The sequence below is a fragment of the Flavobacterium sp. 103 genome, assembly GCF_003096795.1.
Classification (GTDB): domain Bacteria; phylum Bacteroidota; class Bacteroidia; order Flavobacteriales; family Flavobacteriaceae; genus Flavobacterium.
In genome coordinates, this window is sequence record NZ_QENX01000001.1 from 3,551,887 (window position 1) to 3,609,557 (window position 57,671).

A 57,671-nucleotide genomic window follows, 5' to 3' on the forward strand; every position below is an offset into this window, starting at 1 on the left:
TGAGGAGCGTTTGAATAACATATGTTCCAGCAAATGGGCCATTCCAGATTCACCATATCCTTCGTGACGTGAACCAACACCATAAACAATATTCACAATCACATTTGATTGTGCAGCGTCCGGGATTAGCAAAATTTTCATTCCATTTGGTAAGCTATATTCTTTTATGCCTTCTACCGAAGTGACAAAAGTAGCTTCTTGGGAAAAGGAATTTGCAGCCCAAAAGGCAACAAACAACATGGCAAGAATTAATTTTTTCATTTTTTAAAGTTTAATTGTAAGTTTATATTGTAAAAATATATTTTTTTATGAAAGGATAATCATTTGTTTTGATAATTTTAAGAAAGCTTTTCTACTATTTATAGTATTTTGATATTATTTTTTAAAATTTTAATTGGAACTATCCCAGTTCATTATGGTAAATTGATGTTTTCCTTGATTTATCGTTTTAACACCGATGGTTTTTAGTTGGTTTCTTATTTTAATTTTGACCAAAATAAGTAATATTAAAAATTAAGCTAAGAAAAATATAGTTTTATTATACAGATAGCATTAAGTAGTTATTTTTCTGGTTTATATCCGTATTTTTAATCCATGGTTTAATAGATTTGATTGGCGAAATAAAAACAAAGAATAAAAGGATGAAAAAATTAGGACTCATAGGTGGTATAAGTTGGGTGTCAACGGCAGATTATTATAAGTTTATAAATGAGGGAATCAATAAAGAGTTAGGCGGAGTTAATTTTGCCGAGTGCATGATTTATTCTTTTAATTATGATGATATCAAAAGGAATAATGAAAACAACGACTGGGATTCGACATTCAATATGTTGTCAAAAGCATGTCAAAATTTAAAAAACTGTGGTGCCGAAGCGATTATTCTTTGTGCCAATACAATGCATCTTATTGCTGATCGAATTCAGGAGAGTGTCGATTTACCATTAATTCATATTGCCACCGAAACTGCCAAGGAAATCCAAAAAGGCAATTTTAAAAAAGTGGGTCTTCTTGGAACAAAGTTTACGATGGAATTGGATTTTTTTAAAGACAAATTATCCGCTCTTGATATTGAAACAATAATACCTGAAGCTGACGACAGAGATTTTATACACGATACCATTTTTAATGAATTGGGAAAAGGATTAATTCTGGAAAGTACCAAGGCAAGATATCTTTCTATTATCGAAAAACTTATAAATAACGGGGCCCAAGGAATTATTTTGGGTTGTACAGAAATTCCATTATTGGTAAAGCAAGAAGAAGTTCAGGTGCCTGTTTTTGACACTGCTATGATTCATTCCAATGCAGCTGTTGCATTTGCTTTGAGTTAATTTTTCTCGATTTTGAATTGTTCTAAAAGCCTTCTTTAGGGCTTTTTTTGTTTTTGTGTAATTTGCTCTAATAAAACATTTTATCATAGTTTAAATTAAAGAAAATGCTTAAATTTGAGAGTGAAATATTCATTTTTTTATAAAAGCTGAAGTGGATTCCTTTTGATTTTAAAATAGGTTATTGTATCCTAAAATTATAGTAAAATGGCATTTATAGACTATTACAAAGTATTGGAGATTGATAAAAGCGCATCAGAAGCGGATATCAAAAAAGCGTATCGAAAATTGGCACGTAAATACCATCCTGATCTAAATCCAAACGACAAAGAAGCCGAGAGAAAATTCAAAGAACTAAATGAAGCCAACGAGGTATTAAGTAATCCTGAAAACCGAAAAAAATACGATCAGTATGGCGAAAACTGGCAACACGGTGAGGAATATGAAAAAGCCAGACAACAGCAACAGCAATATCAAAATGCCGGAGGTCAACAAGGGGGTTTTGGCGGGTTTTCTGGCGGTGGTGACTATTCTGATTTTTTTGAATCGATGTTTGGCGGCGGAGGACAAAGAGGAAGTCGCAGAACCGCTGCGTTTAAAGGTCAGGATTTTAATGCCGAATTGAATTTGGACTTAAAAGACGTTTATGCCACGCACAAACGTACCCTTACAATCAATGGAAAAAATATACGGCTAACTATTCCTGCCGGTGTTGAAAACGGTCAGGTCATAAAAATAAGCGGACAGGGTGGAGAAGGGGCCAATGGAGGCCCAAAAGGTGATTTGTATCTTACTTTTAACATCGAAAATCACACCAATTTTAAACTTGACAAGCACAATTTGTACTCTACTGTTGACTTGGATCTGTATACAGCACTTTTAGGAGGGGAAATTACAGCCAATACTTTTGATGGCAAAGTAAAATTAACCGTTAAGCCAGGTACGCAAAATGGCACCAAAGTAAAACTAAAAGGCAAAGGATTTCCAGTGTATAAAAAAGAAGGAGAATATGGAGATTTATATATTTCCTATCAAATTATATTACCCACAAACCTTACCGAAAAAGAAAAAGAATTATTTTCAGAATTAGCTGAGCTTAGAAAGATATGAAATCGCCATTAAAAAAGTTTGCGTAAGCAATACCAATTAATAAAAAGGCGACCCGAGCATAGCGAATTGGCGAAACATAACATATATGACGTTGATAAATAAATTTCACACACATGAAAACAGATAACTGGATACTTTTGCAAACAATTAGTTCTCATTATCAAATAGAGCTTTCATTTTTTAACCATTTGCAAGATTTAGGCTTAATTGAAATTGAAGTTATGGAGCAATCTCCGTATGTCAACGAAAATCAGATGCATAATTTGGAACGAATGATTCGATTGCATCACGAATTGGAAGTGAATCCGGAAGGAATTGATGTCGTTTTTAATCTTTTGCAAAAAATTGAACATTTGCAAAAAGATTTGATGACTGCCCAAAACAGATTACGTCTATATGAGAATTAGATTCTTCACACGATTCATTTTGTGGATTTTAATGCAGAGAAAATCAATTGAATATTCGTATATTTGAGTAAGATTCGTATTAAAAATTAATTCATAAACCGAATGAATAGTGTTTTTAGAATTATTGAAGTATTCAAAGATTTTCTTATAGAAATTGGCGAGCTGTCTGATTTTGCGGGTCGTTTTTTCAAGGAAGTATTTAAACGTCCGTTAGAGTTTAAAGAGTTTCTTAGGCAATGCTATAATATGGGGAACCGTTCCTTGCTTCTGGTTGGGGTTACGGGATTTATCATAGGATTGGTGTTTACCTTACAATCCAGACCTACTTTACAACAATTTGGTGCCGTTTCGTGGATTCCTGCCATGGTGAGTGTTTCTATCATTAGAGAAATTGGCCCTATCATTACCGCTCTAATTTGTGCAGGGCGCATTGGTTCAGGAATTGGAGCCGAATTGGGTTCTATGCGTGTAACTGAGCAAATAGACGCAATGGAAGTTTCTGGAACAAATCCCTTCAAATATTTAGTGGTAACCCGAATATTGGCGACTACTTTAATGTTACCTATTTTGGTTTTTATTGGAGATGGAGTGGCACTTTTTGGTTCTTTTTTGATCGAAAATTTAAAAGGAGATGTTTCACTATTGTTATATTTTACTCAGGTTTTTAATCATCTCGAGTTTTTTGATGTCATTCCCTCAACGATTAAGTCTTTTTTCTTCGGCTTTGCCATTGGATTGGTTGGTTGTTTTAAAGGATATTATTGCAAAAAAGGAACAGCAGGAGTTGGGTTGGCGGCTAATTCGGCGGTGGTTTTTTCCTCAATGTTACTTTTTATCATTGATTTTATAGCGGTTTTTGTTTCTAATGTTTTTTACGATGTTTAGTGCTATGGATTCGAATGAAAAAAATAAAAAAGCAATTGTGGTTATCAAAGATTTAAAAAAGAGCTTTGGTGATAACCATGTTTTGGATGGATTTAATTTAGAATTGTTTCCAGGCGAAAATTTGGTTGTAATGGGGAAGTCGGGATCAGGTAAGTCGGTAATGATCAAATGTCTTATTGGATTGGAAGAACCGGACCAAGGCAGTATTGAAGTGATGGAAAAAGACATCAAAAAGCTTTCTCGAGAAGCTTTGGATGAACTTCGAACCGAGGTTGGTTTTCTTTTTCAGGGTAGCGCTTTGTATGACTCTATGTCGGTCCGTGAAAATTTAGAATTTCCTTTGAGACGGCACACCAAAAAATTCGGAATTATTCATGATACCACGCCATTGGTTATGGAAGCATTGGAAAGTGTTGGTTTGGCTAATACTATAGATTTGTTGCCAAATGAGCTTTCAGGCGGAATGAAGCGTAGAATTGCTTTGGCGAGAACTTTAATTTTGAAACCAAAAATTATTCTCTATGATGAGCCTACAACAGGATTGGATCCTATTACATCAAAAGAAATTTTAATGCTGATGATGTCTGTTCAAAAAAAATACAATACATCATCTATAATTATAACGCACGATGTTGATTGTGCCAGAATGATTTCTAACAGAATGATTTTATTAATTGACGGAATAAATTATGCTGAAGGAACCTTTGAGAGTTTGTCAACTTCCAAAGATCCCAAAGTGCAAGCTTTCTTTAAATAAGTATAAAATGGAAAAAACTGCTTCAGAGAAAATTAAATTAGGAATTTTTGTCATATCGGGACTAACCCTCTTTGTTCTTGTCGTGTATTTTATTGGTAACAAACAAAAAATGTTTGGTAGTACCGATCATCTTACGGCTGTTTTTAGCAATGTAAATGGATTGCAATTAGGAAATAATGTTCGGTATTCCGGTATCAATATTGGAACGGTTAGGGGGATAGAAATGATAAATGATACTACTATCAATGTGGATATGATTATCGATAAATCAATGTTCCCACACATCAAAAAAAATGCTCTGGCCAGTATCGGTTCGGATGGTTTGGTAGGAAGTATGGTAATCAATATTGCTCCAGGAAAAGGAAATCAACGGCATATTGAAGCAGGCGACATCATACAATCCTCGGGTCGTGTTCGTACCGATGATTTGTTGAATACGCTGAGTGTAACCAATAAAAATGCCGCTTTACTCACAGCCGATTTACTTAAAATCACCAAAGAAATCACTCAGGGCAAAGGCTCTTTGGGAACTTTGCTCAACGACACGATTATGGCATCCGATTTGAAACAAACCATGAATTATCTGAAAATGACGAGTAAAGGCACAACCGAAATCGTAGATAACCTTAATAAAACGGTTATGGCTTTGGGAGATAAAAACAGTGTAATAGGAGTATTGAATGATCCAGTTACAGCACAAAAAATAAGAACAATCGTTGTCAACTTGGATCAATCAAGTCAAGAGATAAACAAAGTGGTAACCAACTTAAACGCAACAATTACGAATGCTAAAAACGGAAATGGTGCGATAAATTATTTATCTAATGATCCCCATTTGGTTAAAAAAATAGATTCGACGATGACAAACTTAAATAAAGCGACTATCCTCTTGAACGAAGATCTCGAAGCGATGAAACATAGCTTTCTGTTGCGAGGTTATTTCAAAAAACAGGAAAAGGCAGCAAAGAAAGTTAACTAATTTTTGGTTGATTTGTTTAGAGCCCGTTTTTATCTCGCGTCAATTTATTTTAAAACAAAATTAACTCCTAGATTAAAACTTCCTCTACTATTATACACAGTTGAATCATAATTTATTGTAGCTATATCAGGAAGTCCTCCTTGGCCTTCCCACTCAAAGAAAATTTTATATTTATCATTTATTGGAATTTTTACCCCAACTCCCATTTGTAAACCATAATCAATAGATTCAAAGTTGTTTTTAATATTTGAATCTGTACCGGTTTCTTTTGCTCCTAGAAGTATTCCGACATATGGACCAAGATTTATATAGAAAATTTTTCCGAAATGCCAATTGACAGCAATAGGAATAGTCAAATAATTCAGATTGTAATCAAGGGTATTATTGTTATTGTAAACTATTCCAGAATTTGGGTCTATTATAAATTTATTTTCCCAGCCTTTTTGATCATATATTAATTTTGCTTTCAAACTAAAATTTCTAGAAAAATAGTAATCGATTGAGGCTCCTAAATTGATTCCATGATTAGAATCTGAACTATCGCCAAATTCTGCAGAATTAGTTACAGCTGATGTGTTTAATCCAAAATTGAAACCAATTTCGATGTCATCATTAAGTTGGCCATAGGAAGTAAAGGGTAATGAATATATTAACACAATAATGATGGTGTTTTTCATTTTTTATGTTAAAATTATGAAAAAAAAATATAAAAATAACCAATTTTTTTAATAAGTAAAAAGTTAGATGCTCCCGAGCCCTTCAATTAATAAATCAATATCTTCTTTGGTGTTAAAATGACTGAAAGAAATTCGGATACTCGGTTTTTTTAAGTCCTCATCAGATAACATTTCAGCCAGAACGTGAGAAGGCCTAATACTGCCCGATTGACAAGCACTACCTCTGGAAACAGCAATACCTTTCATGTCTAAATGAAATAAAAGCATAGAAATTTTACTTTCGTCAAAAGGCAAAACGACATTGAGTAGATTGTAGAGTGCTTTTTCTCCATTGATTTTAAATCCCGGGAAATCTGTTTTTAGTCTTTCGATGGCATAGTCTTTCAATGATGAAATATATTGACTTTCGCTTTCAAGGTTTTGATAAGAAAGTTCCAAGGCTTTTGCCATTCCTGCAATTTGATGTATGGCTTCGGTTCCTGGACGCTGTCCTTTTTCTTGTTCACCGCCAAAAAATAAAGGCTGTAATCCTGTATTTTTTCGAACAAAAGCAAAACCAACGCCTTTTGGGCCGTGAAATTTATGGGCACTGGCTACAATAAAATCGATAGGAGTATGTTGCAAATCAATTTTGGTTTTCCCAATAGATTGTACCGTATCCGAATGAAGTAAAGCATGGTGCTCTTGACAAATTTGGCTCACTCTGTCAAGATCCAAAATAGTTCCTGTTTCATTATTGACGTGCATTAAGGAAACCAAAGTCTTTTTCTCTTCTGATAATAATTCGACCAAATGGGTTAAATCAACTTCGCCATTGGGTTTAATTTTTACGTAATCTACTTGAATGTCATATTCATTTTGTAACGCAATGGCAGTATGTAATACCGCATGATGCTCTATTTTGCTTGTAATAATGCGAGTTGCCTTTAAATCTTTAATGGCAGAACGCATAATCCAGTTATTGGCTTCTGTGCCGCAGGAAGTAAAAATAATTTCGGCTGCAGAAGCGTTTATTTGCTTTGCGATTGATTTTCTGGAAAGTTCAAGAATGCTTTTAGCATTGCGTCCCAAACTATGTGTTGAGGATGGATTACCATAATCTTCGGTTAATATTTTGGTCATTTCCAAAATTACCTCGGGATGAAGTGCAGTAGTGGAAGCGTTATCAAGATATACTTTTTTCATTTTTTATATAGATTTTGAACCCTCAGCAGTTACTTTGAATTTGTGTTTTTTGCCAAAAATTACGTTCTTATTGAAAACAATGATTGAAATCAAAATTAGAGAATAAGAAAACATTTGAAGCAAAGTAACTTGTTCTTTAAAGTAAAAAATAGCTAAGGTAAAATTGATTATTGGATTGATGTACATCAGGATGCCCACAGTCGATGAGTTGATACCTTTTAAAGCATACAAATTTAAAAAAAGCGGAACAATCGTAAAAAATACAACAATGCAGAATAGGCACATATAAAATAAAGGTTCTGTTGGGATTGCACCACTGTATTTTGGATAAAAGGGCAAAATTAGCAATGCAATAAAAAGTAACTGTATATTCAAAAGAAGAAACTTATCAAGTTCACTATTCTTGCGCTGGCTGACCAAATACAATGCATAAGTTGCTGCCACGACCAAACTATAAAAAATGTCCTGAAAGTGATTTAGAGACAATGAAATACAGCTTATAACACTTATAAAAACTGCTGACCATTGCCATTTACTCAGTTTTTCGTGAAGTAAAAAGAAAGCAAAAACTGTTGTCAAAATTGGACAGATTAAGTAAGCAAGTGAACCCGCTTTCACACTCACATGATTGACAACATAAATGAAAATAAACCAATTGGATGCTAGAATCATACCTCCCAAAAGAGTCAAAATAACTATACTTCTTTTCTTTTTTAAAGGCATTACTGAGAAATCATTCCAATTTTTACGGATATTCTTTTTTCTAAAAACAAGATTTATTACCGTCATCGTCAGTACGCTGAAAAACACACGGTAGAATAAAATATCCAAAGAAGGATAACTCGATATGGGTTTTAGTGCCAGACTGAAAAAGCCCCATATGAAAAATGCTAAAAAAGCGGCGAAATAGTATTTGTATTTTTTCATCGAAAAGTAAAATTCGCCACAAAGATAAGGATTTCTGTAGTGAATCAATGTCTTTAATAAGTTGCTGACAATCTGTGAAACTAAGATGGAAAGAGATTTGTTCTCTGTTTTTTAATAATCTAATAACCAAAATAAGGGATAATTACTTTATTTTAAAGCTTAGTGTCTTAGAGGCTTAGTTTCTCAGTAATTTTTCAGTTAAATATCAGGTTTTTGGTTACTAAAGTTTAAGAAACAAATTAAAAATTCTATTTTTGTTCAAAATATAAAATAATGAAACGATTTTTAGGAATTTTGATTTGTGTATTTGCTTTTTCGGGCTGTGATGATGGTGATTTAATAGTGGATACAATTGATTTTTCGGATGTAACTACAAGCAGTTGTTCTGATAATAATCTTATTTTTAAACTCAAAGAAAGTGAATCTTTAATTCTGAATATTCCAGAAGTAACTTTTACAGAGAACCCTACACCTGTGAATGACCCAATAAAATTAGACATTAATACGACAAATCGAGTGGTGTATAATTTTTATGACGGTAAAGTAGCTGCCGCAAATATATGTGCTTTAATTCCTCCGGCGACTCCCAATATAAAAAATCAATGGGAAGCATCTTCGGGTATCATTCAAATTACAACTACTGCTGTAAAGAAATTGAACGAAACAGATAACAGTACCCGAATAACAGGATACAATAATAATATTATTTTACAAAATATCACTTTCACAAAACCTGATGGTACAACTCAGTTTTATGAAACTTTTCCTTTTGGTGATTACTTGAAAACGGTAGATCCATTGCCATTTGGTTTTCAGGGACTTTTGAATATATGTGCAAATGGTCAAGTATATGATTTTACCGAAAGCGAGGCTTTTACACTGAATATCGATCCAGCATTAATTGTAAATGCGGTTACGCCTGTTGGTTCTCCAAGAACTGGAGTAATAGGACTTGTCAAAAATAAATTAGTTTACCGTTTGTTTAACGGTGTGGTACCACCATCTTATTTTTGTCAAACAACAGATCCATTATTGCCTACCGTTAATCAAACATGGTTAGGAAAAGCTGGGGGAGTAATAGAAGTTACTACTACTACAAGTGGCCCAAATACTTTCAAACATACCATTATTCTTAAGAATGTAACGCTTGAAAAAGACACAAATAATTTTCAATTGGGAACCAGTTATAAATATGGCGAGTTACAAACTAAAATACCATGATAAAAATCTTGAAACACATAAAAAAAAACGTCAATACTTTTAATTAAGCATTGACGTTTTTTTATGGAGTTAAGGATACTTATTTATTGTTCTGTTTAAAATAAACTTCGGTTGCACCGGCACCATATTTTTGGTAATTGGCATCCTGAAAAACAATATTGTCATAACGGCCAAATAGAAAATCCAATTCGGCTTTCAAAATACCTTCACCCACGCCGTGGATGAAAACAATCTTTGGAATCCGATTGCGAATCGCAAACTCAATATGACGTTTAGCTGTTTCCGACTGCAAAGTCAAAATATCGTAATTTGACATCCCACGTTTATTGGGCACCAGTTTTTCGATATGTAGATCAAACTCCGGCACTGGCAATTCATGTTTGTCTTTCTTCTCTTTTACAAAGCTTCGAGGTTTTGGGATCTCCTTTTCTTTCTTTATTTCATTGATGTTGATACCTTTTATTTCCTCCATCAAATTGGCAGATTCTCCTATTTTGATGAGCTCATTGGTGGCAAAATTCATCACAAAACCATCTGCTGTTTCAATAGTGATGACCTTGTCTTTGACCGACAAGACAACACCATCAACCGCTTCATCCAACACCGAAACTTTATCACCTTTACTAAACATCATCTTTTTCTTTATCTTGATTTTTACTTGGAGTCTTACTGCTCAACTTCATCATTCCCATCATAAAAATGACAATGGCAATCACCATTACATACACATTTTTATCGGCGCTTGTTTGCTCATATAAAGCTACACCAATGGCCAAAACCATTAGCAAAATCATAAATTTTTTCATCATTTCATTTTCAGTTTCCAAAAATACTAAACTTTTTGACTTATTAAGACCAAAAATCATAATAAGGGCGTATCCCAGTTGTGAAAATCTCAGTCGTGCCTCCTTTGTTTTTTACAACTGGGTCGGGCTTTTGGCTTCATCTTTATTTTTTGAAAGAAAAAAATAAAGGATACCGCTGCAATCCCTTACGCAAAAGTGCCTTTAAAGAAATGGATTTGTAAATCATATCCTGATTAGTTTATAAGGTTGGTTAGTCATAAAAATCTTCTCATAAAGAAAAAAGTAACGAGATGGTAATCAATATTGTCATCAGGATAACCAAAAAAAAAGTTTACCGATCAATACATGAGTTATTTCTTAATATTGATTTTTATATAATGTAAGAAAAGAGAATTGAATTAAATAAATTTCTAAAGCGCAATGATTTTTCCGTACGATTAATACGTTTAGTTTATCAAAAATGATGCATTTCATCGACAATATTTTGACATAATCTTATTTTTTTTAACTTTGGAGTATTAGATGATTTGTGTTGAGTATGAAGTATTTTCGAATATAAAAGCGATTATTTTTGCATTCAACACAGCTAATAAAAATGTAAAGTCTAACATAAAAAAATCCAAAATGCATTTAATTTTAGAATTAGGTATTGTTGCAGGAATTTTACTTTTAGTACTGCTAATCTCCTTTGCAAATAAAATAAACCAAAAATCTGAGAGATAAAAAATCATGATTTAAATGGCGAGGAATTGAATGGTAATAAAATCAATTTGTCGTGAGCTTTGCAAAGTACAATTCAAGAATTCCTTAAACTGAACCACACAGAAAGAGGAATAATTTAAAAGTAAAAAACCACAAAGTAATGAACCTATTACTTTGTGGTTTTTTTATATGTGGAAAAAGAGCTTACGGGATATCAAATCAATAATAAAAAGTTCTTATAAAAATGAATGCCCTTTCCTAGATTACTTCACTTAATTTTTATTATAACTGGAGTTCAGTCACCTACGTTTGCGGTGAAAATCCCCTGCTTTTGGGCGTGGATTGCAATGGGTAGCAGGATTAGCTCCTGATTATTTTAGTTTATTTGTTCCAGTCTATTTTTCTTGAAAAGTACATTACTGCTGCAAGGATAGCAAACAAACCGATACTTCCCACCAATAATGCATAGTTTTCCAGTTGTATGATGACATAGATAAAGGTGTACAACCCAGTGAGTGATCCTGCGATGAAAATAGGGAATTTGTTTCCTTTTAGGATCGAAACGGAGTACAGCGATATCAATGCTATGATTGCTGTTGCTGCGATGAGGTAGGCTTTCGTGAAGCTACTGTGTTCGGTGATTGAAATCAGCAATGTGTAAAATAAAATCAGTGCCAACCCGATCATGGTATACTGGAAAATATGAATCCTGATTTTGCTGATGGATTGGATTAGAAAGAAAACCAAAAACGTCAGGCCAATCACCAGAAAGCCATATTTAGCGGCTCTTTCATTCTGTTGGTATTGGTTTACGGGAATCACAAAGTCAACTCCAAAGGCATAGGTTCCTAAATCGGGTAAGACTTCGAAAAATTGTTGTGAAAAAGCTCTGTTAATGTGAAGTATTTTCCAATTAGCCACAAAACCGTCACTGTTGATTTTTTTGGTTTTATCGTCTGGAAGGAAATTACCGGTGAAGCTTGGCGAAGCCCAATTGGATTGCATGCTTAACTGCGTAGTTTTACCAATAGGAACCATTTTTATTTGCTTACTTCCGTTGTAGGTGATGTCGAATCCAAAGTTGGTTTTGACCGTCTTTAAAGTGTTTTTTAGGTCTATAAAACCGGTTTCCAGTGCTTGTATTGAATCGGTTATGTTGGTGCTGTAAACAGGTTCAAATGTCAATTTATTACCGCCAAGATTTATTTTTACCTCGTCTTTGATGCTTTTTAAGTTGGTTGTTTTTATCAATATGGTGGCTTTATTCCATTGAATGTTTTCGGTTGGAATATTTTTACTGCTGAAATCGGGTTGAATATAATTCCCTTCAAAATTCATTTTGGAACTGTATACGACCGATTCGTAGTTGTTTCTATTAAGTAACTTGGTAGTAACGTTCGATTTGGCTTTCAAGTCTTCCGGGAAGAAATAGGCGTATTTGGTAATTGCTTTTTGCTGTTTTACCGTTTCATTGGTTTTTTGGTTAATGGAAAGCGTTTCCTCAAAAACGGTATAAGGAACTTTTAGTATTGGACCATAAAAATAGACGCTTTCACCCCATTTGTCATTGATTTCGGAGATAACTTCTTCTTGACGGTTCGAGCGTTCCTGAATCAAACTTTTGACAAATTCCAGCGGAATGAGCAAAATGAGGGTTAGCAATCCTACCATGAACATTTTAGCAGTATTGGATTGAAAAAAAGGTGTTGGAGTTGGGTTTTGATTTTCTGGAGTTTCCATTTTTTTTGTTGTTTAGTAATGATTAAAAAATAACATTGTAATACAGTATTGCAATGGGAATGTTGCACAATAAAAGAATAATTTTGAAGGCTAAATTTTCTCGCTCCTCAGGTAAAATGATAGAGAGAAAAATAAGATAGAGCAGCATTATAGAGTTAGTAATTATTGAAAAAAGCACATAATAAAAGCCTATTAGTAAAATCATACCAGCATGAGTACTGGATTTAAATAATAGAAGCAATAGGGTTCCAATCACAAATGAACCAATGGCCAGTTCATTTGAAAATGCCCATTTATAAAAGGATTTTGTTCGGTTAGGCGTCTACATGTTTTGGTCTTTATAGTCAAAAAATTACAATAGTTTTTGGGTGTTTAGAAAACTGTAATACAGAAATGCTGCAGGAATGTTGCTCAATAGAATTATAATTTTAATCCCAATGTATTTCCGCTGTTGGGGAAAAATGTAAAAATGATACAAGAGGTGACAAAACATTATTGCATTGAGAAATAGTGCCATAATCATGAAGATAAATCCAATGATTAAAACAAAAGAAGTATCCTTTAGCGTCAGAAAAAGAATGAAAAACAATGTGCCAATTGTAAAGCAACCAACGGCGAGTTCTGTGGAGGTTCTGCCTTCAAAAGGTTCCTCTTGAGTTAGGGTAGTTTGCATGATTTATAAGGGATTTATGGTTGAATGAAATTTTTTCAAGAAATAAAATAAATAGATATAGGCTCCAAAAAAAAAGGAGAACAATAATGCGTGTACCGATAATAAAGAAATTAGAATGTCATGAATCAATTCTAGGGGATTACTCAAAATGTCCCAACTATTGTATCGTAGAATCCTACCCAGATAAATTCCAATACCACATAAAAAGCAGATTGACGGCATCATTAATTTAGTAATAAGTGATGTGGTATAGTTTTTTATAATATTTTCAAATTCTATTAATGAAATAATACCAATGGTAAATCCAATTAATGCATAGGAACTAATGATGATCAAATCAAACCAAACCAAAAGATTGCTTGATTGTGATAAATGAATTAAGTCGGTCAGGATGTAAAATGAATTGGGTAGAAAAAGAATCCAGAAAAAGAGAAGTAATAGAGCTTTAATTTTACTTTTTTGGAAAGAAATTTGGGTTTTTAAATAGGTAATGAAAAAGTAAGGAATGAAAGCCAGAAATAGGTTCCAGACTAAGAAAAAGAGATAAATTGTGTTGGTCAATTTTGCTCTTATAGCTAACAAAATGAGAGAATAAGTCGTGAAAAGCAATAATATGCTGTTGGTTTTTCGGTTGCTATTGAAAAGTCTGATTATGAGTTGCATAGATTTAATTTTAGAGGTTTTTTTTAATTGGATTTTAATATTAAAAGTACTTTGAATTTCAAAGTGTTTGATTAAAAAAATAGATTATCGTTTCTGTATTAATTTTTCGAGTGCATCAATATGATCTTGAAATGCTTTGCGACCAGCTTTGGTAGCTCTGTAGCTTGTATTTGGCTTTTTCCCAATAAATTGCTTTTCGATTGCAATGTAGCTTTCCAATTCCAAGGCTTTGGTGTGACTGGCCAGATTACCGTCGGTAACGCCTAATAATTCTTTCAAAGTACTAAAATCAGCCGATTCATTGACCATCAAAACCGACATGATTCCAAGTCGTATGCGGTGGTCAAATGCTTTATTTATATTTTGAATAATGTTTTTCAAGTCTTAGTAAGTATCAATTATTGTGGTTACTATTTTGGATTGTTCCAGGTTTGATGGCGCAACTACGTTCTCTTCAAGCGGGATTTTATTTCCATATCTTTCTGCTAGTATTGCTTGTACTCGGGTATCTTCTAAATTAAAATCTTTTAGTTTTTGAAGAGGACACAATTCGATTCCAGCTCCGTTTTTGTATATTTTCCAAATCAATTCTGAGCAATATATTTTATCATCAGACCATTCAAAATAGTGGTCATAGTCTTTGTTGTTGAAGCCTTTTGCATAATTTTTCATCTTTTGCAAAGTTACAGAACTTAAAAGCCTCGATGCATTTTTTAATCGGGTTACCAAAAAATGATTTTCCTTTCCGCGGGTAATCCAAGTTTTGAGGGGTGTGTATTTTACAGGTTGAACAGCTTCAAAAACATATTTTTCACCCTTCTCAATAAATACGATTCCGCAATGGGAAAATTTGGAATTTGTGGCTATTCTTATGGCTTCAGATTGTTTGGATTGGGAAGTTTGAAAAATCATGTCTCCTTCTTGTATTTTATCCAAGACTGTGACAGGTCGAGCACCAAAAAGAATATTCCCAAACATTGAATTAGCAATGAAAAGGGCACATCCAAAACTCATCAGAAAGGTAATTATGGCAAAAATATATTTCGTTTTTTTCATATCTGTACTTTTTGGTTTCATAGTTCACATCGATATTGTCTGTTTTATTATTTTCAATCTAAAACTCTGCAATCTAGTTCCTGTCGTACTTGAAATACATCATACTACCATATACGATATGACAGATTCCAAATCCTAATGCCCAAAATTCTAACGCGTACCCGGAGAATTCGGTGGCTAAAAGCCCTATTATAATAATCGTGATACCCAGATAGCGCACATCTCGGAGTGTATATTTACTTGCATTTACACAAGACAAACCATAAAAAATCAAAGTTACGGGGGCAATCAATCCATAGCTTCCATTTCGCAATAATAACAAGCCAAAAATTCCACCGGTTACCAATGGAATCATGAAGTTGGTTAACAGTCTTTTTGAACTGCTATTCCATACTGTTTCGCCTCCTCTTTTTGTTTTGTTGTAGGTTAGTAATATGGCCGTGGCTATTGACAAAACTAATACTAAAAGTGCAGTCAAAACGATTAGTTTGAAAGTATGGCTTTCTAAAGTGATAATCTTGTCGTAATTACCCGAACCATAATTATTATTGTTGTTTTCAATTAATATATGGGCTATAAAAGCACCTATCAAGGCATATATGCCTGCCATTATTCCACCCAAACCGCTCAAAGATATAAACTGAGAGGATTTATTCATCATGTTTTTAATCTCACTGATATCTTGTAAATATTTATCGTCCATATATAAAGTACTTTGAATTACAAAGTAAATAATAAAATTTAAGAAAAACAATACTTTTTTATTATTTTTATTAGATGAAAATTACGGATGAATATATCTATCGCCAGCCTGAAAAGTTTAGGTCAATTCTTTTGCATCTAATAAGTGTGTTTGAACGGGAAATGCCTGAATTGGATTTGCTTTTTAAATGGGGAATACCTTATTTCTATTATAAGAAAAAACCTTTCTGCTATTTGGCACCCAATCAAAAAAAGGGATTTGTAGACGCAGGTTTTGCCAGAGGATTTCAATTAACAGGAAACCAGGATTATCTTGTCGGAGAAAAGAGGAATACAGTAAAGTCGCTTCGGTATTATGAGTTAGAGGATATTGACAATACTATTTTGGTAGATGTAATCCGGGAAGCTGCGACATTATATAAATAAAAATAGTACAGTCCGTAAAGCGTACTAAGTGTTTTTTTTTGCCACTGATTACACAGATTTACACAGATTTTATTCCCATTATTAAAGAAATCTGTTCTAATCTTTTTAATCCGTGGCCAATTGAATGGGTATGGTATTTGTTACGGATAGTCATAAATAAAAAAAATCCCCCGAAGGAGATTTCATAACTATGTTGAGGATGAATTAAAGTCTGAAGATACCTCCAAAAGAAACAATTGTTCCTCCGTACCAAAAATGATGTTGAGCATGATCACCAGTATAAGTAGTCCTAACATCTGTCATGTTAATATAACCACCTTTTAACTCGGTTAGCATGTAAAAATGTTTGAAGAAAGTGAAATTTAAACCAGCATCCGCCGAAAAACCGTATCCTGAAATATGAAACTCGTCATGTCTTTGTTTTTGTAATACTGTAGCGTCTGTTCTTGGAACCAATAATCCCATTCCTAATCCTTGCGTGAAGTTTAATTGAAATATATCGGTATTTGTAATTCCAAAAATTGAAGAGATATCTGTGTAATAAGCTGCTTCGGTAAAAACATAATTTAATCCATTTGTATGTTCAAATTTTAAAAATTTACCGTCAGTTAAATCTATTGGTTGGTTATTGTAAGTTCCGTTAAATTGAGAACCGGCTTCAGTCGAAGGCAAATTAATCGTTCCATTAATCATTGCTGTTTGGTTTTGAGTCATCACATATTTCATGTGATCAACTCCAATGGAAACATTAAATTTATCGTGGATAAAATACCCAATTTTCCAATTGGTCTGCGATGAAGTTAAGCTTCCAGGTTTTACATAATCAATATTCCAGCCTTTTGGTAAATCATGAGATTGTGCATTTTCTACTGTAAAATTGTATCCCTCTCCTTCAAAATGTAAATCAGAAGTAGTGTAATAAGTTCTATTTCCTCCCCAATGTGCAAAGAATTTTCCTTTGTTGTGTGCGGTATATAATTCATTTGATGGTGTACTGTCTTGAGCAAAAGCATTAGCAGTAAAGAAAAAAACTAAAAAAGCAGTATGTAAAATTTTTGTTTTCAATGTCTTTAAATTTGATTAATAATTTTTATTAAAGCAACTAAAATCTATCTTATACTAAAAATCTCCCGAAGGAGATTTTGATTTTATGTGAGAGTATTTTATAATCTAAAAATACCTCCAAAAGCAATAATTCTTTGGAAAAAGAAGAAATCTTGTGAAGCTTTATCATCACTACTTGTTGTTGTTCTAATATCTTGCATGTTGATGTAACCCGTTTTTAGCTCACCTTGTATATAGAAATATTTGAAAAACGTAAAGTTAATTCCCGCTTTTGCAGATAAACCATATCCAGAAATGTGAAAATCATCATGACGAGGCATTCCTAGCACAGTAGCATTTGTTTTTGGATATAAAAGTCCGGCTCCTAAACCTTCAGTTAAGTTGATCTGAATTTTATCTGTATTTGGTAATTTAAATAATTTCGAAATATCGTCATGTCTGGAAACCTCAGTATTAACATAGTTCAAACCATCTGTATGTTCGTACATTAAAAAAGCAGTACCATTTGGCTGAACAACATTTTTCTCATAACCACCTTCCTGAGCATTACCTTGAGACATATCTACAGGAGTATTATTATAAACTCCGTTGTAAATAGAGCCAGATTGATCAGCAGGTAAATTAATATAACCAGTTACATTAGCTATTTGAGCTTGGCTCATTACATACTTCATGTGATCCCAACCAATAGCGACACTGTAATGATCGTTAATGAAATATCCCATTCTAAAGTTAGTTTGAGGAATTGTCATGTTAGCAGGATTTATATAATCAACATGCCAGCCTTTTGGTTTGTCGTGAGAAACCATATTATCAACTGTAAAGTTGTAATCTTTTCCTCTGAAGTTTACATCAGATTCACTATAGCTTTCTCTGTTGCCACCCCATGAAATGAAGAATTTTCCTTTATTGTGTGCAGTAAATTTTTCAGTACTTTGCGTGCTGTCTTGAGCAAAAGCATTAATTGATAAAAAAAGAACTAGAAATGAGGCGTAAAAAAAAAATGTTTTCAATGTATTGGTATTCTATGTTAAATTAAAATTGATTTATGGTTTTTCTAATGGCAACCAATTTGTTCATTAAAGGCTCGAAGTAATCCAAGTGTAACATATTTGCACCGTCACTTTTAGCATTAGCTGGGTCAAAATGAGTTTCAATAAAAATACCGTCTACACCAACAGCAATTCCAGCTTTGGCAACAGTTTCAATCATATCAGGTCTTCCTCCGGTTACTCCAGCAGTTTGGTTTGGTTGTTGTAATGAATGAGTAACATCCAAAACTGTTGTAGCATATTGTTGCATAGTAGGAATACCTCTGTAATCAACAATCATGTCTTGGTAGCCAAACATAGTTCCACGATCCGTTACCATCACGTTTTGGTTATTACAGTCCAATACTTTTTGAACCGCATGTTTCATACTCTCCGGACTCATGAATTGTCCTTTTTTCAAGTTCACCACTTTTCCGGTATTGGCGGCAGCCACAACCAAATCAGTTTGACGAACAAGGAAAGCAGGAATTTGTAATACATCTACATATTCTGCAGCCATTGCAGCATCTTCATTAGTGTGGATATCCGTCACAGTCGGCACTCCAAAAGTTTTAGATACTTTTTCCAGTATTTTAAGTGCTTTTTCGTCTCCAATTCCAGAGAAACTGTCTATTCTAGAACGATTTGCCTTTTTAAAAGAACCTTTGAATACAAAAGGAATTTGTAATCTATCAGTGATGCCAACTAACTTTTCAGCAATTCGCATTGCCATTTCTTCTCCTTCAATGGCACATGGACCAGCTAGTAAAAAGAAGTTACCGCTCTCAGTATGTTTGATTTGTGGGATATTATGTATGTTCATATTGTGTTTTTTTTGAAAGTGCAAAGGTAGTTTGAATTTGCGATTTCCGAATTAGATTTAGCAATTATTTTTAGAAGCATTAAAGCTATTATTTGGAGCTATTCCCGCTATTCGCTTGTATCTTTATGTCTCGTGAAAAAACGAGACATAAAGGATACCGCTACTATCGGGGCTAGGGCAGTAGTGGTTTTAATTATATTTTCTTTAAACTAAGACCAACCGGAACCATTAATTGACCTCTTTCATAGATGTTCAAATACAAGATGATTGGCTTTTTTAAACCTTCCCAACTTAATTCATATACATCTAGAAATCCAGCACCCATATCGCTAGTTTTGGTTGGAAATGGGCAGCAGTTTTCCAATTTTTTATAAGTTATTTTTTCGCCTTTTGGTCCTGCCAAAGCATTTATGAAATATTTTTGGTTGATGGTGTCATTTTTGGTGCCTTTGTAAAAAATATTGATAGGGTAGTCTTTATCATATCCGTATTTTTTGTCTTTACTGTATTGAGTAATTATAAAGGCATTATTTTTACCCACTACAGGCACAGGAGCATTATTATCTACGTTTTTTATTGAAGATTTAATACTTCCGCATGAAACGAGTAGTAGGAGTACCGTTATGAATAAGGCTATTTTTTTCATTTTGAGAGTTTAAATTTTTAAAGTGATGTATTTCTTACCACAAATATAAAAAGAACTTTACTCTATTATCAAAAACCAACTGTAATCCTTATATTTTTTTGTCAAAAAACAGCTGAATTGATGAATTTATCAAAATCCTTTTATATTTGTAACCAAAACAAATTTATATGAGTGTGATTTTTCAAACATGGCCTTGGTATGTCGCTGGCTTTTTAATCGGAATGGTGATGCTTTCACTGATTTATTTCGGAAAGAATTTCGGTATGTCAACTAATCTTCAGTCTTTATGTTCTATGACCGGATTAGGAAAACGTATTGAGTATTTTGATTTTGACTGGAAAGCAAATCGTTGGAATTTAGTAGTGGTTTTGGGTGCTATGGCCGGTGGTTTTGTAGCTGTGCATTTTATGAGCGATCCTTCTAATGTTGATATTAATCCAAAAACGATAGCTCAACTTGCCCAAATGGGAATCGATGCTCCCAATGGTCAGTTAATGCCCCAAGCTTTATTTGGAGAACAAATTTGGCAATCACCCAAAAGTATTTTGATACTCCTTGTTGGTGGTATTTTGATTGGTTTTGGGACGCGTTATGCAGGTGGATGTACATCTGGACACGCAATTTCAGGATTGAGTAATTTGCAATTGCCTTCGTTGAAAGCGGTTATTGGTTTCTTTATTGGCGGACTGATTATGGCTCACTTTTTATTACCCTTACTTTTTTAGACCATGAATGTATTAAAATATTTTCTCGTAGGATTCCTTTTTGGAATCGTTCTTACCAAATCCGAAGCGGTTTCTTGGTACCGTATTTATGAAATGTTTCAATTTCAATCGTTTCATATGTATGGAATTATTGGGGTTGCCGTTGCGACAGGAGTTGTTGGTATTCAGATTATCAAAAGATATAACGTCAAAGACATCGATGGTTTTCCAATCGAAATTCAGGAAAAACCAAAAGACAATGCCAGATATTGGATTGGAGGAATTTCTTTTGGATTGGGTTGGGCATTGGTAGGTTCTTGTCCAGGACCCATTTTTATATTGATAGGAGCAGGGTTTATGCCTGTAGTTATTGTCCTTATTGGAGCGCTGATTGGGACTGTTATTTATGGTGCTTTAAAAAGTAAGTTGCCACATTAATCAATAAAACTCTTTGTATAAAAAAGCATTTTCTAAATTGGAAAATGTTTTTTTTTGGGATAAATGACTTGTTATACGTGAGTGAGGGATAGAAACTAGCTACCGAAGTAGCGTGTATAGCCCGACAACATTAAGGAAAGAGGCCGAATAAGCGTAGTCTAAATTAGGACTCTTTTCTTAATGGTGGCACGCCCTAAATATTATTTTATATTTTGGAATTCAATTTTAAAATCCCAGCAACAATTAAATATTGAGCAAGGCAATAGGTTGCCATAATGTAAAATGAAGCATGTTCAATTGGCGCATAAAACTTATTGAATGCCAAAATACTATCGGAACTTACAAATACAATCGCTCCGATAAGTATGTAATTGTTTGCAGGAATCGCCCATTTTAAACTGCCTTTGAAAGCAAAGAAAAGCATGGTGGTAATCACTATCGCATAGACCAAAACCGGTATTTTTAAAGGTCCCAGTTTGGGAAACAAAGTATCAATCATAAAAATGAAATAGACAATAATAACCAGAACACCAACCCAAAATAGGACTTTGTTATCGTTGGTTCTAGTGTTTTGTTGTTTGCTGAAAAGGATAATATAAACCAAATGGGATACAAGAAAAGCTACTAGCCCGAAGATGAAATAGAGTTCGCCTCTATCTGTAAAAAGCAAAATAATATCACCTATCCAGGAAAAAGTCAACGCGGTTAAAAGGATTTTTTTACTTGGAAAATTGTCTGAAACCACAACTGCTGCCAGTAAAATAGGAAGCAGAACAGGTTTCATATAAAAATCGAATCCTTCAATATTAAGGAATTGAATACCAAGATAAATAATAGCAAAACCAATATAGGTTTTGAGAAGTAAAGATGATTGCATAGATTTTTTTAAGAAGTTGCGACAATTGATTTTTTTGCATCAAAGTTGGTGTTTACAAAATAAACCGTAACCAATAGCGATAAAACGAGATATCCAATTATGATGTAAGACGCCAAAGGGAAAAGTGTATTCATGCCAAACCAATCACCAAGATATGCAACGATTGCTATTCCCGAAAAAAAGCGGATTGTTTCCCACAACAATGAGATTTTTCGAGTATCCATCAATTCGGTGTAGCTGTAAACGGTTAGAAATATAAAAGCACCGTAGATGAATACGTTTGGTAAACCAATATTCGCAATAGAATTGTACATATAGGTAATGAGTAACAAAGTGATTATGGCTTGAAATAATGACCAATACATTAATTTGTTGGAATGTTGTGTCCCATATTTCTCAAAGGCATAAACATCGGTTATTTTGTTGACGGGGTATTTTTCTTCAAAATTTTCAGGACGCCAGCCAGTAGGTTTGAACCAAATGGTGAGTTTGTCTTTCCATTTTTCGGCACGCCAAGCATCGGTTATCAATAACCACAAGTGCTGGAAGTTAATTCGGAAAGGATTCCAAGTTTGTGCTGGTCTTGTAATGCCAAAAACAGGGGGAACCGAATCTAATTCTTCCTGAAAAGTGCCAAAAAGTTTATCCCAAATAATAAATATTTGCGAATGATTTTTGTCCATATAAATGGGGTTGATGGCATGATGAACGCGATGATGCGAGGGTGTAACAAGAATGTGTTCCAAAAAGCCCATTTTTTTGATATGTTTGGTATGATACCAAAATTGTAAAAATAAGTGAATAGGCAGTATTATCGCAATTACCCTTGGTGGGACGCCCAATAGTGCCGCTGGAATCAATAGAAAAGTAAATAAATTGACAAAACTCGAAACTGTTTGACGCAAGGCACAAGCCAGATTAAATTCTTCGCTACTATGGTGAATCGCATGTTTGTTCCATAAAAAATTAATTTGGTGAGAAAGTCGATGACTCCAATACCCATAAAAATCAATGACGATAAATCCAATGATATAAGCCCATATAGTAGCATCCAAATGAATTATGGCAAACTTGTTTTCAAACCAGTCATAAGTCACTAAGGTAATACTAAGTCCAAGAACATCTTTGACCGAATTGACCATTCCCGAACTGATACTAGAAACTGAATCCATGTTTGGAACCGTGTCTTCTCCTTTATAGTGTCCGTATATTTTTTCGATTATAATTAATATCAAAAAAATAGGCATCACAAAAACTAATATTTTACCGTATTCTTCCATTTGAGGGGTATTTTTTTTCAAATATAGAATAATTGTTTAGAATGTTGTAGTTTTTGTTATTTTTTTATAAGTAGTTTTACATATTCAATAATGCGAATTTTCAGAAGAATAGAGTTGTTGGAGAGTATTTTGGTTTCAAAATTAGTTCAGGTACAGAGAAGACATAAAAAAACCTACTTAAGATTGTACTTCTCAAGTAGGTTTAATAAATAACAAATTTTTGGAAATAGTATTGTGTAGTTTAGATTATTTCGGCAGTTAAGCCTGCTTCAAGTAATCTAGAGCATTGTACCCTTAATTTATCATATTCCCCCGTTTTTACAGTGCATTTCCCTTTGTAATGCACAATTAATGAGCACTGTTCTGCTTGAATAGGAGTGTGCCCGCAAACACGAACTAAAGTGTCAATGACATGATCAAATGTATTTACATCATCATTGTAAACTATTATTTCATTGTTTTTGGTTGTAACTTCCTCTTCTCGGGTTCTTTCTTTTACTTTCTCTATTGTACTCATGCTTTTAGGTTTTTGTACTTTGTTGATTTATAAAAAAGTAGATACTAATTTACGTATTTTATTGATACCCAGTTGTTTCTTTGAAGTTTTTTTACAAAAGTTAATCCTTTTTCTGTGCAAGAGGCATCAATATAAGGAATGTCTTCTTCATAGAAACCACTAAATAATATAGTTCCGCCCGCATTTAAACTGTCAACATAGCTTTGCATATCGTTTAACAAAATGTTTCTGTTGATGTTGGCAATGATCAAATCGTATTTTTTGTCTTTTAATAACGCAGCATCTCCTTCGTAAACCGTAATTTGTTTGCAATTGTTGCGCTCGGCATTTTCAATGGAGTTCAGGTAACACCAGTTGTCAATGTCAATAGCGTCTATAGGTTGAGCTCCCTTCATTTCGGCAAGAATGGCAAGAATTGCTGTACCGCAACCCATATCCAGTGTTTTCATTCCGGTAACATTCATTTCTAATAAATGCTGAATCATCATGTGTGTAGTTTCATGATGCCCCGTTCCAAAGCTCATTTTAGGCTCGATTACAATATCATATTCTGCGTCCGTTTTCGGGTGAAATGGTGCTCGAACATGACAATTTCCTTCTACGTCGATAGGTTCAAAATTCTTTTCCCACTCTTCATTCCAGTTTACTTGCTCGATTTCCTCAAAAGTATAATCGATTTTGAATTCTTCCGATTGTAATATTTGAATGTCTTCCAATATCGTTTCGTCCCAAAGGTCTTTTTGCACAAAAGCAGAAATACCGGTTTCGGTCTCAGTGAAGCTTTCAAAAGCTTTTTCACCCAATTCGGCAATTAATATTTCCGATCCTAACTCCTTTGGTTCAATTGAAAAATGATACCCTATATAAATATTTGACATGTTTAATTTTTTTGCAAAGGTAACAATAGGATGCAATCCTTTTTTGAATTTTGGCAACTATTTTGGGAGAATGTTTTTTTGCTTATTTTTTTGAAGTATTTCATTTTAATAAATTTTCAGAAAAGGAGCTTTGCTTTAAATAAGATTGCATCTGATTTTTAACACATACAGTTATAGTGGTAAGATTTGTGTTAATGGTCTAAAAATGAACGCCTAGTATGTTTTTGAGATTTTAAAAGTGTTGTTTTTTAATTTTTATTTCTCGTTTTATGCTAATCTTATACTTTTTTTTGGAATATAAAAAAATGACTTTTATCATGTTTTTAAAAATATAACTAACTGAATTACAGTTATTTAATTGATAAAATACGCTGTTATTCTTTAATATTATTTTATATTTGTAGTGTTGTTTTATACCAATTAAATACAACACTATTTTAATATTCAAATTAATTATATCTACCATGAAAAAAGTTTTTATTTATACCGTCGCAACACTGTTTTTTGTTTTTTTGGGACAGGCGCAGGATATAAAACAAGCGAAAAACGCTATTGATGCCGAACAGTATGAAGTAGCGAAAAATACTTTGGAAACCATTACCGCCTCAAAACCTACTGATGGCTATGCTAAATTTCTTTTGGGCAATGTGTGTCTGTTACAAGGGGATTATGCAGCCGCCAAAAAACATTTTGATGCTGGCATTTCGTGTTCCACCAAAGGAAATTTTAGTTATATCGGATTAGGCTATATTGCGTTGGATAAAGACGATGTTGCCGAAGCTGAAAAATATTTTGCATTAGCTACACAAAATAGTAGTAAAAAAGATTTAGAAGAAACGGTATATATAGGCAAGGCCTATACCTATTCAGATCATCCGAATTACAAAAAGGCAGTTGAGGTTTTGAGTAAATCCAGATTAATTGATCCGGCAAATACCAGTGTTTTATTGGCTTTGGGAGATGCTTACAAATTCAATAAAAAACAAAACGATGCTTATGATTGTTATCGTGAAGCTTTTAGATTGGACAATACTTTACTAAGAGCCAAAATGGGATTGGGTACTTTAATAAAAAATGCCCATAATTTTCCTTATGCATTAACTGCGTTTGACGAAGTGATTGCATTAAATGCTAATTATGGACCTGTGTATCGAGAACTTGCTGAAACCCAATATTTATGGGCATTAAATGATGCGCGAAATTACGATACTCATATTGCAAAAGGATTGGCTTTTTATGAAAAGTATATGTCCTTGACGGATTATTCTTTGGAATCCCGTATGCGTCATGCTGATTTCCTTATTCTTGCAAAAGATTACAAAGCACTTGAAATCGAAGCCAACGAAATGACTAAGATTGATAAAGTAAATCCAAGGATTTATCGTTATTTAGGATATTCTGCTTATTACAATAATAATTTTGATACGGCTATAAGTTCTTTGACATCCTATGTTTCGGATCCGTCAAATAGAGTCATTGGAAGAGATTATTTTTATATTGGTGCGGCAAAACTGAGCAAAGGAGTAAGTTTGGTTCCAATTGATAATTCACTTATTGATAATGGAATTTTAGATCTTAAAAAATCTTTTGATATGAGTCCTGCTATTGCCGGTGAGCTTCCTGACTTGGCTAAAAAGTTGTACGAGAAAAAGCTATATAACCAAGCTGCTACCGTTTATGAAATTGCAATTGCAAACACAGAGACAAAATCATACTTAATGGATAATTTCTTTTTTGCTTCTTCCGTGTATTGGGCCTGCAGTGGTATTGAAAATTTGTCTCCACTGCAAATCGAGCAACTGAATAAAGCCGACATGGCATTAAACACGATTATTACAGCTTCGCCAACAACCCAGGATGCGTATCTTTTTAAAGCCAGAATTCAAGTTTTGCTTAAAAATAATACGTTGGTAGCCAAAAATTATGAGGATTTCATAAGCGCAGCCAACAAAAAAGATCCTGCTGAACTTATAAAAATGAAATCAAAATTGATTGAAGCTTATAATAATTTGGGTATTATTTATGCAGATACGGATAAGGTCAAAGCGAAAGAAAATTTTGGTAAAACACTGAGCATCGATCCCGCTAACCAAAATGCAATTGAGCAATTAAAATTATTACGATAAAGTTTATTTGTAATTTGATTGTTGAAAAACCAACGGTATTCATGGCGTTGGTTTTTTTTATGGATTTGAATTAACTCCAATAAAAAAAGGAAACCTAGTTTCCTTTTTTTTGTTTTTGATTTTGGGCAAATCGGGCTTAATTAATTTCGATGTGCAGTTTCTTGAACCTTTTGGGGTGAAAATATTTCTTTTTTGAAATATTGATGAACAAAAGAAAAGTCACAGTGATTTTGGGTTTTGAAGTATGATCGAGTAATAATCTTTCTTTTCAATATTACCGTTAGCATTGCGTATTACTCGATCTGGAACTTCAATTCCTTTTTGTTCTTAGTACTTTCCAATAATGATGCCAAACTATTTTTTATTGATAAAAAACGTTTGAAAACACTAATGTTTATTGTATTGAAATTAAGGCTGTTGGAAGTGCAAGAGGGATAGGAATAAGCTACCGAAGTAGCATGGATAGCCCGACCGCATTAGGGAAAGGGGCGTAAAGGCGCAAAGTAGATTTGGCCCCTTTTCCTAATGTGGTCTTGCCCAAATAATCTCGATGAATTGCAAAAAAAAAAGCGGTACAAAATTATTTGCACCGCTTTGAAGTATATTATAATTGCTTTTTAGATTGAGGTCACGATAGCAATAAAATCTTTTGCATTTAAGGCAGCACCACCGATAAGCCCGCCATCTACATCTGGTTTAGAGAAGATTTCTTTAGCATTATCCGGTTTTACACTTCCTCCGTAAAGAATAGAAACATCTTCAGCTACATCGCTTCCAAAAGCTTTACGAACTGTTTCTCTGATAAATTCGTGCATATCTTGTGCTTGCTCTGGTGAAGCAGTTTCACCTGTTCCAATAGCCCAAACAGGCTCATATGCCAATACAATTTTTTCCCAATCTTTGGCTTCAATGTGGAATAAACCATCTTTCAATTGGTTTTCAACAATATTGAAGTGGTTTCCAGATTGACGATCTTTTAATTCTTCACCGAAACAGAAAATTACGGTCATATCGTGTTTCAAAGCTGTATTTACTTTGCTTGCGATTAAAGCGTCAGTTTCATGAAAAATAGCTCTACGCTCTGAGTGACCTAAAATTACGGTATTTACACCTACACTTTTAAGCATATCTGCAGAGATTTCGCCTGTAAAAGCACCGCTTTCTGCTTGATGTACGTTTTGTGCAGCAACCGATATATTGGAGTGTGTTAAGTTTTCTACTGCCGAAGCCAAGTTCACAAATGTTGGTGCAACAATTACTTGTGCAGCAGTTTCAGCTGGAATTTGTGTCAATAGTTCATTCAATAATTCTTTTGTTTGTGCTGCATTTTTATGCATTTTCCAGTTTCCTGCAACAATCTTCTTTCTCATTTTTGTAGTATTTATAGTTTTTTCTTTTTTAATTAATTCTTTTATGATTTGACCTGACAATTGTTATGGCAATTATTCTTGCAACTGTTTTAGGGTTGCATTAATTTTATCAAAGTCGGTTTCTATGGCGCGATAAACAACAATTTTTCCGTTTTTATCGATAATGATGTATCTCGGGATCCAATCTAAGTCAATTGCGCTTCCAAAAACACCTTTCATGCCGTCATTTGCCATGAAATGCAAGCCTTTTAGTTGGTGTTTTTCGATACCTTCTTTCCATTTATCTGCGGTTTTGTCCATTGACATAAACACATAAGATACGTTTGGATTATTGGTTTGAAGTTCTTTTAGTTTTGGCATTGCTTTGACACAATCGCCGCACCATGAAGCCCAAACCTCGATAAGCGTTGTTTTACCTTTTTGGTTTTTCAGAATATCTTTAAATTTAATTTGATTTCCGTCTGTAGCTAATAAAGTTTCGGAAAGTGCTTTTTTGGAGAACTCAGTTTTCTGAGCTTGGGTACAAGAAAATGTTGCAAAAGCAATAACTAAAAGGGCTATTTTTTTCATATGAATTTAATACTTGTTTTTTTGTTGGAATATGGAATCGCTATTCTTCATTCCTTTTGGTATCGTGGAATCATAGCGATTTCATCTAAAAAAGAATTTTCACAAAGTTAACCAAAGAAATCTAAATTAGGTAAACTGATTTTGGAATTTTAATGTGAAAATCTTTAAAAGCAATTACAATATCGTTATAGTTGATATTTTTTTGTGATTTTTTTATGTTTATTACTAACAAGAAAAAAGCCTTGCAGGAAAATGATATTCCAACAAGGCTGTTGTTTTTATTATTTTAACTAAAATTAGAAAGCTAAATCTTCAGTATCGTTGTAATGTACTTTTTGTTTAATAGTTCCTTTTTCAAGAATCACAAAACTTGGATTGGCTCTTTCGATAGTTTTTAACGGAATGGCATCACAGAAATAAAAATCGAAAGTGATACCATATTGTTTTTTGATTTTTGCAATTTCTTCTGGAGTAGAAGCAGTCATTCCAATTGTTTTATAACCTTTTGCGGAAGCGTTTTTACTGATTTGCTCCATTTTTGCAAGGCCATCTGCATTGGCTAGAGCCAAATCATAGGCAACAACCATCAATAATTTAGGTTCTTGGAGTAGTTCTTCTTTATAATCGGATCCGTCTTTTTCCATCACGAAATCATGAATAGGAGGAATGTAGCCTTCGGTGATTACTTTGTCTTTTCTGTCCACAAAAGTGGCGCCAGCCGGAATATTGGCCAAATCTTTTTCTGCAAATTCTTTGTCAACACCATTTACTTTATAGATAAAAATCATTTCCACCACGGATTTTGGTGCACCTTCAGGTATTTCCATTCCTTTTTGAATATTGTTTCCCACTTTGAATGCGCGGAAGTCTTTTAATGGTAAGTGATTGATTACCCAATAACCCATAAAAGCGCATAGGAAAACAGTTAGAACTGCCAAGCTATTTTGAATTTTATTTGCAAATAAAGGTTTTACCAATTTCATATTAATAAAAAGTATTAATATAAAAAACAATAAAACAACGTCTTTCGTAAAGGATTGCCACGGCGTAAGATGTAATGCATCACCAAAGCATCCGCAGTCCTTTACCACATCAAAATAAGCGGAATAGAAGGTAAGGAAAGTGAATTTTATGATTAAAAGCAACAAAAGCCAAATTGTCAATTTTGATTTGTAACCAATGAGCAACATTACGCCCAAAACTATTTCCAAGATTACTATAAATAAGGCAATAGCCAAGGAAAAAGGAACGAAAAAAGGCATGTTGAAAACCGGTTCACTAAAATATTCTGCTAGTTTGTAAGAGAAACCAACAGGATCGTTCAGCTTAATTAATCCTGAGATTATAAATAAGATTCCAACGAAAATTCGGGAGAATTGTGTGATGATGTTTTTCATTTTTGTTTTTTTAATAGTATTCTTTTGCAAACTTTATGTGGAGCTTCGAAAAATTTATTTTTTGTTCATCAAAATCAATGCGAAAATCGAATAATTAATCATATCCTGATAATTGGCATCAATTCCTTCAGATACGATAGTTTTTCCTTTATTGTCTTCAATTTGTTTTACACGAAGCAGTTTTTGCAAAATCAAATCGGTAAGTGAACTTACGCGCATATCACGCCAAGCTTCCCCATAATCATGGTTCTTGTTTTCCATCAATTCTTTGGTCAAAGCTACTTTTGCATCGTATAATTGAGTTGCTCTTTCGGTTTCCAAATCGGGTTGGTCGACCACGCCCAATTCCAATTGAATCAAAGCCATAATCGAATAATTGATGATACCGATAAATTCTCCAGTTTCGTCTTCATCGACTTTTCTAATTTCATTTTCTTGCAAGCTTCTTATTCTTTGAGCTTTTATAAAAATTTGATCGGTTAGGGAAGGAAGTCTCAAAATGCGCCAAGCACTACCGTAATCTTTCATTTTATTGATAAAAAGCGTGCGGCAAATGGCAATCACCTTGTCATATTCTTGTGAAGTATTCTTCATTATTGATGTATATTTGTATAAAATTGCACCAAAAATAAGAAAAATAAAGTTTAAAAAATTAAAGGTTTAAGGGTTTAAAAGTTTAAGAGTTTAAAAGTTTAATCGATTTTAAACAATTTCAAACAATTTCAAACAATTTCAAACAATTTAAACTTTTAAACAAAAAAAAATAAATGAACTGTAAAGGACAACTTATCGACTTATCCACGCCAAAAATAATGGGGATTTTGAATATAACTCCCAATTCTTTTTTTGATGGTGGAAAGTATAAAAACGAATCGGAACTTCTGGAGCGAGTTGAAAAAATGCTCAATGAGGGTGCTACTTTTATTGATGTTGGAGCGTATTCTAGTAAGCCTAATGCCGAGTTTGTCTCTGAAGAAGAAGAGATATCGAGGATAATTCCTGTTGTGAATTTGCTTCAAAAACATTTTCCGGAGATAATATTATCAATTGATACTTTTCGGGCTGGAGTAGCAAAGATTTGCATTGAGAATGGCGCGGCAATTATCAATGATATTTCGGCAGGAAAATTGGATGATAAAATGCTGGAAACCATTGCAAAATTTCAGGTTCCTTATATCATGATGCACATGAAAGGAACACCGCAAACGATGCAGACATTTACTCAATATGAAGATATAATTAAGGAAATGTTGTTCTATTTTTCGGAACGAATTGCTGCGGCAAGATTGCTTGGGATAAATGATTTGATTGTGGATCCCGGTTTTGGTTTTGCCAAGACATTGGAACAAAATTATGCGGTCATGCAAAAAATGGAGTTGTTTCAGATGCTTGAATTGCCTTTGTTAGTTGGGATTTCAAGAAAATCAATGATTTATAAAACTTTAGATTCTAATGCCGAAATGGCCTTAAACGGAACCACAGTTTTAAATACGATTGCTTTGACTAAGGGCGCAAAAATCCTTCGCGTTCATGATGTGAAAGAAGCTGTTGAATGTGTTCGTTTGTTTAATAGACTAAATTAAAATAATGAAATATCTATTTGGGATTGTATTATTACTGAGCATTTCTTGTGGAAATAAAGAAGATATTTTATTACCAAAAGCAGATCGAACTATCGTAAAAGAAGTTGTCGATCTTTCGTCTATTTACATTTTTTTCAGAGTAAGAGGGAAAGATACTTTGGCAGAAGTAAACAGGAAAAACAGCATTATCACAACCAATTGGATACTTAATATTGACAAGCGTCTACCTTTACGATTGGTTATTCCAGAAGTGATAAAACTGCAACAGCGGAAACGGGAAGAAAAGGAACATCGAAATGAATTAGCCCAAAATTATTATTCCTATGCCGATAGCATTGGCAAGAATTTAGCTTTTATTCCTTTTACGAATGTGTATTATATGACGGAGAAACCTAAAAATGGGACAGTTGTTTTTTTTACTAAAGATGGAGTAATTATGGTAAATAACGAATTGGTTTCAAAAAATGATTTTCAAAAAGTCATTAGTAATTCAAATGGTAAACTGAAAAAAATAAGGTATTGTTTTGATAAAAATTGTAACTACGGAAGTTATATTCAGAATAAAGTTTTAATTCATTCGGTAGAGTTAAAAAATGTTATTTCAGAAGAATTTGTGTATTGATAAAAAATCTGCACTTTTTTATACAGAAGCCTTTATTTTTATAGGTCTAGAATTTAATAATTATGATGTTTTGGGTGAATAAACAGTTAAAAAAGAATTATAATGTGTTTCTTAATTTGATAATATATAGTAATGTGGAGTCATTATATTTTACTAGAAATTAAAGTGAAGACTTTGCTGCTTTGCTAAGAGTTCCTCCACAACTGCCACAGCCTCCGCCAGGACTTGTTGTGATGAGTTGACCTCTTATTTCGCCTTCTGGAAATGTGTCACTATGTAGATTAATATAAAAGGTATTGTACATAAGTAAGCTTTCTTGAAATGAATTTAATGCAGGACTTGTAAAAGTTATTGGGGATGTTAAATTTGTAAAAGTATAAAGAATATCACCATTAATATCGTTGGCTCCCAGATGTACATGTCCAGATGTAGGGGTTAAGCCAGTATATGTTACAGTCAGCGTGAAAATTTTGGTGTTCTTATCATAATTCAATTTTGCAGTACCTTTTGCAGTTGAGGCATTTGAAGGTACTTCATTACTCCCTTCCAAAGTAGCATTAAAAGTTACGATTGTTGATTGTTCTGAATCATCACTATTTGAACAAGAAATCAAGCTAATAAATAAGAATGTAATTACTAAATAACCAGCAAATTTGTTCATAACAATATATTTTTAAATTAATAACTGGTTTAAAAAATATATTTATTGATTTTTATCTTAAAAAGATAAGAATGATATCAAAGGTAATGTTTTATTTTTGATTGATGTTTTTTTTTTTAGTGTAAAAACTTGATTGTAAAGACGATATGAGGTGTTGGGATTATTTTAAAAGTTTAGAGCTTATTGGTGATGATATGGTTCATTTCTCAAAATAGTAAATCCACGGTACAATTGCTCGATAAAAAATAAGCGCACCATTTGATGTGAAAATGTCATTAAGGAAAGTGAAATTTTTCCATTTGCCTTGGCATAAACCGTATCCGAAAAACCATAAGGACCACCAATCACGAATACTAGTGTTTTTACGCCCGAGTTCATCTTCTTTTGTAACTCGGTAGAGAAGGCAACGCTGGAAAAGGTTTTTCCGTTTTCATCCAATAAAATAAGCTGGTCAGTGGGAGTTATTTTGGACAAGATAAGTTCGCCTTCCTTTTCTTTTTGCTGGCTTTCCGATAAATTTTTTACGTTCTTGATATCTGGAATAATTTCTAAATCAAACTTGATGTAAAAAGACAATCGTCTGGTATAATCGTCGATTAAGGTTTGTAATGATTTATTGTCGGTTTTGCCGATGGCGATAAGTTTGATGTTCATTTTATTGGATTTCAATGAGGCAAAGTTACAAAAAAGTGATTTGAATTTTTGAGCATATTCAAGTTGGACATAAAGACAATTTACATTTTTGTTTGATTTTTTTTAATTATTTATAGCATCTTTTTTCTATTTTTTTTGCTTTTTTCAAATATTTTTAGGCGATATTTCTTATATTTTTATATTTTAACATTTCATTTTTATAATTTAAATCAATTCCACATAACCTAGTTGACTTATAGGGTATTTAATAAATGTTTGTGTTTTTTTTAGAAAAAAAGTAAATTTCTATGATTTTGGTCGGGTTTAAAATGATTTTGACAATATTTTGGTGCGCTAGTGCAATGAGGCGAATTTATGATGATAGTTATTTGACCGTAAATTCATGGAGTTTAATGGCTGAAAACTAAATCTTAACTCGACAAGTTGACTATAATATAAGTTGTTTTCTTTATTTTTGCCATCAAAAAAAAATCAAGTCTCTTTTATGGATTTTCAAATAGGTTTAGTAGTTGCAGGTTTAGTAGTTGGTTTTGTGGTAGGAATGACTGGTGTAGGAGGAGGTTCTTTGATGACTCCAATTTTATTGTGGTTTGGTATCCCCCCGACAACAGCCGTTGGTACCGATTTATTATATGCAGCAGTGACCAAAGCTGGGGGTGTTTTTGTGCATAATAAAAAGAAAAATATCAATTGGACTATTACAGGTTGGCTTTCTTTGGGTAGTGTTCCCGCGGCTTTATTGACTCTGTGGATTCTCCATAGTTTGAATACTGATACGACCGAGTTGAATAAAATGATAAAATACAGTTTGGGCTGGGCGCTAGTTTTTACATCAGTTGCTATTTTATTCAAAAATAAAATAATGGTATTTTCCCAAAAACATGCAGGGGATAAATTCCATAGTGAGAGTAGAACCCAAAATTTATTGACAGTTGCTATTGGCGTAATGTTAGGAGCTACTGTGACACTTACTTCGATTGGAGCGGGTGCATTAGGTACTGTGACTTTATTTTTCTTATATCCGATATTACCAACGCCTCGATTGGTTGGAACCGAAATTGCTCATGCTGTACCTTTAACGCTTGTTGCTGGATTGGGACATGCCTCTATGGGGAATTTAGATTTGACTTTGCTTGGACAGTTATTAATGGGGTCACTTCCGGGAATATATATAGGAAGTATGCTAAGCGGTAAATTACCTGATTTATTACTTAGAAACGCCATAGCAGTTATGTTGTTTTTTGTTGGTTTCAAATTAATCGCATAATTTTCAAAATTTATTTTAGTTTAAAAAGATAAAATTTCTTTTCATAGACTAATGACGTTAAGACTTTAGATGGTAACAAGTAATTGCGAAAGTAATAACAATAGCCTGACCGCATTTTGTAAAGAGGCCGAATAAGCATGTGCTCTATTTGGCCTCTTTGCATAATGGGGACTTGCCCAACCGATTCTTAAAATGTCAGTTTGTCATATTGTTTTATGACAATTGTAAATAAAACTGACAATTTACTCGGTTTTTTATATTGGCATAAAGATTGCCTTAGAGTCTTCGAGCCGTTAAAATAAGTATACAATAAAAATTAAATATATTAAAAATGGGTAAAATAATCGGAATTGATTTAGGTACAACAAACTCTTGTGTTTCTGTAATGGAAGGTAATGAAGCAGTAGTAATCCCTAATGCTGAAGGAAAAAGAACAACACCATCTATCATCGCTTTTGTTGAAGGTGGAGAAATTAAAGTGGGTGATCCTGCGAAAAGACAAGCAGTAACTAACCCAACTAAGACTATTGCTTCTATCAAACGTTTTATGGGACATTCTTTTGCTGAAATCACTGAAGAAGCAAAAAGAGTTCCTTATTCTGTAGTAAAAGGTGACAACAATACTCCACGTGTGGATATTGATGGTCGTTTGTACACTGCACAGGAATTGTCAGCTATGACACTTCAAAAAATGAAAAAAACTGCTGAAGACTATTTAGGTCAAACAGTTACTGAAGCGGTTATTACTGTTCCTGCTTACTTTAATGATGCACAACGTCAAGCTACAAAAGAAGCTGGTGAAATTGCAGGTCTTAAAGTAATGCGTATCATCAACGAACCAACTGCTGCGGCATTGGCTTACGGTTTGGATAAAAAAGGAACTGATCAAAAAATTGCTGTTTACGATTTAGGAGGAGGTACTTTTGATATCTCTGTTCTTGAATTAGGAGATGGTGTATTCGAAGTATTATCTACAGATGGAGATACTCACTTAGGAGGAGATGATTTTGACCACGAAATTATTGACTGGTTAGCAGACGAATTTAAAGCTGAAGAAGGTATCGATTTGCGTTTGGATCCAATGTCATTGCAACGTATTAAAGAAGCTGCTGAGAAAGCTAAAATTGAATTGTCATCTTCTGCAGAAACTGAAATCAACTTACCTTACGTAACTGCTACAGCTTCTGGACCAAAACACTTAGTTAAAAAATTAACTAGAGCTCAATTTGAAAAATTGACTGATTCATTAGTAAAACGTTCTATGGCACCAGTTGCTAAAGCGTTGAAAAATGCAAATTTAACAGTAAATGACATTGACGAAGTTATCTTGGTAGGAGGTTCTACTCGTATCCCAAGAATCGTTGAAGAGGTTGAAAAATTCTTCGGTAAAAAAGCGTCTAAAGGAGTTAACCCTGATGAAGTTGTTGCAATTGGAGCAGCTATTCAAGGTGGAGTTCTTTCTGGAGATGTAAAAGATGTATTGTTACTTGACGTTACACCTTTATCTTTAGGTATCGAAACTATGGGTGGTGTTATGACTACATTAATTGAAGCTAATACAACTATCCCAACTAAAAAATCTCAAGTATTCTCTACTGCTTCTGATTCTCAACCATCTGTTGAGCTTCACGTATTGCAAGGAGCTAGAGCAATGGCTGCAGATAACAAAACTATCGGTCGTTTCCACTTAGATGGTATTCCACCAGCACCAAGAGGAGTTCCTCAAATCGAAGTTGCTTTTGACATCGATGCTAATGGTATTATCAAAGTAACTGCTACTGACAAAGGAACAGGTAAATCTCACGACATTCGTATCGAAGCTTCTTCTGGATTGACTTCTGAAGAAATCGAAAGAATGAAACAAGATGCTGAAGCTAACGCTGAATCTGACAAAATTGCAAGAGAAAGAGCTGAAAAATTAAACGAAGCTGATGGAATGATCTTCCAAACTGAGTCTCAATTGAAAGAACTTGGAGCTAAATTGTCTGATGATAACAAAGTGGCTATTGAGTATGCATTGACTGAATTGAGAATGGCTCACCAATCTCAAGACATTCCTGCAATTCAAACTGCTCTTGACAACATCAATGCAGCTTGGAAAAAAGCTACTGAAGCTATGTACGCTCAAGGAGAACAAGGTCAACAAGCTGCTGAGCCACAAGCTCAAGCGCAAGGAGACAATGTTGAAGACGTTGAATTCGAAGAAGTAAAATAATTATTTCTCGTAGAGATGCATTTTGGTGCATTTCCGCAACATAATAAATAAGGAACCGAGCTAGTAATAGCTCGGTTTTTTTATGCTTTAAAGTCAAATACATTATATTTTTTTTCGTAATATTACTTTACAAATTATTTTATGAGAAAGATTAAATACAAGAAAGGTAAACGGCTACAGCCTTATACACTAGAGTATACTGGTTTGCACAGAAACAAAGAGATCGAGATGCAATTGTTTGTTTATGACGATTGTACGGTTGGTGAATATGAGAATGGTACTATTGCTAACTTGGAAAAGCATATTGATTTAGCTAAAATAAATTGGTTAAATATTCATGGATTAACAGATATTAATTTGCTTAAAGAAATAGCAGACCATTTTAATATCGATGATTTTATGTTGGCTGATATTTTAAATACCACCAAAAGAACCAAACTTGAAGAGGAAAAAGATGTTTTATTTTTTAATATAAAATCAATGCTGCCTTCAGAAACCACTGATGATATAAGAGTGGAGCAAATAAGTTTTTTGCTAAAAAAAGGAATTTTAATTTCTTTTCAGGAAAAAAGGAGTGATTTTTTTACTCATATTAGGGAACGTATTCGAACTAATTCGGGAATTGTACGCACCAAGAATGCAGACTATTTATTGTATATTCTGTTGGATGCCATTATAGGTAACTTTTACATAACTCTTGAAAATGAAGAGGACAAAATTGAAGATTTAATTGATATGACCAAAAATAGTGCCGATCCTATTATTTTGGAAAAAATTGAAAAGCATAGGGATAATTTTAATTTCCTGAAACGTTCCATTATTCCGCTTCGGGATTCATTATATGATATCAAAAGCATTAAAGAGGATAATGTATTTAATGAAATTGATCCGGATAATTTTAGTTTTTTTACCCGTTTGCATCAAAAATGTCTTGAACTTTTGGAACAAATAGATTCCGATATGGGATCTCTGGAAAGTGCATCTAATTTCTTTTTTGCGGCACAAACGCATAAGATGAATGAGATTATGAAAACACTGACTATTATTTCGGTGATATTTATTCCGCTTACTTTTATTGTGGGAGTTTACGGGATGAATTTCGACAATATGCCCGAATTGAGAGCTCACAATGGATATTATCTGGTGATGGCCTTTATGTTCTTGGTAGTAATTGGGATGGTTTTTTATTTCAAAAGGCGAAGATGGTTTTAATTTTTGTGGTTAAATAACAGTTTATTATTTAAAGCTGATTTTGGTCATATTTAGTAGAAAATTAAAGATATAATTTTGTATCAAAGCGTTTAAAGGTTTTAAATTTTAAAAGTATCAATATGAAAAAAGCTATATATATCGCAACGATTGAGGAGAATTGCGGTAAGACAATAATTACCCTGGGGTTACTGAGAATGCTGTTGGGAAAGACTGCAAAAGTGGGTTATTTCAGGCCTGTGATTGAAGATTATGAAGAGGGAAAAAAGGATACTCATATCGAGATGGTTATATCTTATTTTGATTTAGATATTACATATGAAGATGCTTATGCGATTACAAAAAGTAAATTAATCAAGAAAAAAAATAATGGAAAATTAGGTGAAGTTGTTGATTTGATTATTGAAAAATACAAACAACTGGAAGACCGTTTTGATTTTGTGTTGGTTGAAGGAACTAGTTTTACGGGAGAAGGAACTGTCATAGAATTGGACATGAATGTGCTGATTGCCAAAAATCTTGGAATTCCTACCATAATTGTTGGCTCCGGAGAAGGGAAAACATTAGAAGAATTAATCGACAATTTGAATTTAGCCTATAATTCATTTAAAGTAAAAGAAGTTGAAGTATTGGCGGTAATTGCAAATAAAGTGCAACCTGAAAATTTAGAATTGGTGACAACTGGATTGCAGAAAAGTTTGCCAGAATCAATTCTAGTCAATTCGATTCCATTAATTAGTAGTTTGAATAATCCTACGATGCAAGAAATCGTTGAAGTATTGAATGCTAAAGTATTGTTTGGCCAGGAATATTTGAACAATCAGGTGAGTAGTTATAGCATTGGTGCGATGCAATTATGTAACTACCTGTTACACCTTAAAGAAAATAACCTTATTATCACTCCAGGCGACAGAGCCGATATTATTCTAGGGGCATTACAGGCAAATGAGTCAGCCAATTATCCAACAGTTTCAGGTATTGTTTTAACAGGGAATATAATACCCGAGGACAGTATTTTGAAATTAATTGAGGGTTTGTCATCAGTGGTGCCAATTATCACAGTGGAAGGCGGTACCTATCATATTGCCAATCAAATTGGAAATATTAAGTCAAAAATATATGCCAATAATATTCAAAAAATTGAGACATCGATAAATACATTTGATAAATACGTTGATTTAGATGTGTTAATCGATAAGTTTAATGCCTTTAAGGCAGAAGGAATGACACCTAAAATGTTTCAATACAATATGGTGAAAAGAGCCAAAGCCCATAGAAAACATATTGTTTTGCCGGAAGGAAATGATGAAAGGATTATTATAGCAGCCTCTCGTTTGCTGGCAATGGATGTAGTGGATATTTCTATTATTGGAAATAAAAAACAAATAGAAAGTAAAGTTGCAGAATTAGGTTTGGATTTTGACTTTTCTAAAGTGCCAATCATTAATCCAATTGAATCTGAAAATTATGAGGATTACGTAAATACTTATTATGAGTTGCGAAAAGCCAAAAATGTAACTCTTGGAATGGCTAGAGATTTAATGGAAGATGTTTCCTATTTTGGAACAATGATGGTCTATAAAGGGCATGCAGACGGAATGGTCTCGGGTGCTGCACATACTACACAGCATACCATTTTACCAGCGTTGCAGTTTATTAAAACCAAACCAAATTCATCAGTAGTCTCTTCAGTATTTTTCATGTGTTTGGAAGACCGCGTTTCTGTTTTTGGAGATTGTGCCATCAATCCGAACCCAACTGCGGAGCAATTGGCAGAAATAGCTATTTCATCTGCCGATTCGAGTATTTCTTTTGGAATTGAACCAAAAATAGCCATGTTATCCTACTCATCAGGAACCTCTGGAAAAGGGGATGAAGTTGAAAAAGTACGACTTGCAACCGAAATAGTAAAACAAAAACGCCCAGATCTTAAAATCGAAGGACCAATACAGTACGATGCCGCAGTTGACTTAGAAGTAGGGCAAAGCAAAATGCCAAATTCCGAAGTTGCCGGTCGTGCGAGTGTATTGATTTTTCCCGATTTGAACACTGGAAACAATACATACAAAGCGGTTCAAAGAGAAACTGGCGCATTGGCGATTGGACCAATGTTACAAGGTTTAAACAAACCAGTAAATGACTTGAGTCGTGGTTGTACCGTCGATGATATCATAAATACAGTAGTAATTACAGCTATACAAGCACAGGATTTGTAAAAAAAAGTTGCTAAGATACTTAGACTCTAAGTTGCTAAGATCATTAAAAAATAAATGCTGCTTATAAACTCAAAATCTTAGAATCTTAGCCTCTCAGAAGCTCACTAAAAAATAAATAAATGAAAATAATAATTATAAACTCGGGAAGTTCGTCTATTAAATATCAAATGATTGATATGCCTGCCAATGAAGTAATTTGTAGTGGAATGATTGATAGAATTGGTTTAGAATCATCAAATTTTAGTTATGTAACCAATACTGTCAAAGTAGAGGAAACGTTGCCAATTGCAAATCATAAAATAGGATTGCAGAAGATTTCCCAATTGTTAATGGATGATAAAGTTGGTGTTATCAAAAGTACCTCGGAAATTGAGGCAGTTGGTCATCGTGTAGTGCACGGAGGAAGCGATTTTTCGAATACAGTTACGATTACAAAAGAGGTTAAGGAGAAGATAAGACAACTTTCAGATTTGGCGCCTTTGCATAATCCCGCCAATTTGGAAGGGATAAATGTTGCCGAGGAAATTTTCAGTTCTGCAAAACAAGTAGCTGTTTTTGATACTGCTTTTCATCAAACTATTCCTGTTGTAGCTCACAAATATGCATTACCCAATTATCTTTTGACAGAAAATAAGATACGTGTCTATGGTTTTCATGGAACGAGTCACAAATATGTTTCAGAAAAAGCAATTCGTTATTTGAATGAAAATAATTCTGGAAAATCATCTAAAATCATTACGATACATCTAGGAAACGGATGCAGTATGACAGCCATAAAAGATGGGAAAAGTATTGATCATACTCTCGGATTTGCACCTATGAACGGTTTGATTATGGGAACGCGAAGTGGCGATGTAGATCAGTCAATAATTTTTCACATGGTGAATTCATTGGGATATTCATTGGATGCCGTAAACAATTTGCTGCAAAAACAAAGCGGAATGCTTGGTCTTACCGGATTTAGTGATTTGAGAGATATCGAAAGCAATGCCGCAAAAGGAAATTTGGATTGTCAACTAGCTTTGGATATGAATGCCTATAGGATTAAGAAATTTATAGGTTCTTATGCAGCCGTTTTGAATGGGTTGGATGCTATTATTTTTACTGCCGGTATTGGAGAGAATTCATCCTACATCAGAAAACTCGTGTGTACCGATATGGATTATTTTGGATTAGAATTAGATTCAGCCAAAAACGAAATTCGTTCCAAAGAAATTCGAGAAATCAATACTACAGATTCAAAGACAAAAATTTTAGTTATTCCTACTAATGAAGAAATTGAAATAGCAAATCAGGTTTATGAATTGCTATTGAGTTAAAATAAAATCACTTCATCAAAAAGCTTCTGTATTCAGAGGCTTTTTTTGTGAATTTTATTGAGGAAATGTAATTATATTTGATAAAAAATCTTCTCGTTTTGAAAACTAAACTACTCTACATATTCTTTTTTTGTTTTATGTCATCGCAACTATTTGCTCAAGAGTTGCTTCCTTTTGTTGAAAATTATAGCAAATCAAATTATCAAGGTGATAATCAGATTTGGAATGTTGTACAGGGAAATGACAATGCTATGTATTTTGCCAATAATTATTATTTGTTGCGATATGATGGTGTAAAATGGGAGAAATACACACTGCCCAACAAAACAATTATTCGTTCCATAATGGTCGATGGAGACCGTATTTACTCGGGTTCTTATCAAGAATTCGGTTACTGGTTTCGTAAAGACGCCAAGATGCATTATGTTTCCATTACGAAAGGGAAAAAAGTTTTTGATGCAAATAATAATGAAGAAATCTGGAAAATATTCAAGTTTAAGAACAAAATTTACTTTCAGTCTTTCAATGGTATTTTCGTGTTTGACGGTAAGATCATAAAGGAAAAACAATTTCCTTTTTTGATTTCCTATTGTTTTGTTGTCGACAATCAGATATTGATCGCTTCAGTTGAAAAAGGAATCTTTCGGTTGACTAATGGGAAAATTGAAAAAGTAAATGGATTATCTCTTTTGGAAAATAATGTCATTCATAGTGTTCAAAAACATCAAAATAAAATTTATTTTTTTACAAAAAAAAGTGGCGTTTATGTGTTTGAGAATAATGTTTTAAGCCCCTGGAAGAATGGTTTAAATGAGATATTGAAAACGGCCAATATTAATGTGGCTCAATTCATCAAAAACAATAAATTGATTATTGGGACTGCCAATAAAGGAGTTTATATTCTGGATTTAAATGATGAATCCTATAAAAATATCAATAGAAATAACGTCTTGATGAACAATTCAATTTTGAGTATTGGTCAGGATAAAGAGAATGATTTATGGCTGGGACTTGATAATGGAATAGCCCATATTGAAGTCAATTCGCCAATTTCAATATTTTATGACAGTTCTGGGATTTTAGGGTCTGTGTATTCAGTGGCAAGTATTCCAAAAGGGTATTTGATGGCTTCCAATCATGGTGTTTTCAAATATGAAGACAAACAACTTTCATTAATTCCCAACACGCAAGGGCAAGCTTGGAATATTAGTAAAATCAATGATCAGTATCTCATAGGTCATAACGAGGGAACATATATTTATAAAAACGGATTGTTCAGTAAATTGAGTATTATTAACGGAGGTTGGAATTTGGCCAAAAGCAGTATTAATAATTCATATTTGCAAGCTACTTACAGTGGAGTTGTTGTTTACAATGATGCCAATGATTTAAACCAAAAAATAGTAATAAAAGGAATACAGAAACCTATTAAATATCTAGCACAAAACAGAAAAAATGAAATTTGGGCTGCAGATAATAATAGAGGTTTGTATCGCATTCTTTATAATGATGACTATGCGACCACCAAAGTTGATAATATCACTAAACGCAGTAAAATCAGTAATGACTTTGGAGTTAAGATATTTGAATTTCGAAATGAAATTCTTTTTTTGATAGATAATTCTTGGTATACTTTTAATTCCATTACCAATCAATTAGAAGCCAATGAACTGTTTAATACTAATTTTAAAAACGCCTCTGATATTGTTGCTATTGATGAAAATCATTTTATGGTACTTCAGGATGGGCTTTTGTACCATATATATGCACAGGGTACTAAATTCATCAGAAACAGTATTCAAGAGAAATATTACAAAGGAAAAATCATCAATGATAACTTGAAAGTGTTTAAGGATAAAAATAATTATCTGCTAAATCTGGATGATGGTTTTATTTCACTTGATTTAAAATACGATGAAAAGAAGAAAACCACTGTAAAGATTGAAGCTTTCAATAATGGTATTTTGGTTGAAAACAATTCAAAAATCAATCATAATTCAGAGCTTAGGATAAATGTAATATCTGGAATTTATGGTGCGACAAAACCAGATTTATTTTATAAAATTAATGGAACAAAAGATTTTTTTCCTATCAAAGAAGGATTGATTCTTCTGAATAACTTAAGTAGCGGTTCCCACGATGTTACTATTTATAGCAATGATGGGTTAAATTATAATAAAATAGCCAATTTTGAATTTGTTGTGGCCAAAGCATGGTATTTTTCGGCTTGGATGATTTTCGTTTATATGATTTTGATTGGGCTTATCCTGTATCTTTATTATAAATGGAATAAGATGAAATACATTCAGAAGCTAAAATTGCAAAAAGAAGAATTAAAGCATCAGAAGGAAATTTTGGAAATGGAATTGAAAGCCGAAAATGAATTGAATAGCCAGGAATATGAAAAACATATTTTGGAATTGGAATTACAATCAAAATCTTCCGAAGTGGCAGGCAAATCACTTTCTATTGCCAAACAAAGTGAAATGATTGAAAACATTCAAAATATCTTGGATACAGAATCTGATTTCAATAAATTAAAAAGTGAGATTAAAAAAGCCATAAAAATTAATGCTGTAAATAAGCATGAATGGGAAGTTTTTGAAACCAATCTCAATCAAATTAATAATGAATTCATTATTGCACTTTCGAAGAAATACCCACACTTAACTTCGAAGGATATTAAGTTGTGTGTGTACCTCAAAATGAATCTTTCATCAAAGGAAATAGCACCGATGATGAATATTTCTTTTAGAGGAGTAGAACTACATCGCTATCGCTTAAGAAAAAAATTAGGCCTTTCACAAGAAGAAATACTTTCTAAATTTCTATTATCTGTATAAAAAAGTGTATTTTTTTGTTAATATTAAGTTTTTTTTACGCTTTTATTATGGAATTACAATACATCATCACTACATCATCACGTTGCGATGTAGTACTTCAGGTTCTTTGTAAATTGTTGTAAAATAGGGGTTTATTATTGCGTTATTTAGGTTTGATGTATTCGTGTAGTAGTACCGTTTCAGCTACTACAACGTTGTATTTAGCTAATTTAGCTGAACTAACTTAAACGTTTAACAAACCTATGAGAAATTTTATTTTTAGCTTTTTAGCACTCATTCTACTTCCAGCCTATATGTCTGGTCAAGTAATCAAAGGAAAAGTATTGGATAAAACCGGACTCGGAATCCCTGGAGCATTTGTTGTTGCAGGAAATGTGTCTGCCGATACTGATTTTGATGGAAATTTTAGTATTAACGCCAAAGAGGGCACAATATTAAAAATTAGTTTAGTCGGTTTTGAATCTGTATCAGTTGCAGCAACTTTGACACCGATGACAATTACACTAAAAGAATCCGAAGACACAGCACTAAAAGAAGTGGTGGTTATTGGATATGGTACAAGAAAGAAAATAGATAACACTACAGCTATTTCTTCCATAAAAGCGGAGGAGATTTCCAAAACCAAAGTATTGAATGCTTCTCAGGCTATTCAAGGTAAGGCGGCTGGGGTACAAGTTGTTTCTTCAGATTTACCAGGAAGTACACCTTCGGTAATTATTAGAGGTTTGGGTACTGCCTTAGGAGGAAGAACCCCTTTATATGTTGTTGATGGAATGCAAACAGAAAATATCAATAACATTAATACCAATGATATAACTTCTTACGAAATTTTAAAAGATGCATCCGCACTTGCAATTTATGGTACAAGGGCTGCTAATGGAGTAATCATTATTACAACTAAAAAAGGTAAAGGGGAGAAGATTTCTGTTGAAATTGAAAGCTTTGCAGGTATGAGAGAGCCTTTAAAAAGGGTTAAAATGGCCGGTAGTAATAAATATTCACATTACTCTAATGTAGCGTTGCAATCGACTACATTTTCGCAAGATCAACCTGTTAACACTGACTGGTTTGACGAGATTACCAGAACTGGAAGTTATACTCAAAATAACATATCTATTTCAGGCGCATCTGAAAACATAAAGTACTTTTTTAGTTTAGGAAACTACGAAGAAAAAGCAGTTTTAAATGGTTTGGACTATGGCCGTACAACTTTCAGAAATAATAATGAGTATAAAATTTCTAAAAAACTGACTTTAAATCAAACTTTCAGTTTTACCTCTGGAAAATCAGCGCCTAAGCCATTAAGTGCTTTTACAAATGCATACAAACAATCGCCAATTGTGCCAGTTTATTTTCCTGATGGTAAATATGGAGTTTCTCGTGTAGGCGATGACGGGTTTGCAAGTGAATCAGGATCTGCATTTAACAATGTTGGAAATCCAGTGGCTCAATTGAATTTTTTTGATGAGCAACAAAGAAGTGTAACCTTACAGGGTGGTTTGAAATTAGATTATGAAATTATAAAATCATTAAAATTTACTTCGCAATTTAATGGAGAATATTATACTTGGAAACAATACAATTATGATGACACTAAAAATATTTGGTTAGCAGCAAACCCTAACAAGATATCCAGTGATTATGAAAAAGAATTTCCAAATGCTAATATAAATTTATTGACTAAAGGCAGAGAAGAATATTTTAATTGGAATATGTCTAATTATCTGACTTATAATAAAGTATTTAATGAAATTCACGATGTAGAGTTGACAGCTGGTATAGAGACTTCAGTAAGAGGCCCAAGGGAAAAACTGACAATTGCTAGAAAAAATGTTAATTCAGATTCTAACTATTGGTCTTTAAAAGGAGATAATGATTATGAAACAAATATTACAAGTTACCAAGATGAAGTTTTTAACGAAACAAAGTTAGCATCTTATTTTGGCCGTTTCCAATATAAATTAATGGAGAGATACTTGTTTACTGGAACTATCAGACGTGATGGGTCTTCAAATTTTGCTAAAGATTATCGTTGGGGTAATTTTCCTGCCTTTGGTTTAGGTTGGGTTATCACCAAAGAAAACTTTATGACAGATGTGAAAGTAATTAACATGTTGAAATTAAGAGGTGGTTGGGGTAGATTAGGTAACCAAAACGTACCACTCAACAATCAGGCTTATACTTCTGGTCAAAATGCTTATTTAGGTGGCTCTATTTTAAATAGTGGAACAACTATTAGTTCTCAAATTGACCCAAGTTTATCTTGGGAAATTACAGAGGAATCTTCTGTAGGTTTAGATTTTGAATTATTAGACAGTAGATTAAAAGGATCTTTTGATTTGTACGATAAAAATACTTCAAACGTTATTTTAAATACTAAACCATATTCAACTTCCGGAATTACAGTCGCTTCACCAGCGCACGTTGGAGAAGTTTCAAACAAAGGATATGAGATTTCTTTGCGTTGGGATGACAAGATCAATGATGATTTTGGTTATTGGATTGGAGGTAATTTCTCGAACAATAAAAATGAACTGACAGGTTTGAAAGATGTTATTTTATCACCAGTTATTGGTGGAGGATTGGGTAACGGACAAGATACAAAACTATTAGATAATACTACAATAGGTCAGCCATTAGGTAGCTTTTATATTTATGAATATGCTGGTTTTGATGCGACAAACGGACTAATGATGTATTATAATGCAGCTGGGCAAAAAGTGACTCAAGATGCATTAAATGCAAATACAGACAGAAAATATGTTGGATCTAGTTTACCAAAATCAAACTACGGAATAACATTAGGATTAAATTACAAAAACTTCGACTTTTCAGTTGATGGATATGGAACTAATGGTGCAAAAGTTTATAACGGTAAAAAAGCTCAGCGTTTTTCAGGCGAGAACATTGAAGAATCTCTTGCTACAGATTTCTGGACACCAAATAACCTGACCGCTTCTAATCCTGCACCATTTAATCAAGTGCCCGTTGCATCTACTTATTATTTAGAGTCTGGTGATTTCTTTAGAATCAACAATATTACATTAGGATACAAACTGCCAATAGAAAGTGATAATTTTATTAGCTCTTGCAGAATTTATGTAAACGCTATAAATCCATTTATTACACAAAAATTCTCTGGTTTCTCTCCTGAATTAAATGGAGATGGAAATCCTTACGGAACTCAAGGTGTTGAGCTTGATGCTTATCCAACTTTAAGATCATTTGTAATTGGTGCTAATTTAAAATTTTAATACAATGAAAAAGATATATATAACCACGTTTGTTCTTTCAACGTTCTTTTTTGCGGGATGTGCAGACGATTATTTAGATGTAGATCAAACTGAATCTATTTCTACGAAAGATACAGAATTATATAATAATGATGCAGGTGCAGCTCAGTTTGTAACAGCCATTTATAATAAATTCTTGAATTGGGATATGACTTCATTCGGATGGATAGGTCTTTCGAGTATTACCTCTGATGATGCCGATAAAGGATCATCTCCTGGAGATACAGGAACAGATAAAGATGTGCTAGATGCTTTAACTTACAATGCTTCAAACCCATCTGCAGAGAGTACTTTTAATGCAAATTATGATGGAATTAACAGATGTAATCAGGCCCTAAATATTATTCCAAAATTAGACAAGGCTGATCCAAATTTAAGAGCTAGATTAATTGGGGAAGCCAAGTTTTTAAGAGCTTTTATGTATTTTACTTTGGTAAAATGCTACGGAGGAGTACCAATTGTAGATCATTTACCTGTTCCTGGTTCAGATTCTGATAGAATCATGCAGTTGACTCGTAAAACATCTGCAGAAGTATATGCTTTTATCGAAAGTGATTTGAATGATGCTATTACAGCTTTACCAGAAAAAACGGCTTATTCAGTAAATGAAAGATCTAGAGCTTCAAAAGGTGCTGCTTATGCTTTATTGGCAAAAGTAAGTTTGTATCAAAAAAACTGGCAAAAAGTAATTGATAATTGTAATAAAGTTGTAGGTTACTCAATTGTAAGTGATTATGCCTCTATGTATAGACCAGCTGGGAAATTTGATTCAGAATCTATTTTCGAAATATATGCACAAGGCGCTGTTCCTGCAAAAGGTATAGAAGGTTATTCTAACACACAAGGTGCTCGTGGTACCGGTGGTTGGGGTTGGGGGTTCAATACTCCATCTCAAAGTTTAGTAAATGCTTATGAAGCAGGCGATGTTAGAAAAAATGCTACTATTATATTTAGAGGATCTACCTTATATGATGGCAGAGTAGTGCCTAATACTGTTGAAAACGAACGTTACAACTACAAAGCATATTCATCTGCATATACAGATGCTTGGGAAACAGATGTTGATATTAAATACCTTAGATATGCTGAAGTTTTGTTAATGAAGGCTGAAGCATTAAATGAATTGGGGCAAACATCTGAAGCTATTCCGTTATTAAACCAAATAAGAAATAGAGCCGGATTGGCCAATACCACTGCAGCATCTCAAGCTGATGTGAGAACAGCAATTTGGAAAGAAAGAAGAGTAGAAATGGCTTTTGAACACGATAGATTTTTTGACTTAGTTCGTACAGGTCAAGCTAAAGCAGCTTTTGCGGTAGATGGGAAAGTTTTTACTGAAGGAAAAAATGAATTATTCCCTATTCCTGCAGCATTCTTAAAACAGACTGGTAATTTATCATCTCAAAATCCTGGTTATTAATTCTTAAAAACACTAAAAATGAAAAAATATAAATATGTTTTCTTATTTACTTCGGTTATAGTTGCACAATTTTTTGCAAGCTGTAACGAGGATAGTATAGATAAAGTTAACGATCCAATTCCTTATGAATCAATTGGGGGTTATGAGAATTCTGATGATGTTGCGGCTTCACATTTAGTTTCTAAGTTTAGTTTTGATGGAAACATTACGGATTCAAAAAACGGAATAACTGACGGATTGGGAACAAATGTTACTTATGAAGCAGGTATAAAAGGGCAGGCCTATAAAGGTTCTTCAAGTTCATTCATTGCTTATAATACTGTGGCAAATTCTGTAATAAATCTAAAAAGTATTTCAGTTTCAATGTGGATAAAAACGGATCCTCATACTGGAGGAGCACAATCATTATTTATGCTGCCTAAAAAAACAGATTTCTGGGGAAATATTTTCACTTTAATTGAAGGTACAGGACCAGCAACAACAATGTTATTGAAAAATCATATTCAAAAAGATGTAACGCCTAGTATTCCTTGGTCAGGACAATTTATAGAGCATGGTGGAGATAATGTTTTGAAAAATATGTTTGGCGCATGGAAACATTTGGTTTGGACTTACAACGGAACAAGTTCTACTTATAGCTTATATGTTGATGGTGTAAAATTAGATTTGCCTGCTTCAATTTCTAAAAGGTACGCAAGCGACCCTTTAGCAGGAGGTGTGGGATATGGAGAGCTAGCAAATTCGGAAGTTTCAAAATTCATTATTGGTGGTTACCAACAACATTTAGGTGCTCCATGGGGTAACCCTGATAGCTGGATGCTTCATTATACTGGCTTAATGGATGAATTCAGAATTTATGACGCAGCACTAGCTGACAATGAAGTTGTTGCTCTTTATAAATTAGAAAAAGATAACAGATAAGGATTCATTTTGCACACCTGATTTATACAAAAATCAGGTGTGTATTTTTTTATCCATTAAATTTTATAAAAATGAGCATGACCGTAAATTGGTCGTAAACACCAATGAAGATAGATATGCGAATTACATATTCCAACAAAAACAATATTATCTAAAAATATGAAAAATCATTTATTCTTATTGATTTTTTTGAGTTTTTTCAATTCATGTTCGTCATCAAATCCGTCGTCGGATGGGAGTACTGGAGGTACGCCATTGCCTACAACTCCAAAACCTCCTGTTACTATTTTGACAGATGAACAAGCTATGGATCAGGTTCAAAAAGATGCCATAAAGTATTTTTGGGATTATGCCGAACCTAATTCAAAATTAGGGAGGGAGCGTTACCATACTGAAGATCCTAGTTTCGAAGCTAACAAAGTAACCACGGGAGGTTCTGGTTTTGGGCTAATGTCTTTGATTGTTGGAGTAGAAAGAGGTTTTATTCCAAGAGCCGAAGCCGTTACTCGAATGACCACCGCAATGGATTTTCTGGAAAAAGCTGACCGTTTTCACGGAGCTTGGTCACATTGGATAGATGGAAACACTGGTCATGCTATTTCTTTTGGAAACAAAGATGACGGTGGAGATATAGTGGAAACCGCTTTTTTATGTCAAGGTTTGATTGCCGTGCGAGAATATTTCAAGGATGGAAACACCCAAGAAAAGGCATTATCTGCCAAAGCTGATAATCTATGGAAAGGGGTAGAATGGAGTTGGTACACCAATGATGAAAACGCGATGTACTGGCATTGGTCTCCTACTTATCAATGGGAGATGAAATTCAAATTGGAAGGCTACAATGAGTGTTTGATTGCTTACATTTTGGGAGCTGCTTCCACAACTCACCCGATTCCTGCAGCCGCATATCACGAAGGATGGACACGAAACGGGACTATTGCAACGGGAAAAACACAGTATGGAATTCCTTTAGTATTCAAATACAATACGATTAATGGAAATGCAGGTCCTTTATTCTGGGCCCAATATTCATATTTAGGATTAGATCCTTCTCAATTATCGGATAAGTACGCAAACTATTGGGAACTAACCCAAAATCAGGCGAAAATCATATACAGCTATTGTGTCGATAATCCAAAAAAATGGAACGGCTATTCTGATAAATGTTGGGGACTTACAGCCAGTTATTCCCGAAATACTGATGGAACAACAGGATACTCTGCTCATGACACGGACAATGATTTAGGTGTAATTACTCCAACAGCTGCATTGTCTTCTTTTCCATATACTCCAAAAGAAAGTATGAAGTTTTTGCATTATTTATATGATGAAAAGAAAAGTACTCACGTTGGAATAGCAGGGCCTTATGATGCTTTTTCACCTCAATTTAATTGGGTTACACCACGTTATTTGGCGATCGATCAAGGAACCATTGCACCAATGATTGAAAATTATCGTACTGGTCTGATATGGAAATTATTTATGAATGCGCCAGAGGTAAAACAAGGTTTACTGAATCTAGGGTTTCATTCTGGTAAATATGGATTTTAAAACTGAATGGTTAATGAAATATAATCTAATAGTACCTGTTTTTTTGCTTTCATTAATGTCTTTTGCACAAAAAGATATTGTTTCTAAAGTAAAAATTGAGATAGTGCAAAGACAGGAATTGGGTTACGCATTGCACGTTCCGTTGAAAAGTGAAGAAAAAAAGCCTTTGCTTATTTTTCTGCATGGTTCTGGTGAAAATGGGTCGGATGTTGAGAAAGTGAAAATTCATGGACCTTTCAAATATTTGAAGAACCACGATTTAGATTTTTTTGTTCTTGCGCCACAATGTCCGGAAGGACAACAATGGAATCCGGATATTTTATATGAACTGATTTTAAAAATTCAGAAAGAAAATAATATTGATGCCAACCGAATTTATCTTACTGGATTAAGTTCTGGAGGATGGGGAACGTATAGTCTTGCTTTAAAACATCCTGAAATGTTTGCAGCAGTAATGCCGGTTTCGGGTTTTGTTGACATCATTCAATTGGAAGAAATATGCAATATGAAGACAATCCCTACTAGGATTTTTCATGGTTTGCTCGATGATGTAGTTCCTGTTGATAATGATGTTGCAATTTATAAAGAACTAAAAAAATGTAATAAAGATGTTGAGTTAACTCTTTTTAATGACGCAGGTCATGATTGTTGGACTCAAGTTTATGGCAATCCAGAAACGTATACTTGGATGTTGAAACAAATAAAAACACATAAAAAATGAAAAAGACATTAATTATAATACTCTTAGGCTCCGTTTTTTTGGGCTATAGCCAAAAGAAAGAAAATAAAAAAGCCGTTGCAATTAAACCTAAAGCCGAATTTGTAGCCGAGTTGTTATCAAAAATGACTTTGGATGAAAAATTGGGGCAATTGAATTTACCAACTTCGGGAGATATAACCACCGGTCAAGCCAATAGCTCTGATGTTGCAAAGAAAATCGAAGAAGGCAAGGTCGGTGGATTATTTAATATCAAATCGGTTCAGAAAATAAAAGAAGTACAGCGAATTGCAGTCGAAAAAAGCCGCTTGAAAATTCCTTTGATTTTTGGAATGGATGTAATTCATGGCTATGAAACAACCTTTCCTATTCCTCTTGGACTGTCATGTACCTGGGACATGAAGTTGATTGAAAGAAGCGCTCAAATTGCCGCACAAGAGGCTAGTGCTGATGGAATCAATTGGACTTTTTCTCCTATGGTTGATATTTCGCGTGATCCTCGTTGGGGAAGAATCTCTGAAGGTTCTGGAGAAGATCCATTTTTAGGAAGCCAAATTGCCAAAGCCATGGTAGACGGATACCAGCAACACGATCTTTCCAAAAACAATTCCATTTTGGCGTGTGTTAAACATTTCGCCTTATATGGTGCTCCTGAAGCAGGTCGTGATTACAATACGGTTGATATGAGCCACATAAGAATGTACAATGACTATTTTCCTCCTTACAAAGCAGCTGTTGATGCTGGAGCAGGTTCGGTTATGGCATCTTTTAATGAAATTGATGGAGTACCTGCCACTGGAAATAAATGGTTGATGACAGATGTTTTGAGAAAACAATGGGGTTTTAAAGGTTTTGTGGTTACTGATTTTACCGGAATTCCTGAAATGATTGCTCACGGAATGGGCGATTTGCAAGCAGTATCCGCTTTGGCTCTAAATGCTGGAGTTGAAATGGATATGGTAGGCGAAGGATTTTTGACCACTTTGAAAAAATCATTAGACGAAAAGAAAGTTACTATTGAACAAATCAACAATGCTGTAACACTTATTTTGAATGCCAAATATGATTTAGGATTGTTCCAAGATCCTTATAAATATTGTGATGATAAAAGAGCTAAAACTGAAATTTTTACTGCAAGCAGTAGAGATGAAGCCAGAAAAACGGCTGCTCAATCATTGGTTTTACTGAAAAATCAAAACCAGTTGTTGCCTTTGAAAAAATCGGGAACTATTGCGCTTATCGGACCATTGGCAGATGCCAAAAACAATATGTCTGGAACTTGGAGTGTGGCCACAAATGGAGAAAAATGTATTTCACTATTGGCAGGAATCAAAGAAGTTGCAGGTAATTCAACCAAAGTGCTTTATGCTAAAGGAAGTAATCTAGATTATGATGAAAATTTTGAAACTAATGCTACAATGTTTGGAAAAACTTTGAATAGAGACAAACGTTCCAAAGAAGAAATGACTGCAGAAGCTTTAAAAATTGCAAATCAAGCAGATGTTATCGTGGCTGCATTAGGCGAATCCGCCGAAATGAGCGGCGAGAGCAGTAGCCGTACCAATTTGGAAATTCCACAAGCACAAAAAGATTTATTGAATGCATTATTAAAAACAGGGAAACCGGTAGTTTTAGTTTTATTTGATGGTCGCCCATTAATATTAAATGATGAAAATGCAACAGTTCCGGCAATTTTGAACGTTTGGTTCGCCGGTAGTGAAGCAGGTTATGCTATCGCCGATGTTTTGTTTGGAGATGTAAATCCTTCAGGGAAATTAACGACTACTTTTCCTAGAAGTGTTGGGCAGTTGCCAATTTATTATGCGCATAAAAATACTGGAAGACCACTTTCTAACACAGAAGGAAAATTCGAAAAATTCAGATCCAATTATTTAGATGAAAGAAATGAACCATTATTTCCTTTTGGTTACGGATTGAGCTATACCAAGTTTGATTACTCAAACATAAAAATTTCGTCGGAGAAAATGAATTCTAATGGCAAAGTAACAGTAAGTGTTGAGGTTGCAAATACTGGAAATTATGACGGAAAAGAAACTGTACAAATGTATATAAAAGACGTGGTTGGTTCTGTAACCAGACCAGTTAGGGAACTTAAAGGTTTTCAAAAAATAACCATTAAAAAGGGAGAAAAACAAACAGTGACATTCGAAATTAGCGAAGAAGATTTAAAATTTTACAATTCTGATTTGCAATTTGTTGCTGAGCCTGGACAGTTTGAAGTTTTCGTTGGAGGAAACTCAAACGCAGACAATAAAGTAAGTTTTAATTTAGTAAATTAAGCTTGGTTAGTTTATTTGGTTGCCCTCCGTTTTTGGTTAGACGGAGGGCTTTTTTTTCTCACCAAGGTACAAGTGAGCAAAGTTTAGAGCCGATTTCTTCGCGTTTTCGCGTCTTTGCGAGAGCTCAATGTCATTAAGTTAAGGTAAAATTAAAAAAAACAGCACGCAGGTTCGGCAGATTTTTTACTTTTTTTCTGCGTAAATCTGCGAAATCTGCGTGAAAATATAATAGTGATTCCTTCACTTAATAACATTGACCGCGAAGGGGCGGAAAGCTTTGCAAACCTTACGTTTAATATTAAATAATTTAAAAGATAAAAATGCGAAAACTATATTTAATACCAGCATTGTTACTATTTTTGAGCCTCCAAATCAGTATGGCACAATCTAAAACGAAATGGTTTGACCCCAATAAACCCGCATCGACCTATTGTAACCCTATCAATATCGGTTATAATTATACTACAGCAAACCATAACGGAATTCCGGATTCTCGTCGTTCGAGTGCCGATCCATTAATTATTGCTTATAAAGGAGATTATTACCTGTTTGCAACCAATCAAGCAGGATTCTTTTGGAGCAAAGACTTATCCGACTGGAAATTTGTTTACGGCAGTTTTCAACGCAATCCCGGCGATGACGATCAATGTGCTCCTGCTGCTTGGGTTGTAAATGACACTTTGTTTTATGTAGGTTCAACATGGAAAAAAGACCACCCAGTATGGAAAACTGCCGATCCAAAATCGGGTCGCTGGGTTCGTCACGTCGATACTGCGATGTTGCCTACTTGGGATCCTGCCATTTTTCAGGATGACGACAAAAAAGTATATATGTATTATGGTTCAAGTGGAAAATTACCGCTTTGTGGTGTAGAGGTAGATTACAAAACATGGTTACCAAAAGGGAATCAGGCAGATTACGAAAAGTTATATGCTGCAACCGAAGTTGAAGATATTCAACGTCCGTATGGTGAAATAAAAGCAGTCGTAGGTTTAGATCCGGCTAAACATGGTTGGGAACGCTTTGGACCTAATAACGATATGGAACCAGCGCCATGGGGAAATTTTATAGAAGGAGCTTGGATGACGAAACACAACGGTAAATATTACATGCAATATGGAGCTCCGGCCACCGAATTCAAGGGCTATGCCAATGGTGTTCATGTTGGGAATAGTCCATTAGGCCCGTTTACGTATCAAAAACATAATCCAATGTCGTATAAACCTGGAGGATTTGTAATTGGTGCTGGACATGGTAATACTTTTGCCGATAACTACGGTAATTATTGGAATACGGGAACTTGTAAAATTTCAGTAAAAGATCGTTTTGAACGCCGCATCGATATGTTCCCTGCTGGATTTGATAAAGATGATGTTATGTATTCGATTACTTCTTATGGAGATTACCCAACTTTGCTTCCAAATAGCAAGCGTGATCAAACCAAAGGAGCTTTCACAGGATGGATGTTGCTTTCGTACAAAAAACCAGCAACAGTATCTTCATATGAGGAATGTATGGATGTACAAACCCACAGAGTAGATACAGGAGGAAAAAAAGTGTTTGAAAAAATCTGTTACAATGCCCAGAATTTAACCGATGAAGATATTCAATCGTATTGGTCGGCAAAAACTGACAAACCGGGTGAATGGTTACAAATTGATTTGGGCAGAAAAATGAGAATTAATGCTTTACAGATTAATTATGCCGATCATAAAGCCACGCAACATAACAAGGCGATGGATATTTATTATCAATACCAAATCTTTATGTCAGATGATAATCAAAATTGGACTTTGGTAGTTGATAAATCCAAAAGCGATAAAGATGCTCCCCACGATTATCTTGAATTGACAAAACCTATTGAAGCCCGTTATGTAAAAATGGTGAATATCCACAACGCATCAGGATTATTTGCTGTTTCAGATTTCCGTGTTTTTGGTAATGGATTGTCCGATAAACCAAAATCGGTTACTGGATTTAAAGTTGATAGAAGTGCGGTGGATTCACGCAACGCTATGATTAATTGGGATGCGCAGTCTGGCGCTGTCGGTTATAATATTTACTATGGAATTGCCTCTGATAAATTATACAACAGCATAATGGTTTATGATGGAAATTCATATGACTTCAGAGGATTGGACAAAGGCACGGACTATTATTTTGCCATAGAAGCTTTTAATGAAAATGGAATTGGGGCCAAAAGCACTCTTACTGTTTCGAATTAAATTTAGATTCCGAAATAAAATTGAATATGACAGTCCGTAAAGTGTATCAAATATATTTTTTAATCTGTGGCAATTTTATCGGTTGGTGACGGATAGTAATAAAATTAAGACATCTGTTTAAAAGAACTATAACCAAAAAATCAATTCTTTATATATTTTAAAGAATTGGTTTTTTTTATAAAATCGAAAACGTTTTCGATTTTACTACAAGGTAGTAGTTTGATTTTATTTAGAATATCATAATGTAAATAAGTATTTTTACTATCTATATAAATACATAACCAAATGAAGAAAGTATTTTCTATTATTCTCGTTTTTGCTTTGAGTTTGCTACATGCACAAAGCGTAAAATCTCCATCCAGTGCCCTTGAGGTAAATTTTAAATTAGTAAATAATGGGCAACCATCTTATACTGTAAATTACAATGGCAAACCCGTAATTGTTGAAAGTACTTTAGGGATAAAACTCAAAGATAAAACCTCTCTTAATGCTAATTTTGAGATTCAATCTTCAAAAGCAGATACTTTTAATGAATCTTGGAAACCTGTTTTAGGTCAAAAAGCATCAATTGTAAATCATTATAATGAACTTACCATTGCTTTGGTTCAAAAAGAAACCAATGTAAAAATGAATATTGTTTTCAAAGTGTATGACGAAGGAGTGGCTTTTAGATATGAATTTCCAAAAC

53 protein-coding genes (2 of these 53 only partly in view) are annotated in these 57,671 nt (G+C 33.8%); 27 read left to right on the forward strand and 26 right to left on the reverse strand.

Annotated features, from left to right (window positions below):
* A protein-coding gene (locus tag C8C85_RS15030) for a M16 family metallopeptidase (RefSeq protein ID WP_116797794.1) crosses the window boundary here: on the reverse strand, positions 1-261 show its 5' end (the start). It extends 2,451 nt beyond the left edge of the window; only the first 261 of its 2,712 coding nucleotides appear in the window; its start codon is at positions 259-261; its stop codon lies off the left edge, out of view.
* Positions 262-641: 380 nt separating this feature from the next.
* Here C8C85_RS15030 and C8C85_RS15035 point away from each other — a divergent pair, with 380 nt between their 5' ends.
* From C8C85_RS15035 to C8C85_RS15060, 6 genes are all read left to right on the forward strand, one after another.
* Positions 642-1,331, forward strand: coding sequence for an aspartate/glutamate racemase family protein (locus tag C8C85_RS15035; protein WP_116797795.1), 690 nt, complete (start codon positions 642-644; stop codon positions 1,329-1,331).
* Between the two features lie 204 nt (positions 1,332-1,535).
* Positions 1,536-2,438 carry a J domain-containing protein gene (locus C8C85_RS15040; protein ID WP_116797796.1) on the forward strand — a complete coding sequence of 301 codons (903 nt, stop codon included), beginning with the start codon at positions 1,536-1,538 and terminating at the stop codon, positions 2,436-2,438.
* A gap of 113 nt (positions 2,439-2,551) precedes the next feature.
* Positions 2,552-2,845 (forward strand): chaperone modulator CbpM, encoded by a 294-nt coding sequence (locus C8C85_RS15045; RefSeq protein ID WP_116797797.1) that lies wholly within the window; start codon positions 2,552-2,554, stop codon positions 2,843-2,845.
* A 102-nt stretch (positions 2,846-2,947) separates the two neighbouring features.
* Entirely contained in the window at positions 2,948-3,730 is a 783-nt protein-coding gene (locus C8C85_RS15050) for an MlaE family ABC transporter permease (RefSeq protein WP_116797798.1), read from the forward strand.
* The gene (locus tag C8C85_RS15055) at positions 3,723-4,487 is read left to right on the forward strand and encodes an ABC transporter ATP-binding protein (RefSeq protein ID WP_243412115.1); all 765 of its coding nucleotides are present in this window, start codon (positions 3,723-3,725) and stop codon (positions 4,485-4,487) included. Before C8C85_RS15050 ends, C8C85_RS15055 begins: the two co-directional genes overlap by 8 nt.
* Positions 4,488-4,494: 7 nt before the next feature.
* The gene (locus tag C8C85_RS15060) at positions 4,495-5,466 is read left to right on the forward strand and encodes an MlaD family protein (RefSeq protein ID WP_116797799.1); all 972 of its coding nucleotides are present in this window, start codon (positions 4,495-4,497) and stop codon (positions 5,464-5,466) included.
* A 44-nt stretch (positions 5,467-5,510) separates the two neighbouring features.
* On the opposite strand, the gene C8C85_RS15065 is transcribed toward C8C85_RS15060, so the two are convergent.
* From C8C85_RS15065 to C8C85_RS15075, 3 genes are all read right to left on the reverse strand, one after another.
* A complete protein-coding gene (locus tag C8C85_RS15065) occupies positions 5,511-6,143 on the reverse strand; it encodes a porin family protein (RefSeq protein WP_116797800.1) in 633 nt (210 codons plus the stop codon).
* 63 nt (positions 6,144-6,206) lie between these two features.
* On the reverse strand, positions 6,207-7,328 hold the full coding sequence (locus C8C85_RS15070) for a cysteine desulfurase family protein (protein WP_116797801.1): 1,122 nt from the start codon (positions 7,326-7,328) through the stop codon (positions 6,207-6,209).
* Positions 7,329-7,331: 3 nt separating this feature from the next.
* Entirely contained in the window at positions 7,332-8,255 is a 924-nt protein-coding gene (locus tag C8C85_RS15075) for an EamA family transporter (protein ID WP_116797802.1), read from the reverse strand.
* 273 nt (positions 8,256-8,528) lie between these two features.
* On the opposite strand from C8C85_RS15075, the gene C8C85_RS15080 reads away from it, so the two are divergent.
* Positions 8,529-9,476 (forward strand): hypothetical protein, encoded by a 948-nt coding sequence (locus C8C85_RS15080; RefSeq protein ID WP_116797803.1) that lies wholly within the window; start codon positions 8,529-8,531, stop codon positions 9,474-9,476.
* Positions 9,477-9,555: 79 nt separating this feature from the next.
* Here the strand turns inward: C8C85_RS15080 and C8C85_RS15085 are convergent, their stop codons facing one another.
* From C8C85_RS15085 to C8C85_RS15120, 8 genes are all read right to left on the reverse strand, one after another.
* The gene (locus C8C85_RS15085; RefSeq protein ID WP_116797804.1) at positions 9,556-10,107 is read right to left on the reverse strand and encodes a Smr/MutS family protein; all 552 of its coding nucleotides are present in this window, start codon (positions 10,105-10,107) and stop codon (positions 9,556-9,558) included.
* Positions 10,100-10,303 (reverse strand): hypothetical protein, encoded by a 204-nt coding sequence (locus C8C85_RS15090; RefSeq protein ID WP_243412116.1) that lies wholly within the window; start codon positions 10,301-10,303, stop codon positions 10,100-10,102. The genes C8C85_RS15085 and C8C85_RS15090 overlap by 8 nt, the downstream gene beginning before the upstream one ends.
* 1,062 nt (positions 10,304-11,365) lie before the next feature.
* Positions 11,366-12,724 carry a cell envelope integrity protein CreD gene (creD, locus tag C8C85_RS15100; protein ID WP_116797806.1) on the reverse strand — a complete coding sequence of 453 codons (1,359 nt, stop codon included), beginning with the start codon at positions 12,722-12,724 and terminating at the stop codon, positions 11,366-11,368.
* 352 nt (positions 12,725-13,076) lie between these two features.
* Positions 13,077-13,397 carry a hypothetical protein gene (locus C8C85_RS18375; protein ID WP_133243392.1) on the reverse strand — a complete coding sequence of 107 codons (321 nt, stop codon included), beginning with the start codon at positions 13,395-13,397 and terminating at the stop codon, positions 13,077-13,079.
* 3 nt (positions 13,398-13,400) lie between these two features.
* On the reverse strand, positions 13,401-14,060 hold the full coding sequence (locus tag C8C85_RS15105; RefSeq protein ID WP_116797807.1) for a DUF1361 domain-containing protein: 660 nt from the start codon (positions 14,058-14,060) through the stop codon (positions 13,401-13,403).
* Positions 14,061-14,144: 84 nt separating this feature from the next.
* Positions 14,145-14,441, reverse strand: coding sequence for a winged helix-turn-helix domain-containing protein (locus C8C85_RS15110; RefSeq protein ID WP_116797808.1), 297 nt, complete (start codon positions 14,439-14,441; stop codon positions 14,145-14,147).
* 3 nt (positions 14,442-14,444) lie between these two features.
* Positions 14,445-15,116, reverse strand: coding sequence for a YiiX family permuted papain-like enzyme (locus C8C85_RS15115; RefSeq protein ID WP_116798504.1), 672 nt, complete (start codon positions 15,114-15,116; stop codon positions 14,445-14,447).
* Positions 15,117-15,189: 73 nt separating this feature from the next.
* Positions 15,190-15,819: a hypothetical protein gene (locus tag C8C85_RS15120; protein WP_116797809.1), complete on the reverse strand. Its 630-nt coding sequence runs from the start codon at positions 15,817-15,819 to the stop codon at positions 15,190-15,192.
* A 74-nt stretch (positions 15,820-15,893) separates the two neighbouring features.
* On the opposite strand from C8C85_RS15120, the gene C8C85_RS15125 reads away from it, so the two are divergent.
* Entirely contained in the window at positions 15,894-16,244 is a 351-nt protein-coding gene (locus tag C8C85_RS15125) for a DUF1801 domain-containing protein (RefSeq protein WP_116797810.1), read from the forward strand.
* A 204-nt stretch (positions 16,245-16,448) separates the two neighbouring features.
* Here the strand turns inward: C8C85_RS15125 and C8C85_RS15130 are convergent, their stop codons facing one another.
* The 4 genes from C8C85_RS15130 to C8C85_RS15145 form a co-directional block, all read right to left on the reverse strand.
* Positions 16,449-17,309, reverse strand: coding sequence for a hypothetical protein (locus tag C8C85_RS15130; protein WP_116797811.1), 861 nt, complete (start codon positions 17,307-17,309; stop codon positions 16,449-16,451).
* Between the two features lie 98 nt (positions 17,310-17,407).
* The gene (locus C8C85_RS15135; protein WP_410501045.1) at positions 17,408-18,274 is read right to left on the reverse strand and encodes a hypothetical protein; all 867 of its coding nucleotides are present in this window, start codon (positions 18,272-18,274) and stop codon (positions 17,408-17,410) included.
* Positions 18,275-18,344: 70 nt separating this feature from the next.
* Positions 18,345-19,163 (reverse strand): 3-deoxy-8-phosphooctulonate synthase, encoded by an 819-nt coding sequence (gene kdsA / locus C8C85_RS15140; RefSeq protein ID WP_116797813.1) that lies wholly within the window; start codon positions 19,161-19,163, stop codon positions 18,345-18,347.
* Positions 19,164-19,356: 193 nt separating this feature from the next.
* The gene (locus C8C85_RS15145; protein WP_116797814.1) at positions 19,357-19,809 is read right to left on the reverse strand and encodes a 2-dehydro-3-deoxyphosphooctonate aldolase; all 453 of its coding nucleotides are present in this window, start codon (positions 19,807-19,809) and stop codon (positions 19,357-19,359) included.
* Positions 19,810-19,976: 167 nt separating this feature from the next.
* On the opposite strand from C8C85_RS15145, the gene C8C85_RS15150 reads away from it, so the two are divergent.
* Both C8C85_RS15150 and C8C85_RS15155 read left to right on the forward strand, forming a co-directional pair.
* A complete protein-coding gene (locus tag C8C85_RS15150) occupies positions 19,977-20,534 on the forward strand; it encodes a YeeE/YedE family protein (protein WP_116797815.1) in 558 nt (185 codons plus the stop codon).
* 3 nt (positions 20,535-20,537) lie between these two features.
* Positions 20,538-20,951 carry a DUF6691 family protein gene (locus C8C85_RS15155; RefSeq protein WP_116797816.1) on the forward strand — a complete coding sequence of 138 codons (414 nt, stop codon included), beginning with the start codon at positions 20,538-20,540 and terminating at the stop codon, positions 20,949-20,951.
* Between the two features lie 205 nt (positions 20,952-21,156).
* Here C8C85_RS15155 and C8C85_RS15160 read toward each other — a convergent pair whose 3' ends face one another.
* From C8C85_RS15160 to prmA, 4 genes are all read right to left on the reverse strand, one after another.
* Entirely contained in the window at positions 21,157-21,828 is a 672-nt protein-coding gene (locus C8C85_RS15160; protein ID WP_116797817.1) for a lysoplasmalogenase, read from the reverse strand.
* An 8-nt stretch (positions 21,829-21,836) separates the two neighbouring features.
* On the reverse strand, positions 21,837-23,108 hold the full coding sequence (locus C8C85_RS15165; RefSeq protein WP_116797818.1) for a sterol desaturase family protein: 1,272 nt from the start codon (positions 23,106-23,108) through the stop codon (positions 21,837-21,839).
* A gap of 241 nt (positions 23,109-23,349) precedes the next feature.
* Complete coding sequence (locus C8C85_RS15170; RefSeq protein ID WP_077370286.1) at positions 23,350-23,625, reverse strand: ATP-dependent Clp protease adaptor ClpS; 276 nt, start codon at positions 23,623-23,625, stop codon at positions 23,350-23,352.
* A 44-nt stretch (positions 23,626-23,669) separates the two neighbouring features.
* Positions 23,670-24,503: a 50S ribosomal protein L11 methyltransferase gene (gene prmA, locus C8C85_RS15175; RefSeq protein WP_116797819.1), complete on the reverse strand. Its 834-nt coding sequence runs from the start codon at positions 24,501-24,503 to the stop codon at positions 23,670-23,672.
* A 464-nt stretch (positions 24,504-24,967) separates the two neighbouring features.
* On the opposite strand from prmA, the gene C8C85_RS15185 reads away from it, so the two are divergent.
* A complete protein-coding gene (locus tag C8C85_RS15185) occupies positions 24,968-26,629 on the forward strand; it encodes a tetratricopeptide repeat protein (protein WP_116797821.1) in 1,662 nt (553 codons plus the stop codon).
* A 617-nt stretch (positions 26,630-27,246) separates the two neighbouring features.
* Here C8C85_RS15185 and tpiA read toward each other — a convergent pair.
* The 4 genes from tpiA to C8C85_RS15205 form a co-directional block, all read right to left on the reverse strand.
* The gene (gene tpiA / locus C8C85_RS15190; protein WP_111408746.1) at positions 27,247-27,999 is read right to left on the reverse strand and encodes a triose-phosphate isomerase; all 753 of its coding nucleotides are present in this window, start codon (positions 27,997-27,999) and stop codon (positions 27,247-27,249) included.
* 72 nt (positions 28,000-28,071) lie between these two features.
* Positions 28,072-28,569: a TlpA family protein disulfide reductase gene (locus C8C85_RS15195; protein ID WP_116797822.1), complete on the reverse strand. Its 498-nt coding sequence runs from the start codon at positions 28,567-28,569 to the stop codon at positions 28,072-28,074.
* A gap of 296 nt (positions 28,570-28,865) precedes the next feature.
* Entirely contained in the window at positions 28,866-29,966 is a 1,101-nt protein-coding gene (locus tag C8C85_RS15200) for a BT_3928 family protein (protein WP_116797823.1), read from the reverse strand.
* Between the two features lie 54 nt (positions 29,967-30,020).
* Positions 30,021-30,560: a DUF1599 domain-containing protein gene (locus C8C85_RS15205; protein ID WP_116797824.1), complete on the reverse strand. Its 540-nt coding sequence runs from the start codon at positions 30,558-30,560 to the stop codon at positions 30,021-30,023.
* A gap of 173 nt (positions 30,561-30,733) precedes the next feature.
* On the opposite strand from C8C85_RS15205, the gene folP reads away from it, so the two are divergent.
* Positions 30,734-31,549, forward strand: coding sequence for a dihydropteroate synthase (gene folP, locus C8C85_RS15210; RefSeq protein ID WP_243412117.1), 816 nt, complete (start codon positions 30,734-30,736; stop codon positions 31,547-31,549).
* Positions 31,550-31,553: 4 nt separating this feature from the next.
* On the forward strand, positions 31,554-32,171 hold the full coding sequence (locus tag C8C85_RS15215; protein WP_116797825.1) for a hypothetical protein: 618 nt from the start codon (positions 31,554-31,556) through the stop codon (positions 32,169-32,171).
* A 160-nt stretch (positions 32,172-32,331) separates the two neighbouring features.
* On the opposite strand, the gene C8C85_RS15220 is transcribed toward C8C85_RS15215, so the two are convergent.
* Together C8C85_RS15220 and rlmH are read right to left on the reverse strand one after the other, a co-directional pair.
* Positions 32,332-32,832 carry a CHRD domain-containing protein gene (locus tag C8C85_RS15220; protein WP_116797826.1) on the reverse strand — a complete coding sequence of 167 codons (501 nt, stop codon included), beginning with the start codon at positions 32,830-32,832 and terminating at the stop codon, positions 32,332-32,334.
* A gap of 180 nt (positions 32,833-33,012) precedes the next feature.
* Positions 33,013-33,486 (reverse strand): 23S rRNA (pseudouridine(1915)-N(3))-methyltransferase RlmH, encoded by a 474-nt coding sequence (gene rlmH / locus C8C85_RS15225; protein WP_116797827.1) that lies wholly within the window; start codon positions 33,484-33,486, stop codon positions 33,013-33,015.
* A gap of 484 nt (positions 33,487-33,970) precedes the next feature.
* Here rlmH and C8C85_RS15230 point away from each other — a divergent pair, with 484 nt between their 5' ends.
* From C8C85_RS15230 to C8C85_RS15295, 14 genes are all read left to right on the forward strand, one after another.
* Positions 33,971-34,753, forward strand: coding sequence for a sulfite exporter TauE/SafE family protein (locus C8C85_RS15230; protein WP_116797828.1), 783 nt, complete (start codon positions 33,971-33,973; stop codon positions 34,751-34,753).
* A gap of 331 nt (positions 34,754-35,084) precedes the next feature.
* Positions 35,085-36,968: a molecular chaperone DnaK gene (dnaK, locus tag C8C85_RS15235; RefSeq protein WP_116797829.1), complete on the forward strand. Its 1,884-nt coding sequence runs from the start codon at positions 35,085-35,087 to the stop codon at positions 36,966-36,968.
* 141 nt (positions 36,969-37,109) lie between these two features.
* On the forward strand, positions 37,110-38,180 hold the full coding sequence (gene corA, locus C8C85_RS15240; protein ID WP_116797830.1) for a magnesium/cobalt transporter CorA: 1,071 nt from the start codon (positions 37,110-37,112) through the stop codon (positions 38,178-38,180).
* A gap of 119 nt (positions 38,181-38,299) precedes the next feature.
* On the forward strand, positions 38,300-40,393 hold the full coding sequence (pta, locus tag C8C85_RS15245; protein WP_116797831.1) for a phosphate acetyltransferase: 2,094 nt from the start codon (positions 38,300-38,302) through the stop codon (positions 40,391-40,393).
* Positions 40,394-40,512: 119 nt separating this feature from the next.
* Positions 40,513-41,712 carry an acetate/propionate family kinase gene (locus tag C8C85_RS15250; protein ID WP_116797832.1) on the forward strand — a complete coding sequence of 400 codons (1,200 nt, stop codon included), beginning with the start codon at positions 40,513-40,515 and terminating at the stop codon, positions 41,710-41,712.
* 137 nt (positions 41,713-41,849) lie between these two features.
* Positions 41,850-44,555 (forward strand): histidine kinase, encoded by a 2,706-nt coding sequence (locus tag C8C85_RS15255; protein ID WP_165818128.1) that lies wholly within the window; start codon positions 41,850-41,852, stop codon positions 44,553-44,555.
* A 242-nt stretch (positions 44,556-44,797) separates the two neighbouring features.
* Positions 44,798-47,809, forward strand: coding sequence for a SusC/RagA family TonB-linked outer membrane protein (locus C8C85_RS15260; protein WP_116797833.1), 3,012 nt, complete (start codon positions 44,798-44,800; stop codon positions 47,807-47,809).
* A gap of 4 nt (positions 47,810-47,813) precedes the next feature.
* Positions 47,814-49,268, forward strand: coding sequence for a RagB/SusD family nutrient uptake outer membrane protein (locus C8C85_RS15265; RefSeq protein ID WP_116797834.1), 1,455 nt, complete (start codon positions 47,814-47,816; stop codon positions 49,266-49,268).
* An 18-nt stretch (positions 49,269-49,286) separates the two neighbouring features.
* Entirely contained in the window at positions 49,287-50,189 is a 903-nt protein-coding gene (locus tag C8C85_RS15270; RefSeq protein WP_116797835.1) for a LamG domain-containing protein, read from the forward strand.
* 159 nt (positions 50,190-50,348) lie between these two features.
* Complete coding sequence (locus C8C85_RS15275; protein ID WP_116797836.1) at positions 50,349-51,740, forward strand: glucoamylase family protein; 1,392 nt, start codon at positions 50,349-50,351, stop codon at positions 51,738-51,740.
* Positions 51,741-51,753: 13 nt separating this feature from the next.
* A complete protein-coding gene (locus tag C8C85_RS15280; protein WP_116798507.1) occupies positions 51,754-52,461 on the forward strand; it encodes a prolyl oligopeptidase family serine peptidase in 708 nt (235 codons plus the stop codon).
* Positions 52,458-54,758 carry a beta-glucosidase BglX gene (bglX, locus tag C8C85_RS15285; protein WP_116797837.1) on the forward strand — a complete coding sequence of 767 codons (2,301 nt, stop codon included), beginning with the start codon at positions 52,458-52,460 and terminating at the stop codon, positions 54,756-54,758. The genes C8C85_RS15280 and bglX overlap by 4 nt, the downstream gene beginning before the upstream one ends.
* A 320-nt stretch (positions 54,759-55,078) precedes the next feature.
* A complete protein-coding gene (locus C8C85_RS15290; protein WP_116797838.1) occupies positions 55,079-56,983 on the forward strand; it encodes a discoidin domain-containing protein in 1,905 nt (634 codons plus the stop codon).
* 285 nt (positions 56,984-57,268) lie between these two features.
* A protein-coding gene (locus C8C85_RS15295; protein ID WP_116797839.1) for a glycoside hydrolase family 97 protein crosses the window boundary here: on the forward strand, positions 57,269-57,671 show its start. The gene runs 1,697 nt beyond the window's last position; 403 of the gene's 2,100 nt are visible here — the first part of the coding sequence; its start codon is at positions 57,269-57,271; the stop codon falls past the right edge of the window.

Bases quoted from the DNA above. Each gene is read 5' to 3' on its own strand.
- C8C85_RS15035 (WP_116797795.1), top strand. From the start codon at position 642: ATGAAAAAATTAGGACTCATAGGTGGTATAAGTTGGGTGTCAACGGCA.
- C8C85_RS15040 (WP_116797796.1), top strand. From the start codon at position 1,536: ATGGCATTTATAGACTATTACAAAGTATTGGAGATTGATAAAAGCGCA.
- C8C85_RS15045 (WP_116797797.1), top strand. From the start codon at position 2,552: ATGAAAACAGATAACTGGATACTTTTGCAAACAATTAGTTCTCATTAT.
- C8C85_RS15050 (WP_116797798.1), top strand. From the start codon at position 2,948: ATGAATAGTGTTTTTAGAATTATTGAAGTATTCAAAGATTTTCTTATA.
- C8C85_RS15055 (WP_243412115.1), top strand. From the start codon at position 3,723: ATGTTTAGTGCTATGGATTCGAATGAAAAAAATAAAAAAGCAATTGTG.
- C8C85_RS15060 (WP_116797799.1), top strand. From the start codon at position 4,495: ATGGAAAAAACTGCTTCAGAGAAAATTAAATTAGGAATTTTTGTCATA.
- C8C85_RS15065 (WP_116797800.1), bottom strand. From the start codon at position 6,143: ATGAAAAACACCATCATTATTGTGTTAATATATTCATTACCCTTTACT.
- C8C85_RS15070 (WP_116797801.1), bottom strand. From the start codon at position 7,328: ATGAAAAAAGTATATCTTGATAACGCTTCCACTACTGCACTTCATCCC.
- C8C85_RS15075 (WP_116797802.1), bottom strand. From the start codon at position 8,255: ATGAAAAAATACAAATACTATTTCGCCGCTTTTTTAGCATTTTTCATA.
- C8C85_RS15080 (WP_116797803.1), top strand. From the start codon at position 8,529: ATGAAACGATTTTTAGGAATTTTGATTTGTGTATTTGCTTTTTCGGGC.
- C8C85_RS15085 (WP_116797804.1), bottom strand. From the start codon at position 10,107: ATGTTTAGTAAAGGTGATAAAGTTTCGGTGTTGGATGAAGCGGTTGAT.
- creD (WP_116797806.1), bottom strand. From the start codon at position 12,724: ATGGAAACTCCAGAAAATCAAAACCCAACTCCAACACCTTTTTTTCAA.
- C8C85_RS18375 (WP_133243392.1), bottom strand. From the start codon at position 13,397: ATGCAAACTACCCTAACTCAAGAGGAACCTTTTGAAGGCAGAACCTCC.
- C8C85_RS15105 (WP_116797807.1), bottom strand. From the start codon at position 14,060: ATGCAACTCATAATCAGACTTTTCAATAGCAACCGAAAAACCAACAGC.
- C8C85_RS15115 (WP_116798504.1), bottom strand. From the start codon at position 15,116: ATGAAAAAAACGAAATATATTTTTGCCATAATTACCTTTCTGATGAGT.
- C8C85_RS15120 (WP_116797809.1), bottom strand. From the start codon at position 15,819: ATGGACGATAAATATTTACAAGATATCAGTGAGATTAAAAACATGATG.
- C8C85_RS15125 (WP_116797810.1), top strand. From the start codon at position 15,894: ATGAAAATTACGGATGAATATATCTATCGCCAGCCTGAAAAGTTTAGG.
- kdsA (WP_116797813.1), bottom strand. From the start codon at position 19,163: ATGAACATACATAATATCCCACAAATCAAACATACTGAGAGCGGTAAC.
- C8C85_RS15145 (WP_116797814.1), bottom strand. From the start codon at position 19,809: ATGAAAAAAATAGCCTTATTCATAACGGTACTCCTACTACTCGTTTCA.
- C8C85_RS15150 (WP_116797815.1), top strand. From the start codon at position 19,977: ATGAGTGTGATTTTTCAAACATGGCCTTGGTATGTCGCTGGCTTTTTA.
- C8C85_RS15155 (WP_116797816.1), top strand. From the start codon at position 20,538: ATGAATGTATTAAAATATTTTCTCGTAGGATTCCTTTTTGGAATCGTT.
- C8C85_RS15160 (WP_116797817.1), bottom strand. From the start codon at position 21,828: ATGCAATCATCTTTACTTCTCAAAACCTATATTGGTTTTGCTATTATT.
- C8C85_RS15165 (WP_116797818.1), bottom strand. From the start codon at position 23,108: ATGGAAGAATACGGTAAAATATTAGTTTTTGTGATGCCTATTTTTTTG.
- C8C85_RS15170 (WP_077370286.1), bottom strand. From the start codon at position 23,625: ATGAGTACAATAGAGAAAGTAAAAGAAAGAACCCGAGAAGAGGAAGTT.
- prmA (WP_116797819.1), bottom strand. From the start codon at position 24,503: ATGTCAAATATTTATATAGGGTATCATTTTTCAATTGAACCAAAGGAG.
- C8C85_RS15185 (WP_116797821.1), top strand. From the start codon at position 24,968: ATGAAAAAAGTTTTTATTTATACCGTCGCAACACTGTTTTTTGTTTTT.
- tpiA (WP_111408746.1), bottom strand. From the start codon at position 27,999: ATGAGAAAGAAGATTGTTGCAGGAAACTGGAAAATGCATAAAAATGCA.
- C8C85_RS15195 (WP_116797822.1), bottom strand. From the start codon at position 28,569: ATGAAAAAAATAGCCCTTTTAGTTATTGCTTTTGCAACATTTTCTTGT.
- C8C85_RS15200 (WP_116797823.1), bottom strand. From the start codon at position 29,966: ATGAAAAACATCATCACACAATTCTCCCGAATTTTCGTTGGAATCTTA.
- C8C85_RS15205 (WP_116797824.1), bottom strand. From the start codon at position 30,560: ATGAAGAATACTTCACAAGAATATGACAAGGTGATTGCCATTTGCCGC.
- folP (WP_243412117.1), top strand. From the start codon at position 30,734: ATGAACTGTAAAGGACAACTTATCGACTTATCCACGCCAAAAATAATG.
- C8C85_RS15215 (WP_116797825.1), top strand. From the start codon at position 31,554: ATGAAATATCTATTTGGGATTGTATTATTACTGAGCATTTCTTGTGGA.
- C8C85_RS15220 (WP_116797826.1), bottom strand. From the start codon at position 32,832: ATGAACAAATTTGCTGGTTATTTAGTAATTACATTCTTATTTATTAGC.
- rlmH (WP_116797827.1), bottom strand. From the start codon at position 33,486: ATGAACATCAAACTTATCGCCATCGGCAAAACCGACAATAAATCATTA.
- C8C85_RS15230 (WP_116797828.1), top strand. From the start codon at position 33,971: ATGGATTTTCAAATAGGTTTAGTAGTTGCAGGTTTAGTAGTTGGTTTT.
- dnaK (WP_116797829.1), top strand. From the start codon at position 35,085: ATGGGTAAAATAATCGGAATTGATTTAGGTACAACAAACTCTTGTGTT.
- corA (WP_116797830.1), top strand. From the start codon at position 37,110: ATGAGAAAGATTAAATACAAGAAAGGTAAACGGCTACAGCCTTATACA.
- pta (WP_116797831.1), top strand. From the start codon at position 38,300: ATGAAAAAAGCTATATATATCGCAACGATTGAGGAGAATTGCGGTAAG.
- C8C85_RS15250 (WP_116797832.1), top strand. From the start codon at position 40,513: ATGAAAATAATAATTATAAACTCGGGAAGTTCGTCTATTAAATATCAA.
- C8C85_RS15255 (WP_165818128.1), top strand. From the start codon at position 41,850: ATGTCATCGCAACTATTTGCTCAAGAGTTGCTTCCTTTTGTTGAAAAT.
- C8C85_RS15260 (WP_116797833.1), top strand. From the start codon at position 44,798: ATGAGAAATTTTATTTTTAGCTTTTTAGCACTCATTCTACTTCCAGCC.
- C8C85_RS15265 (WP_116797834.1), top strand. From the start codon at position 47,814: ATGAAAAAGATATATATAACCACGTTTGTTCTTTCAACGTTCTTTTTT.
- C8C85_RS15270 (WP_116797835.1), top strand. From the start codon at position 49,287: ATGAAAAAATATAAATATGTTTTCTTATTTACTTCGGTTATAGTTGCA.
- C8C85_RS15275 (WP_116797836.1), top strand. From the start codon at position 50,349: ATGAAAAATCATTTATTCTTATTGATTTTTTTGAGTTTTTTCAATTCA.
- C8C85_RS15280 (WP_116798507.1), top strand. From the start codon at position 51,754: ATGAAATATAATCTAATAGTACCTGTTTTTTTGCTTTCATTAATGTCT.
- bglX (WP_116797837.1), top strand. From the start codon at position 52,458: ATGAAAAAGACATTAATTATAATACTCTTAGGCTCCGTTTTTTTGGGC.
- C8C85_RS15290 (WP_116797838.1), top strand. From the start codon at position 55,079: ATGCGAAAACTATATTTAATACCAGCATTGTTACTATTTTTGAGCCTC.